Origin of the sequence: Rhizobium sp. NRK18 (assembly GCF_024385575.1) — a bacterium.
Classification (GTDB): domain Bacteria; phylum Pseudomonadota; class Alphaproteobacteria; order Rhizobiales; family Rhizobiaceae; genus JANFMV01.
The window spans coordinates 3,173,258-3,229,747 of sequence record NZ_JANFMV010000001.1 but is presented as its reverse complement, the minus strand read 5'-3'; the positions used below and the strand labels follow the sequence as shown (position 1 = coordinate 3,229,747).

Sequence of the window (56,490 nt, the reverse complement as noted above, 5' to 3'; positions counted from 1 at the left end):
GTCGCCTTGAAGCCGGCGGCGGCATAGACGCGCTTGGCGATGAACTTCGTCATGATTGCGCCGATCGCGCCGGCAAAGGTGATCATGCCGGACTGGAATGGATTGAGCCCGAAACCGAGCTGCAGCATCAGTGGCATCAGGAAGGGGACGGCGCCGGTGGAAATCCGGAAGATCGTGCCGCTTGATGCCGCCGCGCGAAAGACCTTGTTGTCGAACAGTTTGAGGTCGAGCATCGGGGCGGGGTGCCGCCTTGCGTGGAAGACATAGGCGACGCCGCTGGCAATCCCCGCGATCGTCGCGACCACGCCAACCGCGGTCGGCAGCGCCGGCAGGCTGATCACCGACAGGCCGAACACGATTCCGGATGTTGTGATCACGATCAGCAGGAAGCCGAGTATGTCGAGCTTTGGCGTTCCGCGCGTCGGAATGTCGGGAAGCAGGAGGCCGGAGACCCATATGCCGACGATGCCGAAGGGAATGTTGATCCAGAAGATCCAGTGCCACGAGAGATAGGTGGTGAGAAAGCCGCCGACCGGTGGCCCGGTGAGCGGGCCGATCAGCGCCGGTATGGTCAGAAGCGCCATGGCGGAGACGAGATCGCTGCGCTTGGTGGTGCGCAGGAGAACGAGGCGGCCGACCGGCGTCATCATCGCGCCGCCCATGCCCTGCAGGAAGCGCGAGACGACGAAGGCGAGGAGGCTGCCGGAAAAGGCGCAGGCAATCGAGCCGAGCATGAACACGGCGATGGCGGTGCGGAAGATCCGCTTGGCGCCGAACTTGTCGGCCATCCAGCCGCTGACCGGAATGAAGGTGGCGAGCGACACCATGTAGGAGGTCAGCGCCAGTTTCAGCGTGATCGGCTCGACCTGCAGGTCGCGGGCGATCGCCGGCAGCGCCGTCGCGATCACGGTCGAATCCATCTGCTCCATGAACAGGGCAACGGCGAGGATCAGCGGAATGGAGCGGTTCATGACGGAGCGGGATCGAAGGTGTTGAGAAGCTGAGGGGAAAGTAGCGGAAGTTGCAGAAAATGGAATGGCTGGCTTACGAATTTAATCCGCCGGTAAGGTCGGACCGGCGATCTGGGTCGTGCGTATGGCGACAGCCGCGTCGAGTTCGGCCTTGCGTTCGGCAGACAGGTCCGTCCACCGGCATCCGGAAAGTGCGGCATCCAGCGCATGCAGCATGTTGCGATTGACTTGCCGGCCGAAACGGAAACGGAGGCGGGCATAGGCCTCGACGGAGCCGAGCTCCGCCAGATTCTCGAGGGAGAAGATGTCGACCTCTTCCAGGAGCTTGCGAGATTTCGGTCCGATGTTGCGCATCATATGTCTGTCGTCCACTACCGGGCTCCTGGCTACGGAAAGGAGGGGAGGGCAGAAAAATGGAATGCCTTCTTCCCTTCCCGTCATGAACATGTTACCAGCCCTCGCCAACTTCCAAGAATCTCTTGCAAGGTTCCGTACTGAGCGACTCACATCATCAGGCCGGTGACGATCCTATTCTAAAAGGAATTTGGCATGGCACAGATTATTCTCACGGCAACCGGCGCTGAAGCGCTTACCTTCGACGACGTGCTCCTGCAGCCGGGGCATTCCATGGTCATGCCGGGGCAGACCGACATCGCGACCCGCATTGCCAAGGATATCGAACTCAATCTGCCGATCCTCTCCTCCGCCATGGACACGGTCACCGAAAGCCGGCTGGCGATCGCCATGGCCCAGGCAGGCGGCCTCGGCGTCATCCACCGCAACCTGACGCCCGAGCAGCAGGCCGAGGAAGTCCGCCAAGTCAAGAAGTTCGAAAGCGGCATGGTCGTCAATCCCGTGACGATCGGCCCGCAGGCGACGCTGGCCGAGGCGCTGGCGCTGATGAAGGCGCACGGCATTTCCGGCATTCCGGTCGTCGAGGCCAGCAATGGCAGCCGCGGCAAGCTGGTCGGCATTCTCACCAACCGCGACGTCCGCTTCGCGTCCGATCCGTCGCAGAAGATCTTCGACCTGATGACCAAGGAAGGCCTGATCACGGTTCGCGAGACGGTCGAGCAGCAGGAAGCCAAGCGCCTTCTCCATCATCACCGCATCGAGAAGCTGCTCGTCGTCGATGACGCCGGCCACTGCGTCGGGCTCATCACCGTCAAAGACATCGAGAAGTCGCAGCTCAACCCGAACGCCACCAAGGACGCCCAGGGCCGTCTGCGCGCCGCCGCCGCCATCTCGGTCGGCAAGGACGCACAGGAACGCGCCGAGCGGCTGATGGATGCCGGCGTCGACGTTCTCGTCGTCGATACCGCCCACGGCCATTCGCAGGGCGTGCTCGATGCCGTCAGCGCGGTCAAGAAGATGAGCAATTCGGTCCGCATCGTCGCCGGCAACGTCGCCACCGCCGATGGCACCAAGGCTCTCATCGATGCCGGCGCGGATGCCGTCAAGGTCGGCATCGGTCCGGGCTCGATCTGCACGACGCGCATCGTCGCCGGCGTCGGCGTTCCGCAGCTGGCTGCGATCATGGCCTCCGTCGAGGCTGCGCAGGCACAGGATATTCCGGTGATCGCCGATGGCGGCATCAAGTTCTCCGGCGACCTCGCCAAGGCGATCGCCGCCGGCGCGTCTGCCTGCATGGTCGGCTCGCTGCTCGCCGGCACGGACGAAAGCCCGGGCGAGGTCTATCTCTACCAGGGCCGCTCCTTCAAGGCCTATCGCGGCATGGGCTCCGTCGGCGCCATGGCCCGTGGCTCCGCCGACCGCTATTTCCAGGCCGAGGTTCGCGACACGCTGAAGCTCGTTCCGGAAGGCATCGAAGGCCAGGTTCCCTACAAGGGGCCGGTCTCCGCGGTTCTGCATCAGCTCGCCGGTGGTCTGAAGGCCGCCATGGGCTATGTCGGCGGCGGCGACATCAAGGAATTCCAGAAGCGCGCGACCTTCGTGCGCATCTCCGGAGCCGGCCTGCGCGAAAGCCACGCCCACGACGTGACAATCACCCGCGAGAGCCCGAACTATCCGGGCGGCATGTGATTGTTGCCGGACGGCGATAATGTGAACAATCGGCGAGCCCTGTGGCTGACGGGGCTCGCCAGCGCCGTTCTCTTTGCGATCAACGGTCTCTGGTTTCCGTGGCGCTTCGGTTCGGAATTGCCGCATGCGGTGATGCCGGACAAGGACGTCTTCGCCACGCCGGAAAGCCTGCTTTACCTGCGCGAACGCCTGGCCGGCAACGAGGCGGCTGCCTCCCTGCTGAAGACCATGCATCTGACGACCGACATGGTCTTTCCGCTCGTCTTTGCCGTCTTTCTCTTCCTTCTGCTGCGCCAACTTCTTCCGGCCGCCCGATGGCGCGGCGCGCATCTTCCGGGCTGGCTCGCATCGGCCTTGCTCGCCTTGCCGTTTCTCTACATGGCGAGCGACTATGCCGAAAACGTCTCCTGCCTGTTGCTCTTTCCGCCTGCGGAACCATCCGCCGCCTTCGCGTCGCTTCTCGCCTTTCTGCTGCCCTGGATGATCCGGCTGAAGCTGATGTTCGTAACCATCACAGGCGTCATCGTTCTGCGCCTCACCGTGCTTCGACCGAGCACGCCAACGGAAGGCTGAGACGCATGACCCCTCACTATGATCCCGCCATCTTCTGGCCGATGATCGGCCATTTCCTGTTGGTCTCGATCGTCTATGTCCTGCTCGGCATCCGTCGCGCGGATGCAGTCAAGGCTGGCTCGGCAAGGATCTCGCAGTTCCGTGAAAATCGGGACGAGCCGGCCGAAAGCCTGTTCGTGCGCAACAACCTGGAAAACCAGTTCGAATTGCCGGTGTTGTTCCACATCACGTGCCTGGCGCTCTATGTGACGGGAGCTGCGACGCTGCCGGCCGTGCTGCTCGCCTGGATCTTTGTCGCAAGCCGCTACGTTCACGCCTGGATCCACATCACCAGCAACCGCATCCGCTATCGCCAGCCGGCCTTCATGGTCGGCGTGCTGATGACCGTGCTGATGTGGGCGTTGCTCGCCTATCATCTTGCTGTCGCTTGATGGTCTACTGGACGAGAACCGGCGCGCCGCATTTCAACCCGGTCACACCGACATCCGCTTCGCCGACCCTGACGCCGAGCGTCAGCAGCGTATTGTAGACGACGGCATCGATGGGAGCTGCGGCCGAAGAGAGTGTCTTCGCCAGAGCCGCCTGCAGGGTCGTTGGCGTCGACAGCGTAAGGCCGAGCGTCTTCACATCCAGCGACAGCCTGCCGATCAGCGTGCTTGTCAGCGAGCCGGCGATGTCGTGTGTCGAAACCGTCTTCACAGTCCGGTTGGCGATGTCGTTGGCCGAAAAGTGGATGCGCGTTGCCGACTGGTTGCCGATGTCGACATCGGCAGAACCATCGATCTTCAAAAGTGGCGTTTGCACCAGCGTCGCCCTGCTGATCGAAATCGCGCTTGAAAAGCTGTCGAAGCGGTTCTCGTCGAACTCGCCGATGGCGGCCTGCGCAAGCCCCGGGGTCACGGCGAGCACAACGGCGCCGGTGCTTCCCATCGAGCCGTTGCAGGACAGGGACGCCAGATTTGCATGTGCATCCGCCGCCTCGATAAAGACCGGCAGTCTGATCCTGGTGCCGAGCAGGTCGGCAAGTCCGGCAATCTCCGTGACCAGCGACAGGCGGACCTGCGCGGTCCGTACGAAGGTTTCCGGACCGCCGGAGGCAAAGTTGGGGGAATGTTGCGCCGGCTGGCCGATGGCAAGGCGAAGTTTCGTGCTTGCCAGACCCGGTACCGTCAGCGCGAGGGAAATGTCAGCCTGCCGCTCGCCATTCGCAAGCGCCGCAGCGCTTGTGACAAGCTGCATGATGTTGCCGTAAGCAGCCAGTGACTGATGGTTGCCGAGCCTGTTGGCGCCAATCGCGCCGAAGTCGATGAGGTCGGCGAGCTTGACGCGAACCTTCACCGCACCGAGCGCAATTTCAAGCGCCCGCAGCGCGTTTTGCGCTTTGCTCGATACGCCCTTTGTCGCCGCGATCGCCGACAGGATCTGTGGCAGACTGACCTCTTGCTTCAGGATGTCGTCATAGGTGACGCCGGTCAGCCGCAACTCGGTTGCCAGGGCTTCGGAGAAGGCGAATAGATCGACGTCGGCATCCACCAGTGCCTGATAGTCCGCGACCTGAAGCGACACGTTCGCCCCGACAAGAGCGCCGAGCACGGCGTTGATGATCCCGCCATTCAGCGACGCCAGCCGGCTGCCGATCCAGAACGACGCCTGTTTCGAGGCGGCGGCTGTGCCGGAGACCTGAAAATCGAAGCGCTTGGCAAAGGTTGAGGCGAAATAGAGCTCGGCCCTCTGCTTCGCCGTGACGAGTACGGCGTCGGGGGCAAAGGAGGTGGGGCTGAAGCGGTCTTCGACCGCGAGAGAAGGATCCGGCTGATACATGCCGGGCTCCACCTTGAGCACCGTCAGGCCGAGGTCGGAGAGCTGCTCGGTGGTGATCTGCGTTCCGTCCGGCAGCACTGCGCCGTTTTCCGTTTCGATCGCGTAATTCAGCTGGTTGTTCGCGAGGAACTTGCGCACGGCTTCCTGCGCATGCGCCGCGTCCCAGGTCGCCTCGATGGAGGCCAGATCCGCCGTCGTCTGCGCATTGCGGTATTGAAGGGTCAGCGCCCCGTAGTCGACACCGAGTGCGACGGCGCCGATGACGACCGGCATGCTGATCGCCGCCATGATGGCGATGTTGCCGGCTTTGTCCTTGGCGAACCTGGCCAGCGGCCATGCCGAATTGCCCATCATATGCCTCCCACGCGAATGGTTGAATAGCGGTGGATCACCTGGCCGGGCATGACGAAGGAATAAAGAGACCAGATCGGCAGGCTGGATGCGTCATAGGATAGCGCCACGGTAAACTGCTTGGCGTCCAAAGGGTCGGTCTCGACCTTGACCGACAGCTTGTCGAGATCAAGGAAGGTGCCGTCGAGCGAAGAGGAGCGGATATAGGCCGTTGCGAGCGTTTGCCGCTCGTTTGCGTCAAGCCCGGCAATTGCCGCCCGCGAGGCGTCGGCGGCCAGTTGTTGAACTGCATGCGCTGCGCCGAGATATATGCCATAGGCCACGAAGGTGAGAAGAAGCAGAATGAATACTGGGGCCAGAATGGCGAACTCTATTGCTGCGGCGCCTTTATTGTCGGATTTGATCGTTTGTACGTCTATCATGGTCATGATACTCGCTGTTTCCATGATATGCTTTGCCGGACATATTAAGATTGCCTTATCGAATCGCTTCGATTGTCATCCTTTTGGCCTGAGTTTTCCGGGTACATTAAAAATCGCTAATGCAATCAGGGGCTTGCTCTATCATGGCGAAGCCAAAAAAATTTGGTGAATATTTCGGTGTAAATGCGGAATTTTGTTTGTATATTGTCGTTAGCGCACTAATATTTATAATCGAACGATCAATTATGAAGGGATGAATGAAATATAAAAGTTATTAAAATTTGATATAGAAAAAATATACAGAAAATAAGCTGAGATTTAAAAGGTAAATCAGATATATTATTGAGTCTTTTTCGGATTTTTATAAATTGAGCGCGCTCATATGAAGCGCAAACTGAGCTATTTCGCGGAGGCGCGTCGTCGAGAGCACAACCCTTGACTGTGACAACGTTTCGCTGTGTTTGGAGCTGATAAACCTCCATATAATATACTTTCAAGTATTGATTTTCGAGTGCGTGAGACCCCGATTGACGCAGGTCAATTTGTGCGTGTGATCTCTCGGCTAGTGTCCATTTCGGACTACCGTCCAGCCCTGTGGTTTAAACAGACACGTTTTTCCCCAACGCATGCGTCGTCCGCTCTCGCGGGTTTTGGCGGCGTCGACCTGTTGGCAAATTTGGGAGATTGAAATGGCAATGACCATGAAAGCAGCCGTGGTGCGCGAGTTCAAGAAGCCTCTTGTCATCGAGGAGGTGCCGGTGCCCGAGCCCGGACCCGGCCAGATCCTGGTGAAGTATGAGGCGACCGGAGTCTGCCACACGGACCTCCACGCCGCCCATGGCGACTGGCCGGTGAAGCCCAATCCACCCTTCATTCCGGGTCACGAGGGCGTCGGCTACGTCGCGAAACTGGGCGCCGGGGTCACGAGCGTCAAGGAGGGCGACCGCGTCGGCGTACCGTGGCTGCACACCGCCTGCGGCTGCTGCAATCCGTGCCGCACCGGCTGGGAAACGCTCTGCAGCAAGCAGCAGAATACCGGCTACTCCGTCAACGGTACCTTCGCCCAGTACGGCCTTGCCGATCCCGATTACGTCGGCATCCTGCCGGACAAGCTCGAATTTGGCCCGGCGGCGCCCGTGCTGTGCGCCGGCGTCACTGTCTACAAGGGGCTGAAGGAAACCGAAGTGCGCCCCGGCGAATGGGTGCTCATCTCCGGCATCGGCGGCCTCGGCCACATGGCGGTCCAGTACGCCAAGGCCATGGGCATGCATGTCGCCGCAGTCGATATCTTCAAGGACAAGCTTGATCTCGCCAGGTCGCTCGGCGCCGACCTGATTGTCGACGCCCGCGACGCGGGAGCAGTCGAGGAGGTCCAGAAGGCGGTCGGTGGCGTGCATGGTGCGCTGGTGACGGCGGTTTCGCCCAAGGCCATGGAGCAGGCGTTCCACATGCTGCGCTCGAAGGGCACCATGGCGCTGGTCGGTCTGCCGCCGTCGATGATCAGCCTGCCGGTCTTCGACACCGTGCTGAAGCGCATCACCGTGCGCGGCTCTATCGTCGGCACGCGACAGGACCTCGAGGAATCGCTGCAGTTCGCCGGCGAGGGCAAGGTCGCTTCGCACTTCACCTGGGACAAGATCGAGAACATCAACGCGATCTTCGCCCGCATGGAGGAAGGCAAGATCGACGGCCGCATCGTTCTTGATCTGGCTTCCTGACCGCGCTGACTTACAGCGACGATACAATTACATGAAAAGGCCGGCGGTGATGAGCCGCCGGCCTTTTGCGTTATCACGTTGAAGCCGGTCAGGCGGCGCTTCGCACCCTGCTCATCTGGCTACGGTTTCCGCCAGGCGACAGGTTGAAGCTTGCCAGCCCTTCCGCCAGCGTCTGCGCTTCCGTGGAAAGCTGCGCGGTGGCGGCGGAAGTCTGCTCCACCATGGCCGCGTTGCGCTGCGTCATCTGATCCATCGAGGTCACAGAGCCGTTGATCGCCGAGAGGCTCGCGAACTGCTCCTGCGAGGAGCCGGCGATCGACTGAATACGGTGCAGCATGTCGTTGACGAAGTGCTCGATCTCGCCAAGCGTTTCGCCGGTCTCGGTGACAAGAGACACGCCGGCCTTCACTTCCGCATTCGATGCGTTGATCAGTGCCTTGATTTCCTTGGCGGCATTGGCGGACCGGCCGGCCAGTTCACGGACTTCCTGTGCGACGACGGCAAAGCCCTTGCCGGCTTCGCCCGCCCGGGCCGCCTCGACGCCGGCATTCAGCGCCAGGAGGTTGGTCTGGAAGGCGATGTCGTCCATCACCGAGATGATCTGGCTGATCTTTGCCGCCGAACTCTCGATCCGGCCCATGGCCTCGACGGCATTGCCGACGACGGCGGCGGACCGTGATGTCGCCTGGACGGTCCGCGATGCAATTTCACCGGCTTCGCTCGCCCGTTCGGAGGAGGACTTGACGGTGGCGGTGATCTCCTCGAGCGCCGCGGCGGTCTCCTCGAGCGAGGCGGCCTGCTGTTCGGTGCGGTGCGAGAGGTCGCCGGATGCGCTTTCCATCTCGGCGGCGTTGAGCCGGATAGACCGGGCGGTGGCGTCGACGACGGAGAGAACGCTGCGCAGATGCGCCTGGGCGGCGTTGAAGTCGAGGCGCAGGCGATCGAGGTCGGCGGTGAAGGTCTCGCCGATGTCCTCGGAAATGTCGCCGGCGGCCAGCCGGCCGAGGCCGTTCGCTAGCGCCGAGACGGCAGACGACAGCTCTTCGGCGCGGGCATTCTTCTCGAAATCGTTGGCTTCCCGTTCGCGCGCTGTTGCGATCCGATTTGCCTCTTCCTGCTCCTCGAGGCGGATCTTCTCGCGCGCGCCTTCCTGAAGATGCGCGACCGCGTTGGCCATGACGCCGATCTCGTCCTTGCGGCTGGTGCCGGGAACGTCCGCGTCATAATTGCCGCCGGCAATCGCCTGCAGCGAACCGGTCAGTGCGGCAAGCGGTCGGGTGATCGAGCGGCCGAGCATGACGGCGAGCACGATGGTGATGCCGGCCACAAGCACGGTGGCAAGCGACCAGAGAATGGTGGAGAGCTTCGCCGACTCATAGAGATCGGTCGAAAGTTCGGTGATGCGCTGCTCGGAGGCGTGCTGCATCTCGACCAGCTTGTCGATGCGCTTGGTGGTCGTTTCGAACCAGCCATCGAAGGCCTTGCCGCGGATCTTGCCGTCCGGGCCGACCCGGCGCAGCTTGCCGTCGAACCGCTTGAGGCCGACGACGTCGTCGGACTTCAGGATGTCTTCAAAAGCCGCCTTGAGGTCGGTGTCCTGGGCGCGCATGAAGAGGCCGAGGTGCAGGTCCTGCGAAACCGTATAATCGAGGAACTTTTCGAACTGGACGGTGGTCAGCTTTTCGGCGGCGATCGCGCTGTCGATCATCGCCCGCTCCTGGGCTGCGTCTTCGATCACCAGGGCAATGTCGGCAATCGCGGCGGATTTCAGCGCGATGTTGACGTCGCTGCTGGCGCGGCTGCTGGCCTGCTCGAAGTCGAGGAGCGGTTCGATCAGCGCCGTATAGGCGAAGATGGCGCCGGTGAAGGAAAGCTCGCGCTGATCGACCTTCTTGCGGATGTCGCCAAGGCCGGCGATCGCCGTGTTCAGATTGGCAAGCACATCGTCCTTGATTACGCCGTCGGTCTTCTTCAGGACAGCCACCGCACCATCGAGATCCGTAAGCGCCGCATTGGTCTGCTGTCGCGAGGCAGACAGAGCGGATGGGTCGGTCGCCTTGTCGTCGGTCAGGAACCGCCCGGCGGCGCTGCGTTCCTCGCGCAGGCTGCCGTTCAGCACGTTGATCTTGTTCAGCGCCTGCTGCAATTCGCCGAGGCTGCGATACCCGCTCATCGATGTGTAGGTATTGGTCAATGCAATCGCTGCGAAGCAGAGGAGCCCGAGCAGCGGAAATATGATGGCAATGGAAAGACGGTGAGAAACGCCCAGATTGATCGACTTCACGGTGATGTCCCCGATATTTTTAAAGCACAAATCCGGCATGCGCTTCAGCGCTGGCCGTTCTGAAACTGATTATGGGGACGACTATAGAGGCGAGTTTTTTACCAAAGCGTGTACTTGTGGTGGAGAAAAGCCGCCACTTCCGCCGAAATCAGGCGCTTTTCCCGTCGCTGCACGTGCGGATCGCCTCGGCAAGCGCCTCGACATCGGCGCGCGAGGCGCCTCGGTGCCGCCAGGCAAGGCCGATCTGCCGCGCCGGTTGCGGGGCCGCAAAGGGAATGATGCGGATGTCGTTGCGGCCGGTCTCGGTTTCGATCGCCATTTCCGGAATGAGCGTCATGCCCATGTTGTGGGACACCATCTGCAGGAGTGTCGCCATCGAGGTTGCCCCGAAATTCACGAGGCTGCGCTTGCCCGCCATCGTGCAGACCGCCAGCGCCTGGTCGCGCAGGCAATGGCCTTCCTCCAGAAGGAGCAGCCTGTCGGCGTCGATCTCCGTTTCCGTCAGCGGCGACATGAGCACGTCCGTGTCGTTGCTGGCCACCGCCATGAAGAACCGGTCGGCAAAGAGCGCCATCGTGTCCAGCCGTTCGTCATCGACGGGCAGGGCGGCGACCATCACGTCCACCTTGCCCTCCAGCAGTTCGCCGATCAGCCGGTCCGTGACCGCTTCCTTCAGCTCGATCTCGATCGCCGGATGGTGCTCGCGCAGGTGCGGGATCAATCGCGGCACCAGATAGGGCGCCACCGTCGGAATGATGCCGATGCGGATGCGGCCTTCGAGCACGCCCCGCCGCCGCCGCGCCCGTCCGTGCAGCTCTTCGGTCATGGCCAGGATCTGGCGGATCTGCGGCAGGAGGTCTTCGCCCTCGCGCGTCAGGATGGTCGCGCCCCGCCGCCGTTCGACCAGCGGCATGCCCAGTTCCTTCTCCATTTCGGCGATCTGTGCCGAGAGGGCAGGCTGACTGACATGCACGAGTTCGGCCGCCCGGCCGAAATGTCCGGTACTGGCCAGGGCCTCGAAATAGCGCATTTGCCTGAGTGTCAGCATGATAGGTTTTTCTTATGATGAAAAACAGAAAATGCAATTGGAAATTATCGATATGCGGTGTGATAAGCTTCTTCCGCCGGATAAAATCATTTCCCGGCAAGGACAACGGTCCGCTGTCGCGACCTGAAAGATGAACACATCCGCGATGCCTTTTTCAAAGGCCGCTCCGCCGAGTTTTCGCGCAGGACAAACGGATTTCACATCTCGGGTGCAGGATGGGCGGAATCGCAACGAAGAATGATAGGAGATCGCTATGGATGCCAAAGTAGGCAAATGTCCCGTGATGCACGGCGGCAATACGGAAACCGGCAAGTCGGTCATGGACTGGTGGCCGAATGCCCTCAACCTCGACATTCTTCACCAGCACGATACCAAGACCAATCCGCTCGGCAAGGACTTCAACTACCGCGAAGCCGTCAAGACGCTGGACTATGATGCGCTGAAGCAGGATCTCCATGCGCTGATGACCGACAGCCAGGAATGGTGGCCGGCCGACTGGGGTCACTACGGCGGCTTCATGATCCGCATGGCCTGGCACTCCGCCGGCTCCTACCGTCTGGCCGATGGCCGTGGCGGCGGCGGCACGGGCAACCAGCGTTTCGCTCCGCTCAACTCCTGGCCGGACAATGCCAGCCTCGACAAGGCCCGCCGCCTGCTGTGGCCGATCAAGAAGAAGTACGGCAACAAGCTCTCCTGGGCCGACCTGATGATCCTGGCCGGCAATGTCGCCTACGAATCCATGGGCCTGAAGACCTTCGGCTTCGCCTACGGCCGCGAAGACATCTGGCATCCGGAAATCGACGTCTACTGGGGCGCGGAAAAGGAATGGCTGGCCCCGTCCGACGAGCGCTATGAAAGCGTCGAAAACCCGGCGACGATGGAAAACCCGCTAGCCGCCGTCCAGATGGGCCTCATCTACGTCAACCCGGAAGGCGTGAACGGCAAGTCCGATCCGCTGAAGACGGCTGCCCAGATGCGCGAGACTTTCGCCCGCATGGCGATGAACGACGAGGAAACCGTAGCGCTGACCGCCGGCGGCCACACCGTCGGCAAGACCCATGGCAATGGCGACGCGGCCGCCCTAGGTCGCGAGCCGGAAGCAGCCGACGTCGTCGATCAGGGCATGGGCTGGAGCAACCCGAACATGGGCGGCAAGGCAGCCAATGCCGTGACCTCCGGTCTCGAGGGTGCCTGGACCACCAACCCGACCAAGTTCGACATGGGCTTCTTCGACATGCTGTTCGGCCATGACTGGGAACTGCGCAAGAGCCCGGCCGGCGCCAACCAGTGGGAGCCGATCAACATCCGCGAGGAAGACAAGCCCCTCGACGCCTCCGACCCGACCAAGCGCCGCAATCCGATGATGACGGACGCCGACATGGCCCTCAAGGTCGATCCGGCCTACAACGCCATCTGCCAGAAGTTCATGGCCGATCCGGAATATTTCAAGGATACGTTTGCCCGCGCCTGGTTCAAGCTGACCCACCGCGACATGGGTCCGAAGGCCCGCTACATCGGCCCGGAAGTTCCCGCCGAAGACCTGATCTGGCAGGATCCGATCCCGGCCGGCTCCACCTCCTATGATGTCGAAGCCCTCAAGGCGAAGATTGCCGCCTCCGGTCTTTCGCTCGTCGACATGGTGACGACGGCCTGGGATTCCGCCCGCACCTATCGCGGGTCGGACATGCGCGGCGGCGCCAACGGTGCCCGCATCCGTCTCGCCCCGCAGAAGGATTGGGAAGGCAACGAGCCGGCCCGTCTCGCCCGGGTGCTCTCCGTTCTGGAGCCGATCGCCAGCGAAGCGGGCGCATCGGTCGCCGACGTCATCGTACTCGCCGGCAATGTCGGTGTCGAGCAGGCCGCCAAGGCCGCCGGCTACGAGGTCAAGCTGCCGTTCTCTCCGGGTCGCGGCGACGCCACCGACGAAATGACGGATGCCGACTCCTTCGCGCCGCTGGAGCCGCTGGCCGATGGCTTCCGCAATTACCTGAAGAAGAACTACGCCGTCAGCCCCGAAGAGCTGATGCTCGACCGCAGCCAGCTGATGGGTCTCACCGCTCATGAGATGACGGTTCTGGTCGGCGGCATGCGTGTCATGGGCGCCAACTATGCCGGCTCGACGCATGGCGTCTTCACTGACAATGTCGGCGCGCTGACGACCGACTTCTTCGTCAACCTCACCGACATGGCTTACACCTGGAACCCGGTCGAAGGCGGATACTACGAGATCCGCGATCGCAAGACCGGCGAAGTCAAGTGGACGGCGACGCGCATGGACCTCGTCTTCGGGTCCAACTCCATCCTGCGTGCCTATGCCGAAGTCTATGCCCAGGACGACAACAAGGAGAAGTTCGTCCGCGACTTCGCCGCCGCCTGGACGAAGGTCATGAACGCCGATCGCTTCGATCTGGTCGACTGAGCCGCAACGGAATTCATGCGCATGGCGCGAGGCCCCAAGCTGCCCGCGCGTGAATGAGGAAAGGCCGGGACATGTCCCGGCCTTTCGCTTGTCTGGTCGTCATCTTGCGGCGGAGGGGCTCACCAGCCGGGAAGGATATGCCCCGGACGCAACCGGGGCAGGCGCCCCATCACCCTGATATCGCCTTCCAGCCCGTCGTCGCTCGCCTGGGCCGGCGTCATGTTGTCGAGACAGGCGACGATATGGTTCGACAGCGCATTGATCAGCGACACCGGTGCCCCGGGGCGCTTGATGATGCCGATCTGGACCGGCGGCAGGGGCGGGAAGCCGTCCGCCTGCGTCAGCACCCGCATTCCGGACCGCAACGCCGATTCCGGCAGCACGGAGACCGCCATGCCGGCGAGAACGGCGGCGGCCACCACGGTCGAGGACCAGCTGGTAAACAGGATCTGGTAGTCGCGATTGCCGGCGTCCAGCGCCGAACAGGCAAGCTGCCGCCAGCGACAGTCCATGCGACCGACGGCCAGCGGCACCGGCGCGCTTTCCCTCAGCGGATGGTTGGCCGAGGCGACCCAGCAGAGCGGTTCCGTTCGCACCACCGTCGAGATTGCCGTGGCCGGATCGTGGGTGATCAGCGCGATGTCCAGCTCGCCGCGCGACATCTTCTGGATCAGCGTCACGGAAGGCTCGCAGGCGATGTAGAGTTCCACGTTCGGATGGGTCTTGGCGAAGCGGCCGATGATTTCCGGCATGTATCGGTCCGCATAATCGTCCGGCGTGCCGATCCTGACCGTACCCTCAAGCCGGTTGTCGTCGAACGCGGCCATCGCCTCGTTGTTGAGCCGGATCATCCGCCGTGCGTAATTCAGGAGCTTCTCGCCCTCGATCGTCAGGCGGACGCCGCGTCCGTCCTTGGCGAACAGCTGTTTTCCGATCCGCTCCTCCAGTCGCCGCATCTGCATGGAGACGGCCGATTGCGTCTTGTAGACCCGGTCGGCGGCCTTGGTGAAGCTGCCGGTGTCGACGATGGAAACGAAGGTTTGTAGCTGATCGATATCGAGTGGCGCGCTCATGTCCGTACTCATAAGAAGCTTTGATGTTAATCATTAGAAACATTCGTTGGACTGATCAATGTCTTTTTGACAATCTGACATTGTAGACGCCACGGAGCGATAGCTCCTCCCTCTAAACGACATCGACCGCACCCTCCAGGGCCGCCCTCTGGAGGGAAGGTTTATCTCGTGCCTTGTGAAAGGATGATCCGATGAGCACGATTGAACGGACACTGGACCTCGACCTCGCCGCCCTGCGCCCCGCACGCCAGCCGATTGCCGCCCGGGCCTGGAATGCTGTGGCATCCGTTTATCGTACGCTGCGCAATCGTATCATCGTGACGAAAATGACCGAACTGGACGATCATATGCTGCAAGACATCGGCATCGACAGGCGCGACATTCATCGCGCTCTGGCAACGACCGATCTGTTCAACGATCCGTCCGGCTACCTGACCCGTCAGGCGAGGGCCCGCGCCCGCCGGTCGATCGTCTATCTGCCGCGAGATTGATTTCCCCGCAGGGTGAGAGCCAATAGCCCTGCCTTTGCCCGGTATTCGTTTTCGGATACCGGGCTTTTTTGCGTCCTGGACTGTGGTGAGACGGAAGGGCGGTCAGCCCTTGTCCGCGTTCGCGCCGTTGTTCATGTAGCCGTCGAGAATGGATTCGATGCTTTTCTGGTAGGCCTTGCCCACTTCCAGCCCGCTGTCGAACATCGCGCTCATCATGTCCGAATACTGCTTCATGTCGGCGCTTGCAGCGCTTTCCTTCGGCGGCTCCGGTTTCGGCTCGGGCTTGGGATCCGGCTTCTTGTCCTCTGCCGGCTTCATCATGTCTGAAAACATCTTCATGAACGGGTTGGCGGCAAACATGTCGGCTGGGTTGACAGGCTTGGCCTGCTGCTGCCCGCCGAACATCGACTGCATCGCCTGTGTGAAGGGATTGTCGAACGGATTAGGCTGAGGCTGCGGTTTCGGCGCAAAGCCGGTACTTTCCAGCCACTGCTGCATCATGCTTCCCATCGGTGAACTGGCGAAGGCGGCGTTCGCCTGCTGCACCTGACCCATGGATTGCTTGAAGATGCCGCCCATCAGCGTGCTGGCGGTCGCCGGCATCATCTGCTTGACGATTTCCTGGCCGATGCCGGTCATCTGCGCCACCTGCGCGGCGATCGCCCGCGACACGTCCTTCGAACCGAAGATGGTTTCGAGTGCCGCATTGCCGTCGGCGATGCCCTTCGGCGTGAAGGCCTTGCCGATATCCTCGAAATATTCCGCGTAATTGCCCGAGTGCATGGCGGCAAGGAAGGCGGTGAAATCGTAGGGGTTGGCTGCCTTGCGCTGCAGGCCGGATGAGAAGGCCGGCATCATGGCGGCCATCGCCTTGGCCGCCTGCTCCTGGGCGATGTTGTACTGCTTCGCCATGGCTTCGACTGCGGCGCCGTTTTGCGCCTGCATCATCATATCGAACAGTGGCAGCATGCAGGACCCTCTCGCTTGGACATTCGTGTCATATCGACGAAGCATAAGTGCTTCATCTTACGGCACAACTGCAAAATGCCAAAGCGCCCGCTTATTTTGCGGGAGCCGCCCCTTCCTCCGCCTTCAATATTGATACTCGGAGAAGACAGGCTCGACCGAACCGTTCCAGCGGCCGTGGTAGAGCATCAGGAGGTCGTCGGCGAGCGTTGCCTTTTTGGCGATGATCTCGTCGAGCGTCGCCAGGAAGACGCTCTCGTCCTCGCCGTCGCTGTTGAGATTGGCACGGGATTTCAGACCAGTTCGGGCGATGGAAATCACCTCGCGGGCCGTATCCAGCACCGACCGTCCCTTGATCGTCGCCTTCAGCCCCTGCGAGGGAACCGCGTCACGCATTGCCCGGACGTCCTCGAACGACCAGTCGGCGGTCAGTGCCTCGGCGGCGTCGAGCGCACTGGCGTCATAGAGCAGGCCGGTCCAGAAGGCGGGCAGGGCGCAGATGCGCCGCCACGGGCCGCCGTCGGCGCCGCGCATTTCCAGGAACCGCTTCAGCCGCACTTCCGGGAAGAGCGTCGACAGATGATTGGTCCAGTCGCCCATCGTCGGCGCCCAGGCGTCGATTTCACCCTTCAGCGCACCGGCCATGAACTGGCGGAAGGTGATGTTGGTGCAGTCGCGGTAACGTCCGTCACGGACGATGAAATACATCGGCACGTCGAGCGCCCATTCGACGTAACGCCGGAAACCGAAGTCCTCGTCGAAGATGAAGGGCAGCAGGCCGGCGCGCTGGTTGTCGGTGTCGCGCCAGATATCGCCGCGCCAGGAGACGAGCCCGTTCGGCTTGCCGTCGGTAAAGGGCGAGGAGGCGAAGAGGGCGGTTGCGACCGACTGCAGCTTCGTCGACACGCGCATCTTGCGCGCCATGTCCTCTTCCGAGGAGAAGTCGAGGTTCACCTGGATCGTGCAGGTCCGGTACATCATGTCGAGGCCCTGGCTGCCGACCTTCGGCATGTAGCGGCTCATGATGCCGTAGCGCGATTTCGGCATGCGCGGGGTTTCTTCGAGCGTCCATTTCGGGCTGCCGCCAAGGCCGAGGAAGCGGATGCCGAGCGGCTCGGCGATCTGGCGCAGCATTGCCAGATGCTGGTTGGATTCCTTGCAGGTCTCGTGCAGATATTTCAGCGGTGCGCCCGACAGCTCGAACTGCCCGCCCGGCTCCAGAGAAATCGCCCCCATGCCATGCTGCTCGGCGAGCCCGATGATCTTGCCTTCGTCGATGATCGGATCCCAGGCGAGCTTCTCCTGCATGCCGTTCAGCAGTGCGGAAATGCTGGCTTTTCCCTCATAGGGAACGGGTTCGTTCGTGCCGACGAAGAAGGGGAATTTCTCGTGCTCGGTGCCGATGCGGAAATCGGCTTCCGGCTTGCAGCCGCCGGCGAGGTAGTCGGTCAGCTCATCGATCGAGGTGATCGGTGTATCGTCGGTCGTATCGCGGGCCATCAGGTCCATCCTGCTTTGGTCAACTGGAACCGGCGAAGCCGCCGGGATAGGGCGCTCCGGCTTCGGACACCATTGCGCTGATTGGACCGGAAACCACATCGGCGCAAGTGAATTTCTTTCAACCCGCGTTCAAAATTTGGAAAGCGGGTTGCCGTGGCTGGCGGCTTCTATCGCCAGTCGCCGACGGCTGCCTGTATGACGGCGAGTGCTGCAACGGCCGCGGTATCCGCCCGCAATATGCGCGGGCCGAGCGGGATGGCCGTCACGAAGTCGAGCGAACGCAACGTTGCGCGCTCGGCCTCCGAGAAGCCGCCTTCCGGGCCGACCAGCAGGGCAAGCTTCGTTTCCCTGATTGCAGAGAGCACGGGCAGCGGGTTCTGGCCGTCGTGCCCCTCGTCGCAATAGATGATGCGCCGGCTCCTGTCCCAGCCCTCCAGCAGGTCCGGAAGCTTCACCGGCTCCTCGACCGCCGGAATGGAGAGGATGCCGCATTGTTCGGCGGCCTCGATAACATTGGCCTTGAGCTTGTCGGTCGAATGGATCTTGCCCTGTACATGCTGGGTCATGACCGGGACCAGCGTGCCGGCACCCATCTCGACCGCCTTCTGCACGAGATAGTCCATCCGCCCGACCTTGAGCGGCGCGAAGAGATAATGGAGGTCTGGAGCGTCCGGCTGCGGTCGGGTCTGTTCACGGGGCGTAAGCAGGATGCGCTTGCGGGTCGGAAAGCTCAGGTCGACCCTCCATTCGCCATCGCGGCCGTTGAAGAGCAGGATCTCCGCCCCGTCACCCATCCGCAGCACATTGGCGAGATAGTTGAACTGGGCGGAATCGGCTTCGACCGGCGCTCCGGCGGAAAGCGGAGCGTCGACAAACAGCCTCTGCATGCGAAAATTGGCGCGCATGGGATGCTCCGGCGATCGGTGAAGGGTGTCTGGTTCAGACGGCGATGGAGCCGAGTATCCAGTAAATGACCGCCGCAAGCAAGGCCGATGCCGGCACCGTGATGATCCAGGCGGCGACGATGGTCATGAAATGCGAGCGGCGCACGAGATAGCGGCGGCGGATTTCCTCTTCCGATGGCTGCTTGACCGTTTCGGGCTTGCCGGCCTTCATCTGGATGTAGGCGGCGCGGCGCTTGGAATTCTTCGTGTACCACTCGCGGAAGAAGCCGACGCCGAACACGGCGCCGACGGCGATGTGGGTGGAAGAAACCGGCAGGCCGAGCCAGGACGCGACGATCACCGTCAATGCCGCCGACAGCGCCACGCAATAGGCGCGCATCGGGTTGAGCTTGGTGATCTGTTCGCCGACGAGGCGGATCAGGCGCGGGCCGAACAGCAGCAGGCCGAGCGAGATGCCAATGGCGCCGATGATCATGACCCACAGCGGAATGTTGACGTTCGCGGAAATTTCGTTCGCTTCGGCGGCATGGACGACGGCGGAAAGCGGTCCGATCGCGTTCGCCACGTCGTTTGCACCGTGGGCGAAGGACAGCAGGGCGGCCGAAAAGATCAGCGGAATCTGGAAGAGCTTGCGCAGCGACTGGTTGCGGTTCTCGAGACCTCGAGCCTGGCGGGCGACAAGCGGCACCGAAACCGCCCAGCCGATGCCGCCGGCGACGAGGCCGATCAACGCCGCGCCGGCGAGCGAGATCGAAATCAGATGATTGAGACCCTTCAGCGACAGGTAGGCGGTGAATGCGCCGGTCATGATCGCGATCAATACCGGAACCCACTTCTTGGCGGCCGCGATCTTGTCTTCGCGGTAGATGATGAATTCCTTGATGAAGGCGAGGAACAGCGCGGCGATGATGCCGCCGAGGAAGGGCGAAATGACCCAGCTCGCCGCGATCGCCGACATGGACTGCCAGTTGATCGTTCCGAATCCGGATGCCGCGATGCCGGCCCCCATGACGCCGCCGACGACTGCGTGGGTCGTCGAGACCGGCGCGCCGATCCAGGTCGCCAGGTTCACCCACAGCGCCGACGACAACAGCGCCGCCATCATCGCCCAGATGAACATGTCTGCGGACGGGATCAGCGACGGATCGATGATGCCCTTGGAAATGGTCGACACGACATCGCCGCCGGCAATCAGCGCGCCGGCGGTCTCGAAGATGGCCGCGACGACGAGCGCCAGCGTCATCGTCATGGCGCGGGAGCCGACGGCCGGGCCGACATTGTTGGTCACGTCATTGGCGCCGATATTCATCGCCATGTAGGCGCCAAGTGCGGCGGCCGCGATCATGATCAGCGAACTTTCGCCCTTGCCGACGAACACGGCGGCAAACAGCATGGCCAGGATCAGGAAGATGAGACCGATGCCGGGTGCGACCAGTGACTTGGAAACGAAATGCGTCGCCGCCTCGACATGGGTGATCTTGTCGAGATCCTTGTCGAGGGTCAGTTTTTCCAGTCGCGGCTTAGAATTGGCCATCCGGCATCTCCAAAAGTGAGGCTTCCGCCTACCGTCAGTGACGCCAAAGCGCAATATGACAGTTTTGTGACAGTGCTGATTTTCGCGTATCAGGCTTGCATTGCACGCTTTTTCGGTGCCGTACGCTCTGTGATGTCATGCTCGAAGTCGAGCAGCAGCTTTTTCAGCTCGGGTTCCTGAACCCGGGTCGCCGCTTCGCTGCAGCTGACCCATTCCAGGGTCCTGCTGCCTTTTTCAGGATAGCTCTTCAGCATGTCGTCCACCTGGACGGCATGCACCTGCACCTTGCAGCTGACCTTCAGTCCGCTGTTGAGGCCCTTCATGTAGGTGTAAAAGCCGAGAGGCTCGCGGCGCGCCTTGCCGGACACGCCGGCCTCCTCGAAGGCTTCCCGTTCGGCAACCGTATGCGCCTTCTTGCCGGCCATCGGCCAGCCTTTGGGAATGACCCAGCGTCCGGTATCCCGGCTGGTGATCAGCAGGATTTCAAGCTCGGGCTTCTTCTTCTTCCATCGATAGCATAGCGCAGCGAATTGCAGACGCGCCGGACGGCGCACCATCAGATGGATATCGGACGCTATGCGTTCCCAGAGGTTCACTCTTGATTGCCTTCCAGTGCTGACGTGACGAATCATCGTCACAAGCATCTCTATTGTGCAGAGATTGTGTGACACTGGCGTATATAATCAATGCTTCAGATACAAACAGTCCGCAATTTGACAAAAAAGGACTGTATTGACCAAAAAGACGCGGCAATTCGACCCGGCTAGTCCACGATGACGATGTGCAGGGCGCGGGGGCCATGGGCGCCGAGCAGGATGGTCTGCTCGATGTCGCCGGACCGCGACGGACCCGTCACCATGTTCACCGTTCGCGGCATCGTGCCCTTGCCATAAGTCTGGCGGATACCCTCGAAGGCCTCTTCCATCGTCGCCCCGATATCGCTCGCCTTGACGGCGACGATATGGTGCTCTGGCAGGAAGGTGATCGTCACCGGATTGTCCGGCCCAGAGGCGAGCACGAGCGTTCCGGTTTCGGCAATGCCGGCGCGCGCATGGCTGACGCCGGCGAGATCGGAGCCATCCGACGGCCCGGTCCTGATCTCAAGCGTCCTTTCGCTCTCCCAGCCCGCGCCGGTCAACATGGGATCGGCGCCCATGCGCACGGAGGCCGGCAGATTGCGCGATTTCAGATAGGTGCTGACTTCCTTCGGCAGATCGTCGATCGAGGCGATCCGCGCGACGGTGGCATTATATTTTTCCGCATATTTGACGAAGACGGCGATGCGCTCCTCGTTCGGCAATTGCGCGCGGGCTGGCAGGATGCCCGTCGGCGCATCCTTGATGCGTGCGGCAACGGTTGCCGCGCGTGCGGCATCGTCCGCCGGTGCGCTGAGCGATTTCTTCACCTTGGCGAGAATGTTGGCCCTGGCGTTCATCGGCCGGCTCCCTGTTTCCTGTTTTCGCGCTGCGCCCATTCCTGCAGGAAGGTCCGGCCTTCCGGCGCGGGGAAGTCGCGGTATTTCGTCCAGCCGCCGGCAAGCGGCAACGAGCGAATTCGCCGGCCGGTGCCGCCGAGAAGCGACAACGCGGGCATCGCGAAGGAGACGGCGAAGCGGTAAAGCTTCGGACGCCGTGCGAAGAAGGCCCAGAGGCCGAGGCCGTAGCGGGCGGCCGACGGCGTCAGATGCCGCTCGAACTCGCGTTCGCGCCAGTTGCGCATCATCTTCGGCAGGGGAATGCGCATCGGGCACACGCTTTCGCAGCGTCCGCAGAATGTGGATGCATTCGGCAGGTGGCCGGCCTTGTCGATGCCGTTCAGCGACGGTGTCAGGACCGCGCCCATGGGGCCGGGATAGACCGAGCCGTAGGCGTGGCCACCGACGGCGTGATAGACGGGACAATGGTTCATGCAGGCGCCGCAGCGGATGCAGCGCAGCATCTCCTGGAACTCGGTGCCGAGCATGGCCGAGCGACCGTTGTCGAGGAGGACGACGTGGTATTCTTCCGGCCCGTCCTCGTCTTCCGGACGTCTCGGGCCGGTGGAGAAGGTCGTGTAGACCGACATGTCCTGACCCGTCGCGGAGCGGGCCAGAAGCCGCAGGATCTGCGCGCAGTCGTTGAGCGTCGGGACGATCTTTTCGAGCGAGGCGACGGCGATATGGCATTTGCCGAGCGACTGGGTGAGGTCGCCGTTGCCTTCATTCGTCACGATCACCGAAGAGCCGGTCTCGGCGATCAGAAAGTTCGCGCCGGTGATCCCGACATCGGCCTCGAAATAGCGTTTGCGCAGAACCTCCCGCGCCTCGGAGAGAAGCGAGGTAGGCTCGGTCAGGTCGCGCGCCTGCGGCAGGTGCGTGTGGACGCGGCGGAAGTCGCCTTCGACCTGCTCCTTGTTCAGGTGGACGGCCGGGGCGATGATGTGGCTCGGATGCTCGCCGCGCAGCTGGATGATGTATTCGCCAAGGTCGGTCTCGACCGGGACGATGCCGTTTTCTTCCAGATATTCGTTGAGGTTGATCTCCTCGGTGATCATGGACTTGCCCTTGGTCACCGTCTTCGCATTGCGCTTGCGGCAGATGCCGAGAACGATCTCGCGCGCCTCTTCGGCCGTTTCGGCCCAATGCACATGGCCGCCGGCCTCGGTCACCTTCTTCTCGTAGGCTTCGAGATAGAGGTCGAGATGGCCGAGCACGTGGTTCTTGATCTCGCGAGCATTGTCGCGCAGCGCGTCGAACTCCGGCAGGTCTGCGGCAGCCGCAGCACGCTTGCCGATGAAGCCCTTCTGGACGTTGAGCAGCGCCTTCTGCAGCTGCTGGTCGGCGAGCGCCCTGGCGCTGTTTTCCTTGAATTGCGGCGAAGTCAGCTTCATTTGGCCTGTCCTGCAATCGGTTTCGTGTCGGTCATTCCGGCGAGCACCTCGGCGACGTGGCGGACCTCGATCTTCGAGCCCTCCCGCTTCAGCTTGCCGGCCATGTTCATCAGACAGCCCATGTCGCCGGCAAGCAGCACGTCCGCGCCGGAGGCGTCGATATTGGTGGTCTTCTTCGAGACGATGGCGTTGGAAATATCGGAATATTTCACGCAGAACGTGCCGCCGAAACCGCAACAGACGTCGCTGTCCTTCATTTCCTTGATCGCCAGTCCGTCGACCGACTTCAGGAGATCGCGCGGCTGCTTGGAAATGCCAAGCTCGCGCAGGCCCGAACAGCTGTCGTGATAGGTGACGGAACCATCGAAGGCCGCGTCGACAGCCTTCACCTTCATGACGTCGGCGAGGAAGGAGACAAGCTCGAAAACCTTTGCCGAAAAGGCGGTGGCGCGCGCCTCCCACCTGGCGTCGCCCTTGAAGAGGCCCGGATAGTGCTTCTTCAGCATGGAGGAACAGGAGCCGGACGGCGCAACGATGTAGTCGAAGCCTTCGAAGGTTTCGATCACCTGCTCGGCGATCGCCCGCGTATCGGCCCGGTCGCCGGAATTGTAGGCCGGCTGGCCGCAGCAGGTCTGCGCCATCGGCACATGCACGTCACAGCCGGCATCCTCGATCAGCTTGACCGCGGAAAAGCCGACCGTCGGGCGGAACAGGTCGACGAGACAGGTGGCGAAAAGTCCCACCTGCGGTTTGCGTGCATCCGCTTGCATGTCATGCGTGTCAGCCATCGCTGGTCATCCGTCCTTTTCCGTCTTGCGTGTCGTGTCCCGTGCCGCGCGAGAGCATGCGCAGGCGCGAAACTCGGTCCCATTCGCCGGCCCGCTCGCTTTCGCGGACCGCGCCGATCACAAAGTCAATGTGGTCCTGAGCCGCCGCCTTCGCGTCATCCGGCCGTCCGGCGAGAATGGCGTCGCAGATCGCCACGTGCTGGCCGAGAAGCTTTTCCCGATAGTCGGCGAAGGCGAAGACGGCCTGCCGGTTGAAGAAGATCCCGCGGTTCAAGAGCTTGTAGCAGGCGCGCAGCGTGTGCAGCAGGATGAGGTTGTGCGCCGCTTCGCCGATCGCCGAATGGAATTCCACGTCGGCGTGCAGCTCGTCGTCGAAATTGCCGCGCTCGTGCGCTTCCCGCATGTCGGCGACGATGCGCTCCAGCAGCGCACGGTCGGTCGCCGTCGCCCGCTTGGCCGCAAGTTCCGCCGTCAGCCCTTCAAGTTCGCGGCGATATTCGAGATAGTCCAGCGCCGCCCGGCTGTGCCGGCCGATCAGGTCCATCAATGGCTGCGAGAACACTTCGCCGATGATGTCGGCGACATAGGTGCCGCCGCCGTGATGGCTGACCAGCAATCTGCGGGCCTCGAGTTCCTTCAGCGCCTGCCTGAGGATCGGCCGCGACACGTCGAGCATCTGCGCCAGTTCGCGCTCGCCCGGAAGCTTGTCGCCATCGCGCAGCACGCCGTCGAGCAGCAGAAGCTCGATCTGCTGCACCACCTCGTCGGCGGTCTTCATCGGCGAAATGCGGGCAAAGGGTCCGGTATCCGGCATGGCATCCTTCCTGATGCCGACAGAAGTAACAGCAGATTGCAGAAGTGGTCAATCTTTTTGTCCACTTTGGCGAATGATGGCTCCGGAATGCGGTCCCGCAACAAAGAAAATGGGCTAATCGATTGAAAACAAAACAGAGAATTGCGCCGCCACACAATTGTGCTAGGGGAGGATCAAAGAGCCAATGAGGGGACATTCATGGCCGACCGCAAGTTCGCCTTTCCGGCCGCGCCGGAGCGTGCCCGGGCGCTGGGCGAGATCCACGCCCGGCCCTATGCGCTTGTCAGCTCGCCACGGGTCATCTTCCAGCTCGCCTTCATGATGGACGGTGGATCGGCAGTCCACCACACGGCGCTGAGCGAGCTTGCCAAAAGCCGCGGCGCCACGCCTCCGGTGCGCGACGCCAGCCACTACGCCATGCCGTGGGGGCAGGGCACGCTGCGCTGGGAAAAGCACACGGAGTTTTCCACCTGGTTCTGGGACTGTCCGGTGCCTGACTCGTTTGGAGCGGACGTTCCGGTCCATCCGTTCGGCGACGGCTTCACGGCGCCCGGCTCGCTGATTTCCGGTATCCGGCTGGAACTGCGCCCCGAAGGCGAAGCGCTGAAACAGGCGCTGGCGATCTTCGATCCTGCCAGCCTTTGTTACAGCGAGGTCAAGGACGGCCAGGCGACGATCCTGACCGACTTCCGTCAGAACGGCGACGGGCTCACGCAAATCCTGGTGATCGACAAGGGGCTGACGGAAGCCGGCCGCGGCGCGCTGGTCCAGCGCCTGCTCGATATCGAGACCTACCGCACGCTGGCAATGCTCGGCCTGCCGCTCGCCCAGTCCCTGTCGGGCGAGATCCGCCGTATCGAGGATGAATTGACGGCGATAACCCAGCGCATGAAGACCGACGCGCGCGAGGAAGCCGACCAGATGCTCGGGGAGATAACCGGGCTCGCCTCCGAGGTCGAGGCGAACGCGGCCCTCAGCCTATACCGCTTCGGCGCCAGCAAGGCCTATTACGGCATCGTGCAGGAGCGGACGAAGGTGCTTGGCGAGAGCCCGGTGTCCGGTTTCGAGACGCTCGGCTCCTTCCTCGAACGGCGGCTCGCCCCGGCCATGCGAACCTGCCGCTCGGTCGAGGACCGGCAGGAAAGCATTTCCAACAAGCTCTACCGCGCCACCGGATTGCTCCGAAGCTGGATCGACGTCGAGCTGGAGCGCCAGAACAGCGACCTGCTCGCCTCGATGAACCGTCGCGCCAATCTCCAGCTGCGCCTGCAGCAGACGGTCGAAGGGCTGTCGGTCGCCGCGGTCTCCTATTACGTCATCGGCCTCGTCGGTTACCTCGCCAAGGGTGCGGAGGAGCTGGGCGCGCCGTTCCACTACACGACGGTGACCGCCATTGCCGTCCCCTTCGTCGTCGCGCTGATCTGGTGGACGGTGCGGCGCATCCGCAAGAGCCATGCGGAAGACGGGCATTGAGGTCGGGCGAGCCTCAGAATGCCGGATTGTAGTTGAAGTAGATCGGATTGGAGAGCGCTACCATGGAGCCGCTCAGCGCCATGGAATAGGGCACGTCCGGATAGGGGGTCTGCGGCCCTTCGATCTCCACGCGATAGTAGCTTCGTTCACCGATGGCGGGCGAATCGGTGAAGCGCACCGTCTGGGTTTGCGGGTCCGTCGTCAGAACGGCGAAATCCTGGCGGTTCTTGACGACCTTCACGCCGTAGCGCACGCCTTCGATGCCGCCGCCGATCAGCCGGACCTCGAAGGTGACCGGTCCGCCGGACGGCTTCACATTGTCGCCCATGCCGAGTTCCATGTGCCCGTCACCGTCAAGATCGGCATGGAGTTCGACGCGCGGATTGAACGGGTTGGCGCTGACGGAGGCATGGCCCGCCACCAGCGCTTCAAACAGCGCTTCCTTCGTGCGTTCGCGGGCAAGGATCCAGGTGGTCGGCGTGCCGACATAGTTCGCGGTCGCCTCGGCGCTCCAGGCGGTCGTCAGTTCGGGACGGTCCGGGATGCCGTGATGGGCATCGCTGCCGCCGCGCGCGCCGAGCATGCGGCCTGACAGCAGCATATCGTCCCAAATCCGCACCCCCGGAATGTTCTTGGCCCAAGTGCTGCCGTTCCAGATCTCGACCGAGTCGGCGATATCGAAGGAGTAGCCATAGTGGTTCTTGGTGCTGGGGTGATTCGCGGAGAAGTGAATGCCCAATTTCTTCTTCAGCGCCAGAAGATCCCAGTCACGGGCGTTGCGGGCATCGAACACCGCCTGGTGGTCGTAGGGCTCGGTCGCAAGAATGTTGATATGGCCGCGAGGTGCCGTCAGTTCGGCGCCATAGGGCAGGAGCAGCCTGTCCGACCGATACTCCGGATCGGCCCAGGTATGCTGCGCGACAGCGCCGTCCACGTGGACGTCGTGGTCCGTCACCACCAGATAATCGAAGCCGATGCGCTCGGCGAAAGCGATGATCTTGCCGATCGGGTTGTTGGTCGAATCCGTGCTGTGGCGCGAATGCAGGTGCCAGTCGCCCTTGAGCCAGATGCCTTCGCGAGGGGCGCTGATGGTCGGGAGCTGATCGGGAATGGCAGGCATGGGCATGGAACCGTGATTGCGGGACGGCCGGTGGCAGGCCGCCGTCATGGAAATGGTCGCGGCAGGGCGCGGCGAAAGGCCGGACCTGTTTAGTCGCTTCAAGCCTGCGGGACAACCGCCAGGACAGCCACCGCGTCTGCCGCTCGCCTATCGGTCCCAATAGGGCGAGGGGCCGTAAAGCCCAGCCAGATAGTCGATGAAGGCGCGCACCTTCTGCGGCAGGAATTCGCGGCTCGGATAGACCGCCGACAGCGCCACATTGCGCGAGCTTTCGTAAGCCGGGAGCACCTGCACGATCCGGCGGGCCTTCAGTTCCGGACCGATATCCCAGGTGGATCGGAGTGCGATGCCGAGCCCGCCGATTACCGCCTCCCGGATCACCTCGCTGGAATTGGTGATGAGCTTGCCCTCCGGCCGCAGCACCACCGGCCCTTCCGGCCCTTCGAGCCGCCAGCTGTCATTGTTGTGCGCCGGCAGGCAGATATGCGTCTTCAGCTCCTCGATCGATCGCGGTGCGCCATGAGCGGCAATGTATTCCGATGACGCGCAGAGGATGCGGCGCACCGGCGCCAGCCGGCGGGCGACAAGGCTCGAATCCGTCAGTTCGGCGATGCGGATGGCGAGATCGAAACCGCCGCCGACGATATCTGTGAATTCGTCGGTCAGCATCAGCTGGATCGAGATGCCGGGATGGCGCTCCATGAAGGTCTTCAGGTGCGGTGCGATGTGCATGCGCCCGAAGGAGGTCGGTGCGGAAATCTTCAACGTGCCGTGCATCTCGCTTGAACGGCCCGAGGCGAAGGCTTCGGCGTCCTCGAGGTCGGCAAGGATCGCCGTCACCCGGTCATGATAGCCCTTGCCGGCCTCGGTCAGGGCGATCTGCCGGGTGGTACGCTGGAAGAGCCTCGTGCCGAGCCGCTCTTCCAGCCGCTTGATGCGCTTGGAGATCACCGCCGGCGAAAGCCCGAGAATGCGGCCCGCCGCCGACATGCTGCCCGTTGCGGCGACGCGGACGAACACGTCGAGGTCTTCCAGGTTTGTCATCAATCGTCGCCATCTTTTCCAGAGTGGAAAAAATGATTAGCATTTGTGGGGGATTGAGTGAAGTGGTAAACAAAGATTACCAATCGTGCCACTGAACTGTTATCGCTTTATTGAGCGGTTGTCACCACGGCAGCTTCGGGGCAATCTGCGGCAGGCAGGCAAGGGAGGAAGATCATGACAGGCGCAATCGGATTTCTGGAGCCGAAGGCGTCGGTGCTGTCGCGGCGCGACATCATCGTCGGCGACCTTGCCGATCTCCTGCCGCCGGAATGCCTGGTGCATGAGGCGCGCGAGCTCGTGCCTTTCGAGACTGACGCCTTCATCGCCTATCGCCGCGTGCCGCTCGCCGTCACGCTGCCGCAGACCACCGAGCACGTCTCCGCGGTGCTGAAATACTGCCACCGTTACGGCATCCCCGTCGTTCCGCGCGGCGCAGGCACGTCGCTCTCCGGCGGGGCGATCCCGCAGAAGGACGCGGTCGTTCTCGGTCTCTCCAAGATGAACCGCATTCTCGACGTCGATCTTGCCAACCGCACGGCGACGGTGCAGGCGGGCGTCACCAACATCAACATTTCCGAGGCCGTCTCTGCGGAAGGCTTCTTCTACGCGCCGGATCCGAGCTCGCAGCTTGCCTGCACCATCGGCGGCAATATCGGCATGAATTCCGGCGGTGCGCACTGTTTGAAATATGGTGTCACCACCAACAATCTCCTCGGGGTCAAGATGGTGCTGGTCGACGGCACCGTCATCGAACTCGGCGGCAAGCATCTGGACTCCGGCGGTTACGACCTGCTGGGCCTCGTCTGCGGCTCGGAGGGCCAATTGGGCATCGTCACCGAGGCGACGGTTCGCCTGATTGCCAAGCCGGAAGGCGCCCGTCCGGTTCTCTTCGGCTTCGAGACATCTGAAGAGGCCGGGTCCTGCGTCGCCGACATCATCGGCACCGGCATCATTCCGGTCGCGATCGAATTCATGGACAAGCAGGCGGTGGAAATCTGCGAGGCCTTCGCCCATGCCGGCTATCCGCTCGATGTCGGCGCACTGCTGATCATCGAGGTCGAGGGGTCCGAGAAGGAAATGGACGCCATGCTCGCCGAGATCGTGGTGATTGCCGGCCGGCACAACGTCAAGGTCGTCAAGGAATGCCAGTCGGCGACCGAGGCGGCGCTGATCTGGAAGGGAAGGAAATCCGCCTTCGGCGCCACCGGCCGCATCGCCGACTACATCTGCATGGACGGCACCGTGCCGCTGAGCCAGCTGTCCTACGTGCTGAAGAAGACCTCGGAAATCACCGATGGCCTGGGTCTGCGCGTCGCCAACGTCTTTCACGCCGGCGACGGCAACATGCATCCGCTGATCCTCTACAACATCAACGATCCCGAGGATGCCGCCCGCGCCGAACAGGCCGGCAATCAGATCCTGAAACTCTGTGTCGATGCCGGCGGTTGCCTGACCGGCGAGCACGGAGTCGGCATCGAAAAGCGCGACCTCATGCGCCATCAGTATACGGATATCGATCTCGACCAGCAGATGGCCGTGCGCGCCGCCTTCGACCCGGATTGGCTGCTCAATCCGTCCAAGGTCTTCCCGCTGGATGGAAGGAGCGCGGCATGAGCCTGCCTTTGACACCGACAACGGAAAGCGAAGTCGCCGATATCGTTCGTGACCGTGCCGCCCGTGGCGAGCCCCTTTCGATTTGCGGCGGCAACACCCGCTCCGGTTTCGGCAATCCGGTCCGCGCCGACACGTCGCTGACGACGTCAGACCTTTCCGGCATCGTTTCCTACAATCCATCCGAAATGGTGCTGACCGCGAAATCCGGCACACCTGTGGCCGAAATCGAGGCGGCGCTCGCCGAGGCAGGCCAGATGATGGCTTTTGAACCGGTCGACCATCGCGCGCTGATGGGGACCGATGGCGAGCCGACGATCGGTGGGTTGTTTGCCGCCAATGTTTCTGGTCCCCGCCGCTTCGTGGCAGGTGCCGCGCGTGATGCGCTGCTCGGCGTTCGTTTCGTCAACGGCCGCGGCGAAATCGTCAAGGCCGGCGGGCGGGTGATGAAGAACGTCACGGGCCTTGATCTCGTCAAGCTGATGGCCGGATCCTACGGCACGCTCGGCATCATGACCGAAGTCACGTTCAAGGTTCTACCGCGTCCGCAGGCCGTGGAAACCATTATCGTGGACGATCTGGACGACGAGCAGGCGACGTCCGCGATGGCGAGCGCCATGGCGCTGCCGGTCGAAGTCTCCGGCGCCGCCCATCTGCCGCCGACCGTTTCCTGGCGCTACGGAGAGTTCGGCCTGTCTTCGGGCGGCGCGACCGTCCTGCGTCTGGAGGGTCTCCAAAGCTCCGTCGAGGCGCGGGCGGAAAAGCTTGTCTCCGCCATGGCCGGTCTGGGTGCCTTACGGCGGCTGAACCGGGACCAGAGCATGGCGCTTTGGCAGGCGATCGCCGATGTCGCGCCCTATGCGGATGGTTCGCAAAAGCCCGTCTGGCGGGTCTCCGTTGCGCCGACCAGGGGTCATCAACTGGTCGCAGCCCTTCGCCTCGAAGCCGGTATCGACGCCTTTTACGACTGGCAGGGCGGTCTCGTCTGGATGCGGATGGAAGCGGGCATCGAGGCCGATCTCGTGCGCGCCGGCGTCCGCAGCGTCGGCGGCGGTCACGCGACACTTGTGCGCGCCGCCGAAGGGATGCGCGCCGGCATCGCCGCGTTCGAGCCGCGTGACAGCGCGGTCGCGGCGCTGGAGGAGGCGATTCGACTGAAATTCGACCCCGCCGGCATCTTCAATCCCGGCAAGATGGCACTGAAATCCGGCCTCGTGGCGGCGTGATGGACAGCGGAAGGGGAGACTTGCGATGAGTGAAAACGGACAGTCCTTCCCGGACTCCAAAGGTCTTCTCGAACCGGGCAAGACCAATGTGCAGTTGATCTATGTTCTCTACCTCTTCGGCTTCATCGTCGGCATTACGCCGCTGATCGGCGTGGTGATCGCCTATCTCAACCGAGGCAAGGCCGGCGGCTGGGTAGAGAGCCACTACGACTGGCTGATCCGCACCTTCTGGATCGGTCTCCTGTTCAGCCTCGTCTCGCTGGTCCTGACCTTCGTCTTCATCGGCATCCTGCTCTTTGTGGCGACCGCCGTCTGGATGATCGCCCGCTGCATCGTCGGGCTGCAGAAGTCCGGCAACGAAGAGCCGATCGCCAATCCGAAATCCTGGATCCTTTAAAAGGGGCAGTCCTCCAACACCGGAGTTATCGTGCAGACCAATTTCACGCCCGACCAGTTGCTGGATCCGCATGTCGCCGAATCCGAAGCCATCCTGCGCAAATGCGTGCATTGCGGCTTCTGCACGGCGACCTGTCCGACCTATGTCACGCTGGGCAATGAACTCGACAGTCCGCGTGGCCGCATCTACCTGATCAAGGACATGCTGGAGAATGGCCGGCCGGCGGACAAGGATCTGGTCACCCATATCGACCGCTGCCTCTCCTGCCTTGCCTGCACCACGACCTGTCCCTCCGGCGTCGACTACATGCATCTGGTCGATCATGCGCGCATCCATATTGAAAACACCTACCGGCGGCCGCTCTCCGAACGGCTCATCCGCTCGCTGCTCGCCTTCGTGCTGCCCTATCCGGCCCGGTTTCGCGCAGCATTGAGCCTTGCCCGGCTGGCGCGTCCGTTTGCCGGCTTGTTCGATCGCATCGGCCCGCTGAAGCCGATGGCGGCAATGCTGCGGCTGGCGCCGGAGACAACCGGCGCGAAATCCGCTCCTTTGCGCGGCAATCATGCTGCTGCCGGCGTGACGCGCGGACGCGTGGCGATCCTCGGCGGCTGCGCCCAGCCGGTTCTCGATCCCGGCATCAACGCCGCCGCGATCCGCCTTCTGACGCGTTTCGGCATCGAGGTCGTCGAACCCAAAGGCGAGGGCTGCTGCGGCGCCCTCGTCCATCACATGGGTCGCGAGGAAGCCGCCCTTGCCGATGCCCGCCGCAATGTCGATGTCTGGACGCGGGAAATCGACGCGGGCGGGCTCGATGCCATCATCGTCACCACGTCTGGCTGCGGCACGGTGATCAAGGATTACGGCCATATGCTCCGCCTTGATCCGGCTTACGCCGAGAAGGCGGCGAAGGTCTCCGCGCTTGCCAAGGACATCACGGAATATCTGGCGACGCTCGATCTGCCCGAGCGGCCGCAATCCGGCGTCACGGTCGCCTACCATTCGGCCTGTTCACTGCAACACGGCCAGAAGGTGACCGTTGCGCCCAAGGCATTGCTGAAGCGTGCGGGCTTTGCCGTGCGCGATCCGGCGGAAGCGCATCTCTGCTGCGGATCGGCCGGTACCTACAATATCCTGCAGTCCGATATCTCGGAAAAGTTGAAGGCGCGCAAGGTACGTAATCTTCAGGCTCTGAAGGCAGATGTCATCGCCGCCGGCAATATCGGGTGCATCACGCAGATTGCATCTGCGGCGGATATCCCGATCCTCCACACGGTAGAGTTGCTGGACTGGGCCTATGGTGGTAAAAGTCCGGAAAGATTAAGAAAATCGTGATATAGCCAGTGTATCAGTCTGACGCTCTAACTTGCTGGGAGGGAGAAGCGTGACACGATTCTGGCTCACATTTCTGCTCGCATGTCTGGTTCTGGGACCGGGACCGGCCTTTGCGGACGACCGTTTCAACTGCGCCAACGATGACAAGAACCTGCGTCTGACGCTCGATGTCGGATTTTCAGAAGAGCCGGGGCAGGGGTTGATCCATCTGCGCGGCGCTGCGAGCTTCAGCGTCAATGCGCCCGATGAAATCCGGACCATCCGTCTCGAAAGCAACCTGCTGAAACAATACTGGTTCGACGGCTCTGACCTGCGGCTGCGCTTCGTGCAGGAAAGCTACAGCGATTCCCCGTTCTATATCGTCGATTTCACCGTGGCGGTCTCGAAGGGGCTCGGCCAGCGCATGGCCGGAACCTATGATGTCACCATCCGCAAGACGAACGAAAAGCGCCTGAAGCGCTATTCGACGGTGTTCGAGGCGGACGGCAAGCTGCTCTGTTCCAAGCGATAAAAAAAGCCCGTCACGCTTTTTGCGGACGGGCTTCTTCTTGAAACTTCGGGCGATCTTACCAGTGGTAGGTGACGCCGACGTTGACCGCATTGGTCCAGATGTTGGTCTTCAGCGAGGCATTGTTGTCGATGTCGACGTCGACCATCGAATAGTTGCCCTTGTATTCGGCAAACATCGACCACTTGTCGGTCAGCTTGTAATCCACGCCCGCCTGCACCTGGAAGGCGGCGCCGCCGAACTGGTAATCGAACGTGCTGCCCGATCCACGGGTGACCTCGACATGCGGCACGTTGATACCGGCACCGACGCCGACATAAGGCGTCCAGCTGGGCGAGAAGTTGGTGAAGCGGTAGATCGCATTGACCGTCAGCAGGTTGAGGCCGTCGGTGAACTCGAAGTGTGTCCAGTCACCAGCCGCAGCCATGGTGCTGTCGGTGGCGTAGACCTTGGCGTGGGTATAGTCGAGAGATACACCCCAGTTGGAGTAGCCGAAATCGTCGAGCCAGTAGAGGCCGCGGACACCCCAGTAGGGCGGAAACTTGGTGACGGACTTGCCTTCCCACTTGGCGTCGAAGTCAGACTGGCCGGTAACCTCGACGTTGCTGTCGAAAGCGCCCTGAATGCCGCCGTAAGCCGAAAACTGCATCTCGGCGAAGGCGGCATGACTTGCCGGGAGCAGGATCATCGTCGAACAGAGAAGCGGGAGAGCCTTGCGCAGAAGGGAAGATGTCGTCATGGCCGCGATGTCTCGTCTTTATGGTGAATCGAATCTCAAGATATTTTTAGGTTTCACCTTCCGCAGGAGCAACAAAGACTTCGCCACCTTTAGGACATAATTGCGCCATGGTTGCAAAAATGCCGCGGTCTGAGCTTCAGGCCGCGGCATTAAATTGACAATCGTCAGAAAATGACGGGTTTAGCCGCCGAACAGCGTGCGCAGGATGTCCACGCCCCTGTCGTCGTACTGGACATTGCCCTGGCGGTTGCCGGGGCCGACGACGATGACCTTGGTGCCGAGCGCGACGCGTTCGTAGAGATCCGTGACGTCCTTGTTCATCATGCGGATGCAGCCCGACGACATGTTCTGGCCGATCGACCACGGCTGGTTGGTGCCGTGAATACGGAAGCCGGAATCGCCGCCGCCATTGTAAAGGTAGAGCGCGCGGGCTCCGAGCGGATTGTCCTCGCCGCCGGGCATGTAGGCCGGCAGGATATGGCCCTTCTTGCGCTCGCGGGCGATCATCTGCGGCGGCGGCGTCCAGCCGGGCCATTCGGCCTTGCGGCGCACCTTCACCACGCCAGACCAGCCGAAGCCTTCGCGGCCGACACCGATGCCATAGCGGATCGCGCGGTTGTTGCCGAGCGTATAATAGAGGAACTTGTTGTTGGTATCGACGATGATCGTTCCTGGCTTTTCGGTGGTCGAGAACCGCACGATCTGCTTCTTGAACTTCGGGTTCACTTCCTTGCGGTTGGTCGCGACCATGACCACATCGGCCGGCGGCTTCGGGCTTGCGGTGCGCGTTGTCGACGTCAGGGCGTTGGCGGACGATATGCCCGACAGGCTGGTTACGGTGAACGCGGCCGCTGCCAGCAGCGTCGATAGCTTCAGCATGATGAAATCCCTCTCCAGTTGATCATGAAAAAACAGCAGATGTAGGCAGGCAATTCAAGTCTTGACGGCCGCGATAAAGCAGATGTGAACGCAATAAGCGGCGCAAAGACCACAATATCCGGTCGAAAGCGGCCGGATATTGAAGGGCGGATGCCGGAAATAGTGGCGGTTGGCCGCGTCAGATGACCACGACCTTGGTGCCGACCGGGACGCGCTCGTAGAGGTCGGTGACGTCCTCGTTGCGCATGCGGATACAGCCAGACGAGACGGCATTGCCGATTGTCCAGGGCGCGTTGGTACCGTGGATGCGGTAGAGCGTCGAGCCGAGATACATGGCGCGCGCGCCGAGCGGATTGGCAAGGCCGCCTTCCATGTGGGCGGGCAGGTAGTGTCCCTTTTTCGCCTCGCGGTCGATCATTTCCTTCGGCGGGTTCCACTGCGGCCATTCGGCCTTGCGGGTGATGTGCTCGGTGCCGTTCCAGCCAAAGCCTTCCTTGCCGACGCCGACGCCGTAGCGGCGGGCCATGCCGTTGTCGAGCACCAGATAGAGGAAGCGCTGGCTCGTATCGATGACGATCGTGCCGGGCTTTTCATGTGTCTGGTAGGACACTGTCTGGGGCAGGAACTGCGGGGCGATCTGCGCGCGGGCCGGATTTTGCGGCTGCATGGCGACCTGCTGCACCGGCGCGACGGCGGCAGGCTGGCGGTTCATCGGCCGGCCGTAGAGCGAGTTGCTGTAGACGATCGCCCGCTGCGGCTGGCGCGCATAGACCCGCGGGCGCTGCACGCCCTGGCCGCCGAGCTGCACCAGCCACGGGGCGGCGAGGTCGGGGCTGACGATCACCGGAGGCCGGCTCTGGTAACGGTCGTCAGCGTTCGCCGGGGCGGACATGGCGCAAGCGACGCTTGCCATCAAACACAGAATGGTCTTCTTCATCGGATACTCGCTACTTGTTGTTCGATGATCTCAATGCGACAGGGGAACCAAGGTTCCTTCAAAGCCCGATACTGCCGGTTTTTGGTCAATACATTCGTTAAGGGCCGTTCATAAAATGCCACCGAAGGCTGAAACCTTTGGGCAAGGTTACCGTGGGGTTTGCAAACTGTGTTAACCAGTGGTAAATCCGGCAACACATCGAACAAAGAGGGAACAATTATGTCGGACGACGGCTTGATCATGGGCGACGATGGCAATCACCGCTGCTTCTGGTATGGCGGTCTCCCCGACTATATGCGCTATCACGACGAGGAATGGGGATATCCGGTGACCGACGATATCCGCCTGTTCGAGAAGATCTGCCTGGAAGGCTTCCAGTCGGGGCTTTCCTGGCTCACCATCCTCCGCAAGCGCGACAATTTCCGAGCTGCCTTCGCCGGCTTCGACTTCCACAAGGTCGCACTCTTCGACGATGCCGACATCGAGCGCTGCCTTGCCGACAAGGGCATTGTCCGTCACCGCGGCAAGATCGTCTCGACGATCAACAATGCCCGCCGCGCCGTCGACCTGAAGGCCGAGTTCGGCACGCTCGCTCGCTATTTCTGGAGTTTCGAACCCAAGCCCGAGGAACGCCCCGCGACCATGGACTGGGCGACGCTGAAGGCCAATCCGACGACACCCGCCTCTGTGCGCCTGTCGAAGGACCTGAAGAAGCGGGGCTGGTCCTTCGTCGGACCGACGACGGTCTATGCCTTCATGCAGGCCATGGGCCTCGTCAACGATCATATCGAGGGCTGCTGCTGCCGGGAAAAGGCACTCGGCGCACGCCAGGCCCTCGCCACGCCGTGATGCTCCGTTTCAGTCGATGCTGACCGCCAGCACGCGGCTGATTTCGGTGAGCGACCGGCCGGACTGTTCCTTCCAGATGTTGAAGGCCTTCTGCACGACCGCCATCTGCCTGGCGGAGGACGGGGCCTTGTCGACGACGCCCTCGGCGATCAGCCGGTTGACGACGCTTTGCGACAGGATGAAGCTGTCCACGCCGGCAAAGCGCAGGAAATACTGTCCGGTATTGCCGCCGAGCCGCGTGCCGCGCTTCTTGAGGATGTCGAGGAGTCCGACATAATCCTCCGCCGGCCAGTCGGCGAAGAAGCGTCCGGCAGAGCCGTGCTCTTCGGCAAGGTCTGCCACGAAGCGGGCATTGTCCTGCACCGCCTTGATCTTCGGCCCGTGGCGGACGATCCGCTCGTCGCTCACCAGACGTTCGAAATCCTCGTCATGCAGCATGGCGCAATAGGCGATGTCAAAACCCTCGAAGGCCGCTTCGAAGCCGGGCCACATGGCCTCGACGACCTTCCAGTTGAAGCCGGCCTGAAAGATGCATTTCGTCATTAGCGCCAGATAGCGGTCGTCCGGCATGGCGGCGATTTCGTCTGATTCCTTGGGTCGGATGACATGCGCCTCGATCTCGTCGGCGCTTCCCTTGCGTTGAACGGCGAGGTCGTAGATGGCCGAGAATGAACGCATGCGAGTTTGTCTCCGGTCAGTCGAGTGAGGCGATCAGCGGCAGCAATTCGCCGAGATGGGAAATTTCGCGAAAGCGCGGCGCTTCGCGCGGCGGCTCGACATGTTCGAGCACCCAGGTCAACTCGTGCGGCACGAAAACGCCGTAGCTGCCGGCGGCAATGGCCGGCACGACGTCCGACTTCAGAGAGTTGCCGACCATCATCGCCCGCTCCGGCCCGTCGCCGGTCTCGGCGAAGATGCGGCGATAGGTTACCGCGGTCTTGTCGGAAACGATCTCGACGGCATCGAACAGCTCGCCGAGCCCGGATTGCGCCAGCTTGCGCTCCTGGTCGAACAGGTCGCCCTTGGTGATCAGCACCAGCATGTACTTGCCGGCGAGGGCTGCAAGCGTCTCTTCCACATGCGGCAGGGTTTCCACCGGATGGGATAGCAGCGAACGGCCGATATCGAGGATGTCGCCGATGGTGCTGGCCGGCACCTTGCCTTCGGTGATCTCGATCGCGGTCTCGATCATCGACAGGGTGAAGCCTTTGATGCCGAAACCGTAATGCTGCAGATTGCGCTTCTCGGCCTCCAGCAGCCGGCTGGCGATGTGCTCGCCTTCCGCATAGTCGCCGAACATCTTGACGAACTCGCCCTCCGTCAGCCGGTAGAACTGCTCGTTCTGCCACAGCGTGTCATCGGCATCGAAACCGATCGTCGTCAGGTGATGGGCGGACATGCTCGCTCCCGTCGGTCCGGCATTCGTCGTTGAAGGTAACGCGTTTCGGAGGAGAGGCAAGGGAGGTGTTCTCCTTCTCCCCGTGGGGAGAAGGTGGCCCGCAGGGCCGGATGAGGGGTTCCCATGCCGCGTCTGTGAGAACCCCTCATCGCCTCACTGCGTTCGGCACTTCTCCCCAAGGGGAGAAGAGGATTGCACAGGCGCCTCACACAGCAATCACCCGATGCACGAACGCATGCTCGCGGCTTTCCTCGCCGATCGGCGAGACCGGCCACAGCCAGCTTTCCGTGGGTGGCGGCAGCGCCACGCCGTGCAGCAGGTCGACTTCGGAGAGCGTCTTTCCCGTCCTGTCGGTGACCGCATAGGAGACATCGGTGACGAGGCAGATTGAGGCGGGCAGGGCGGTCAACCCCTGCCAGTGGGCGGCGAGGATGCGCGCGACCGTATCCTCGGGCATAGGATCACGCTCTTTCTTCAACCGGTGTTCGGCGCCGGTGCCGAGCTGCGAGAGAAGGTTCGGCGAGACGACGAAATCGAGATCGGGAATGTCTTCGAGAAAAGCGAGCGGCCTCAATTCGCGTCCATGCTTCAGCGCGTCGTAGCCGGAAACATCCCGCTCGACGCAGCTGACATTGCGGTATTTGCCGAGCTTCAGCATCAGCCGGACGCTGGCCAGATGGGCGATGTCGTAGAGGATCACCCTGTCGAAGGCATCCGCCAGCTGCCGGATCGGCACGTCGCGCAACAGGCCGGAACCGAGCACCACCGCCGTCCGCCGCTTCTCGAGCGTCGCCATCTTCTTCAGGATGAAATCCTTGGTCCGCGTCTCATGCTCAAGCCATGCCGCGCGGCAGCGATGCGCCCTCGACCAGAGCTTGACCGAATAATGGACCGCTCCGGCATTCCTCGTCGTACTGACGGCCAGCGTGGCGGCAAAGAGAGCGGCTTCGGCAAGCATTATCGGTATATGTCGCTTCGGTGTCCGATTTCGATCATGAGACTGTCCGTCATGCCGGCCCTGAGCCGGCATCCAGTGCGGTCAAGTCCTTGACCGCGAAAAGACTCCTTTCGCCGCGTGGACACGCGGCGGCTGGACCCCGGATCAAGTCCGGGGTGACGGCGGAGAGGGCGTTACTCAAATCGCAAGCCTGCAATCTTCCAGGCCACGCCAGAATTCCTCTTCGCTGACGACGTTGGTCTCTCCACTTTCGATCTGTCGCTGGGCTTCGCGGGCCCGCGCCAGCAAATACTGGTCCTCAAGCCGTTCCTCGAGGATATGCAGCATGTAGGCATCGGGTTTCGTGCCCGCTTCGGCCGCATATTTTTCAATGAGGCGAAGCATTTCTTCCGGCATATCGAGCGTGACGCGCTTGTTCATCGGCAAATTCCCTGACAATGCGGCGGAATATAGCAGTCGTGCCCGTCTCTCGCCAGCCTTGCGGGCTTGATGGCGAAAGCCCAATCCGTTACAGCATCGCCACAATCAACCCGTTGTTGAACTACGACCTTTCAGTTGGATTTCCGACCATGAGCGACAAGACCAAGAAGCCCCAGAAGCTCAAAGCCCGCCTGCCGCGCGGCTTCGTCGACCGTGGCGCCGCCGACATCCGCGCCGTCAACGAGATGACCGCGAAGATCCGCGAAGTCTACGAACGCTACGGCTTCGATCCGGTGGAAACGCCGCTGTTCGAATATACCGATGCGCTCGGCAAGTTCCTGCCCGATGCGGACCGCCCGAACGAAGGCGTCTTCTCGCTGCAGGACGATGACGACCAGTGGATGAGCCTGCGCTATGACCTGACCGCGCCGCTCGCCCGTCATGTCGCGGAAAACTTCAACGAGATCCAGCTTCCCTATCGCACCTACCGCGCCGGTTACGTCTTCCGTAACGAAAAGCCAGGCCCGGGCCGCTTCCGCCAGTTCATGCAGTTCGACGCCGACACCGTCGGCGCGCCGGGCGTCCAGGCGGATGCCGAAATGTGCATGATGATGGCCGACACGCTGGAAGCCCTCGGCATCAAGCGCGGCGACTATGTGATCCGGGTCAACAACCGCAAGGTTCTTGATGGTGTGCTCGAGGCGATTGGCTTGGGCGGCGAGGAGAATGCTGGGCGGCGGCTCACGGTGCTGCGGGCAATCGACAAGTTCGACAAGTTCGGACAAGAGGGTGTGCGACTCCTGCTGGGCCAAGGTCGTTGGGACGGCGGTCAGGAGGGGCAAGGTGATTTTACCAAGGGTGCTGGCTTGGAAGAGGCTCAGATAGCACTCCTTGTCGACGTGTTCTTGAACAAGCCTGCAGATGATAGAACCTTCTCGACTAATGAGACCGGCGGGGCTGCTGTGAAATGGCAGGTGGGGGATGGTCGCTCAGATATTGAACACTCGAATTCCAGCATTGTCAGCTACGTGAGGGCACGGATTGCTGCGCGTAGCCCGGCCGAGGCTATGAACCAAACGTTGACTGCTGGACTTGAAGAACTGAGTTTTATGGCTGAGTTGTTCGATGCTTCTGGATATGCACCAAACAGGGTTTTGATAGATCCGACCGTCGTACGCGGCCTCGAGTATTACACCGGCCCTGTCTATGAAGCTGAACTCACCGCAAAGATTCCCAACGAGAAGGGAGAGATTGTGCAGTTCGGTTCGGTCGGCGGCGGCGGTCGCTATGACGGGCTCGTCTCGCGCTTCATGGGCCAGCCGGTTCCGGCGACGGGCTTCTCCATCGGCGTGTCGCGCCTGATGACGGCGCTCAAAAACCTCGGCAAGCTCGGCGCGTCCGAGGTCATCGAGCCGGTACTGATCACCGTCATGGATGGTGACGCCGAAAGCATGGGCCGCTACCAGCGCTTCACCCAGGCACTGCGTAACGAAGGCATCCGCGCCGAAATGTACCAGGGCAACTGGAAGAAGTTCGGCAACCAGCTGAAATATGCCGACCGCCGCGGCTGCCCGCTCGCCATCATCCAGGGCGGCGACGAGCGCGCCGAAGGCGTCGTGCAGATCAAGGACCTTATCGAGGGCAAGCGCCTCTCCGGCGAGATCACCGATAACGCCGAATGGCGCGAGGCCCGCGTCGCCCAGGTCACCGTGCCGGAGGCCGAACTGGTCGAGAAGGTCAAGGCCATGCTCGCCGACCAGGCCGAAGACCGGGCGAGGGCGACCGCAAACGGATCGGGGAATTGAGCGATGATGTTTGAGAGGGTTTTTCCCCTCCCCAACCCCTCCCCACGAGGGGGAGGGGCTTCTACCTCCTGCTTCGCACTTTTCGGTTTGCTCAGCTGTGAGGCTGGCGTCTCGCGCCAACCCGCTCCCTCCCCCCTGTGGGGAGGGTTGGGGAGGGGCTTTGTCACGGGAAACCGCCAATGGCCCTGATCAACCTTCCCGCCTTCTCCAATGATCTTCTCTCCCTCTTCGAAAAGCTGAAGACCGAGCGGGTCGACACGCCGGTGATCCAGCCGGCCGAGCCGTTTCTGGATATCGCCGGCGAAGACCTGCGCCGCCGCATCTTCATGACGGAGAGCGAGACCGGCGCCAGCCTGTGTCTGCGGCCGGAGTTCACCATTCCCGTCTGCCTGCGCCATCTGGAAACCGCGACCGGCACGCCGAAGCGCTATGCCTATCTCGGCGAAGTCTTCCGCCAGCGCCGCGAAGGCTCCAACGAATTCTACCAGGCCGGCATCGAGGATCTGGGTGAGGGGGACATTGCGAGCGCCGACGCCCGGGCCATCGCCGATGCCGATCGCATCCTGAAGGCGCTGCTGCCGGGTTCGTCGCTTGCCGTCGTCATCGGCGATCAGGCCGTCTTCGAGGCCGTGGTGCAGGCCTTGGGCTTGCCCGGCGGCTGGCAGAAGCGCCTCGTCCAGGCCTTCGGCGACATGCAGCAGCTCGACGGGTTGTTGAAGAAGCTGGCGCAGCCGGAAACGGTCGGTGGACTTGGCGCCGATGTCGCTGCCATGCTCGCCGCCGGCAATGACGAGGAACTCGTCGCCCATATCGACCGGACGATGCAGGAAACCGGCTATTCGACCAATGCGTCGCGCGCGCCGGCGGATATAGCAAGGCGCCTGAAGGAAAAGCTGTCGCTCGCCGAAACGCACCTTTCCGACCAGCAGATCGGTATCCTCAAGACCTTCCTGCGCCTCGACGTCTCGCTCGCCGAAGCCTCCACGGCGTTGTCCCAGTTCGCCGCGGCGACGGGCTTGAAGATCGATGCCGCGCTCAATCATTTCGACCGGCGCATCGCCGCACTTGCCAATGCCGGCATGGACCTTGGCGCCATCCGCTACAAGGCGGCCTTCGGCCGTCCGCTGGATTACTATACCGGGCTGGTCTTCGAGATCAGCGTTGCCGGCAGCGATGCGGTGCTGGCCGGTGGCGGCCGTTTCGACCGGCTGTTGACGCTGCTCGGTGCGAAGGACCGCATCCCGGCCGTCGGCTTCTCGCTGTGGCTGGACCGCATCGAAGCCGCAAAACCTTCGGGAGCGGGCCAATGACCATCACCATCGCTCTCCCGTCCAAGGGACGCATGAAGGACGACGCCTCGGCGATCTTCGAGCGCGCCGGAATGAAGATCGTCGCCGTCGGCAACGACCGCTCCTATCGCGGCCGCGTCGATGGCTGGGACGATATCGAGATCGCCTTCCTCTCGGCCTCCGAAATCTCGCGTGAAGTCGGCAACGGCACCGTCGATTTCGGCGTCACCGGCGAGGATCTGATGCGCGAAGGCATTCCGGCCGTCGACGACAAGGTCGAGTTCTGCGCCCGTCTGGGCTTCGGTCATGCCGATGTCGTCGTCGCGGTGCCGGAAATCTGGCTCGATGTCGACACCATGGCCGACCTCGGCGATGTCGCCGCCGATTTCCGCGCCCGCCATCGCCGCCGCCTGACGGTGGCAACGAAATACTGGCGCCTGACGCAGCAGTTCTTCTCGCGCCAGCACGGCATCCAGCTCTACCGGATCGTCGAAAGCCTTGGTGCCACCGAAGGCGCGCCCGCCGCCGGCCAGGCCGATATCATCGTCGATATCACCTCGACCGGCTCGACGCTCAAGGCCAACCACCTGAAGGTTCTCTCCGACGGGGTGATCCTGAAATCGGAAGCCTGCCTGGTGCGCGCCCGCAAGGCCGAGCACGACGCCGACCCGACGGTCGCCAAGATCATCGAATCCGTCCGTTCGGTGCTGTAATGGACGAGGCCGATCGCATCATCGGCCTTTACGAGCGCCATGCCCTTGCCTTTGACCGTCAGCGCGGCCGCCGCTTCTTTGAAAAGCCCTGGCTCGATCGGTTCACCGGGCCCCTGTCGCCGGGTGCATCCATTCTCGACATTGGCTGCGGTTCGGGAGAGCCGATGGCTGCCGCGCTCGTGGCCTCCGGCTTTGCTGTCACCGGCGTCGACAGTTCAAAGACGCTGATTGGTCTTTGCAAGGTGCGCATGCCGTCTGCGGAATGGATCGAAGCCGATATGCGTCGGCTCGCGCTCGGCCGCCGCTTCCAAGGCCTCATGGCGTGGCACAGTTTCTTTCATCTGGCAGCCGACGACCAGCGCGCGATGTTCCCGGTCTTTGCCGCGCATGCGGCGCCGGGCGCGCGGCTGGTGTTCACCTCGGGCCCCAAGGCCGGGATCGCCATGGGCGAGTTCGAAGGCGAACCGCTCTATCACGACAGCCTGGCGCCGGAGGAGTACCGCCGCCTTCTGGCCGAAAGCGGCTTTGCGGTCGTCAGCTTCGCGCCCGAAGATCCGGCCTGCGGCGGTGCCACCATATGGCTGGCGCAGGCCGCATAAGAGCGGCACCGTCTTCCCATCCCCAGAACACGAAAAAGCCCGCCGGCAGGGAACGGCGGGCTTTTCAGTCTTGGACCTTAAGAAGAGATCCGTAAGGCGATCAGGCGGTCGCGAACGAGGCGCCGCGACGGGCGTCGAGGGAGTAGGCGCCCGGGCCGAAGGTGGCGAGGAAGATGTAGGCGCCGGCAAGCGTCAGGTTCTTCATCAGCATGATCTGGTTCAGCGTGTTGATCCAGCCGAGAGCACCTTCCGGCCAGCCGTCAATGGCAACCGTACCGGAATGGAAGACGAGACCGGTGAACACGCAGAAGAGAGCCAGCGCCCAGCCGACGATACGGGTCTGGAAGCCGACAAGGACGGCAAGACCGGTGACCAGCTCGAAGAGGCCGGCGAGATAGGCAAGCAGGGTCGCGGCCGGAAGGCCGGCGCCCGAGATCATGCCGGCGGTCGCGGCCGGGTCGGTCAGCTTGCCGAAGCCCGACAGAATGAACATGAAGGACAGAAGAATGCGGGCAATCAGCAGGATTGCATTGTTGGTAGAGGACATCGTGAATTCTCCAGAAAGCGGCGTCTGATTGAAGGGCGACGCCTTGAAAACGTCGCTGCATAGATGGCCGCTTTTGATCGTTATGAATAGCTGCACGATGTTTTACATATTGTTCGAAAAATGGAGACGGACTTCAAGCCAATGTGACCGCCACCCCTCTTTTCCGTTATCGCGACGACCTATATTGCACTCCGATCATTATCGGAGCCCCCATGGACAGAGTTTCACCGTTTCCCATTTCCACCCGCTGGCCGGCGCAAAATCCCCGGATCATTCAGCTTTATTCCGTGCCGACGCCCAATGGCGTGAAGGTTTCCATCGCTCTCGAAGAGCTCGGTCTGCCCTATGAGCCGCATTTCGTATCGTTCTCGGAAAACGAGCAGAAGTCGGCGGAATTCCTGTCGCTCAATCCGAACGGCAAGATCCCGGCAATGATCGACCCGGATGGACCGGACGGCGACCCGGTGGGCCTGTTCGAATCCGGCGCCATTCTGATCTACCTTGCGGAGAAGACCGGACGGCTGATGCCGAACGAACCGATCGGCCGCTACGAGACGATCCAGTGGGTGTTTTTCCAGGTTGGCGGCGTCGGCCCGATGTTCGGGCAGTTCGGACACTTCTTCAAGTTTGCCGCCGACAAGATTGCCGGAAACCCCTATCCGGTGGAGCGCTACCGCGATGAAACCCGCAGGCTCCTCGGCGTGCTGGAAGAGCGCCTGCAGGGGCGGTCGTGGCTGATGGGAGACGAATACACCATTGCCGACATCGCCACCTTCCCCTGGGTGCGCGGTCTCGATGTCTTCTACAAGGCTGGTGATATCCTGGGCCTCGAGGAATTCACCGCTGTCCGCGATTGGGTGGCGCGGGCATCGAGCCGGCCGGCAAGCATCGCCGGTCTGGATGTTCCGAAGCGGAAATGACGGAGGTGTCCGTGGCCGGCTGATGCCGTTTCAGTTGGCCACGGCGTCGTCGGTCACGCGAAACAGCGGAAAGAAGAACATGCCCGCCATGGCGCCGGACTGCTTGTCGTTAAAGCCGTTGGATTCGCCGATGCAGAAGACGGGCTGCGAGACACCGCGTGAAGCCGGAATGGTCGTAGCATAGCAGAACGAAGAGGTGCCGGTTGCGGCCCTCTCGAACAGTTCGAGAATGCGCGCCCGGTCGTAGGGCGCATAGCAGCGCATCAAGGTGAGCAGTCCGCATTCGCCCTGCGATATGCCGTGGTGCGACGCTGCATGCGTGCCAAGATAGATCGCACCGTGATTGAGGTCGGCGGTCCATGCCTCTGAAATGCAGAACTGTCCGAGCAGGCGCATGTCTTCGCCAAGCGATGAAAGTTCCGGATGCGCGAATGACGCCGACAGATTGTTATGAGCAATCTTAAACAAGCCGTCCCTCTGTGTCGTGCCGGTCCATCGCCTTTGTTATGCCAGAAGTGTAGCGGGACCTGATCGGGTTAAAGGTCAATCCGTGATAAGGAGTATCGCTTTAAGCTATCGTGATGTCATGCATGTAGATGGTGTGTTGGAATTGTATATGTATTTACCAATGCCGATGCAATACGGCATCGACTCAAGTCTATAATTTCAGTCCTTTATATTATCTTTGGAGGCATGTAGATAAATTATATATTTTCATAATATAATATAAATATATGTATTTTTTCAGTTTAATTTTTTTATTTTATTGTAGAGCGTGAAAATAAAAAAATCATACGGATGTCATTCTTCCGTCTTTTGCATATGAATATTGAGTGATTGGTTTATGTGTTTGTTTTGCAAGAGATTTTATTGAAATAAAGAAATGCCGGGAAGGTGAATGCGTAATATATGTGAGATAATTTGGTGGAAAATTCAGTTATTTATGAAATTTAATTAATTAATTCATATATTTAGTGAAATGCACAATTGCGCGAATGCTGTTCAATTAAAAGGAATTGTGCTTTCTGCTTCGTTCGTACGGAAATGACTAAAGCCGTATGAAATTTTTTTGCGGCGTGTCTTGCAGATTTTCGCGTGATTGAGCGGCCATTTACCAGAAATGGCTGGAATGCAGGAGGCCCGGTGGGCGCGTATGGAGCGAACAGGCTATGTCGCCAACGCCCAAAAAGCGAAAGGCGACCCTTGGGGCCGCCTTCCTTCAGCGATTTTTGCCTTTGAGTGTCCGGCGTGGCAACCCACCTCGAAATGGTTGGTCGCCGCGCCTGTCTTCAGCAAGGCTCAAGCCGCATGGATGGTAACAGGGTTTCCCCTATTACATCATGCCGCCCATACCGCCCATGCCGCCCATGTCAGGCATGCCGCCGGCAGCTTCCTTCTTCGGAAGCTCGGCAATCATGGCTTCCGTGGTGATCAGCAGCGAAGCAACCGAAGCTGCGTTCTGCAGAGCCGTACGGACAACCTTGACCGGGTCGACGATACCCATGGCGATCATGTCGCCATATTCGGACGTCTGGGCGTTGTAGCCGAAGTTCTCTTCGTTCTTGTCGAGGATCTTGCCGACAACGATCGAAGCTTCGTCACCAGCGTTGGTGGCGATCTGGCGAACCAGCGACTGCAGGGCGCGGCGAACGATGTTGATGCCGGCTTCCTGGTCGTCGTTTACACCCTTGACCGTGATCTTCGTCGAGGAACGCAGCAGAGCGGTACCGCCACCGGGGACGATGCCTTCCTGAACGGCTGCGCGCGTTGCGTTCAGCGCGTCGTCGATGCGGTCCTTGCGCTCCTTGACTTCGATTTCCGTGGAGCCGCCGACGCGGATCACGGCAACGCCGCCAGCGAGCTTGGCAAGACGTTCCTGCAGCTTTTCGCGGTCGTAGTCAGAAGTGGTTTCTTCGATCTGGGCCTTGATCTGGGCAACCCGGCCTTCGATGTCCGACTTCTGGCCGGCACCGTCGACGATCGTGGTGTTTTCCTTGGTGATCGAGACCTTCTTGGCGCGGCCGAGCATGTCGAGGGTGACAGACTCCAGCTTGATGCCGAGATCTTCGGAGATGACAGTGCCGCCGGTCAGGATGGCGATGTCTTCGAGCATGGCCTTGCGGCGATCGCCGAAGCCCGGAGCCTTGACGGCAGCGATCTTCAGGCCGCCACGCAGCTTGTTGACGACGAGCGTTGCGAGAGCTTCGCCTTCGACGTCTTCAGCGATGATGACGAGCGGCTTGCCGGTCTGTACGACGGCTTCGAGCACCGGCAGCATGGCCTGGAGGTTCGAAAGCTTCTTCTCGTGCAGGAGGACGTAGGCGTCTTCCAGGTCAGCGACCATCTTTTCCGGGTTGGTCACGAAGTAGGGCGACAGGTAGCCGCGGTCGAACTGCATGCCTTCGACGACTTCGAGTTCGGTTTCGGCGGTCTTGGCTTCTTCGACGGTGATGACGCCTTCGTTGCCGACCTTCTGCATGGCTTCGGCAATGTCCTTGCCGACCTGCGTGTCGCCGTTGGCGGAGATCGTGCCGACCTGGGCAACTTCCTCGGAAGTCGAGATCTTCTTGGCCTTGGCGGCGAGGTCCTTGACGACTTCTGCAACGGCGAGGTCGATGCCGCGCTTCAGGTCCATCGGGTTCATGCCGGCGGCAACGGCCTTGTTGCCTTCGCGAACGATGGCCTGGGCCAGAACGGTCGCGGTCGTGGTGCCGTCACCGGCGATGTCGTTGGTCTTCGAAGCGACTTCGCGGACCATCTGGGCGCCCATGTTCTCGAACTTGTCTTCCAGTTCGATTTCCTTGGCGACCGATACGCCGTCCTTGGTGATGCGCGGAGCGCCGAAGGACTTGTCGATGATGACGTTACGACCCTTCGGGCCGAGGGTTACCTTCACTGCATCTGCGAGGACGTCGACGCCGTGCAGCATCTTTTCGCGCGCGGTGCGGCCAAACTTGATTTCTTTAGCAGCCATGTTCAAAACTCCCGGGCTTTATGCCCTTTGGTGAATTTCAGTTGAGATGGAATGGGTTGGCTTCGATTAGCCGATAACGCCCATGATGTCGGCTTCCTTCATGATCAGAAGGTCGACGCCATCGAGCTTGACTTCGGTGCCCGACCACTTGCCGAACAGAACGCGGTCGCCGACCTTGACGTCGAGTGCAACCTGCTTGCCGTTTTCGTCACGGGCGCCCGGACCAACGGCGATGACTTCGCCTTCAGCCGGCTTTTCCTTGGCGGTGTCCGGAATGATGATGCCGCCCTTGGTCTTTTCTTCAGACTCGACGCGCTTGACTACAACGCGGTCGTGCAGCGGACGGAAATTGGTGCTTGCCATTGTCTAATCCCTCGATCAAATGACATTCACGAGCCGGGAGGCCCGTATGGATTGCTGTTAGCACTCATCAATGGAGAGTGCTAGCGGCGGAGAGATAGGAGTTGGTCGACTTGGAGTCAAGAACGGCCGCTTTCAAATTTTCAAAAAATCGATCGCGGTTAACGCCAGCCTTCCGGGCAGGTCCGATTGGTGTTGGACCCCAAATCCCGGACCACAGGTGGGCACTCCACCCGGCCTCTTTCATGTGGCATTCCGTCACCCCGTGATGCCTGGTCGGTCAGCGCATTTTTTCTGCCCCGGCATCAAAGTCCCTTGCCAATCGGCGCATGCTTTGCAATGTCAGCCGTGGCTCAGACTGACAAAGGACCTTGCATGGCAGACCGCATTTCGACCCTGACGGACGTTTCCGTGGGCTATGACGTGATCCTCTGCGATGTATGGGGCGTTCTTCATGACGGCATCAGTGCGTTTCCGCTGGCCGCCGAAGCGCTGGCAAAGGCGCGGACCAAGGGCGCGACCGTCGTCCTCATCACCAATTCGCCGCGGCCTTATCCCGGCGTCGTCAGCCAGTTGCGGATGATCGGCGTCCCGGACGATGCCTATGACCGGATCGTCACCTCGGGCGATGTCACCCGTCACCTCATTGCCGAGGGTCCGAAGAAGGTCTTCCTGCTCGGCCCGGAGCGCGACCTGCCGCTTCTGGATGGTCTGGGCGTCGAGGTGGTCGGCGAGGCCGACGCCACATGCGTGGTCTGCACCGGCTTCTACGACGATGAAACCGAGACGCCGGAAGACTATCGCGACATGCTGATGCGCCTGCGTGATCGGAATGTCCCGATGATCTGCGCAAACCCCGACCTGGTCGTCGAGCGCGGCCACAAGATCATTCCCTGTGCCGGCGCCATGGCGGCGCTCTATGTCGAGCTCGGCGGCGAGAGTCGCATCGCCGGCAAGCCGCATCGGCCGATCTACGAGGCGGCGATTGCGGAGGCCCGCGAGGCGCGCGGTGATTTCGACCTGTCGCGCGTCATGGCCATCGGCGACGGCATGCCGACGGACGTGCGCGGTGCGATCAACTACGGCCTCGACCTCCTTTATATCAGCGGCGGCATCCACGTCCGCGAATATTCCGTCGACGGCCGGATCGATGATGCGGCGCTGGACGCCTATCTCAGGCGGGAAGGCGCTGCCCCCAAATGGTGGATGCCGAGGCTGGCGTAAACGCGATGACCGTCTTTCACCGCAACGAGAAGAAGGAACCGCTGCCCGACAGCCTGAAGGGCGGCGTCGTGGCGATCGGCAATTTCGACGGTGTTCATCGCGGCCATCAATCCGTCCTGAACCGTGCCCTGGAAATCGCCGAAAGCCGCGGTCTGCCGGCGCTGGTCTTGAGCTTCGAGCCGCATCCGCGCACGGTCTTCCGGCCCGATCAGCCGGTCTTTCGCCTGTCGCCGGCGCCGATGAAGGCGCGCCTTCTCGAAGCGCTCGGCTTCAAGGCGGTCATCGAATACCCCTTCGATCTCGATTTTTCCGGCCGCTCGGCCGACGAATTCATCCAGTCGGTCCTGAAGGACTGGCTGCACGTCTCGCACGTCGTCACCGGCTTCGATTTTCATTTCGGCAAGGGCCGCGAGGGCGGACCGGCCTTCCTGATGGCAGCCGGTGAGGCCAATGGTTTCGGCGTGTCTTTGGTCGATGCGTTCCGCGACGAAAACGCGGCGGTCATTTCATCGAGCCGCATTCGCCAGCTTCTGGCCGATGGCGACGTTGCGGAAGTCGCAGGCCTGCTCGGCTATCGCTATACGGTCGAAGGCGAGGTCATAAAGGGTGCGCAACTGGGCCGCACGCTCGGCTACCCGACCGCGAACATGGCGCTGCCGCCGGAATCGGCCCTGAAGCCCGGCATCTATGCGGTCAGGCTGCGCCGCCCGGACGGCATGCTGCATGACGGCGTGGCAAGCTTCGGTTTCCGCCCGACGGTCACCGAAAACGGCGAAGCGCTGCTGGAAACCTTCGTCTTCGACTTCACCGGCGATCTCTATGGCGAGGTCTGTTCGGTCTCCTTCTTCGGCTTCCTCAGAGAGGAGATGAAGTTCTCCGGCCTCGAGCCGCTGGTCGAACAGATGAAAACGGACGAGGCGGAGGCGAGGGCGCTTCTGGCCGGCGTCAAGCCACTCGGTGAACTGGACGCTAAGATCGCCTTTTGAGGGCGTTTATCAGTCGCGTCGGAAGCCGCAAGGTGATATTTCGCCGGCAGGCATGGAAATATTGCGCTGATACTATATGTTTCCGTTCGCCACGCTCGCCATGAGCCCCATTGCCCCGAACGGATTGAAACTTGACCGACTTTACCCCGCTTGCCTCCTTTGCCGGTGGCCTTCTGATCGGCCTTGCCGCCGTCCTGCTCATGCTGTCCTGGGGCCGCATCGCCGGCATGACGGCGATCGTCGGCGGGCTGCTGCCGCCGTTTGACAAGGACTGGGCGTGGAAAGCCGCATTTCTTGCCGGCGCCATCGGCCTTCCGCTGGTCATAAGGCTCGCCGGCGGCATCATCGAATACACCGTGCCGGTTTCGACCGGTACACTGGTGATCGGCGGCCTCATCACCGGCATCGGCGTCACCTTCGGCTCCGGCTGCACGTCCGGCCATGGCATTTGCGGCATAGCCCGCTTCTCGCGCCGCTCGATTGCGGCGACGGCCACCTTCATGGCGTTTGCGTTCCTGACAGTCTTCATCCTGCGCCACGTGATTGGGGGAGGCTTCTGATGCGCTATCCCGTCGCTTTCCTCGCTGGCGCGCTCTTCGGCCTCGGCATCATCTTCTCCGGCATGGCCAACCCGTCGAAGGTCCTCAACTTCTTCGATCTTGCCGGGACCTTCGATCCCAGCCTCCTCTTCGTCATGGCGGGCGCCCTGTCGGTCGCCATTCCGGGCTATGCGCTGATTTTCCGAAAGGTGAGCAAGCCGCTTTTCGACCAGACATTCCAGCTTCCCAGGGCAAAGACGATCGACGCCCGGCTGATTGGCGGCTCGGCCGTCTTCGGCATCGGCTGGGGCATTGCCGGCTTCTGCCCCGGCGCCTCCATTCCGGCGATCGGCCTCGGTCACCCCTCGGCCCTTCTCTTCGTCGCAGCCCTTCTTGCCGGCATGTGGATCGCCCGCATGATCGGCAAGGCCGACTTCTTCTCCAGCCGCTCGGGAGGCGAGGCGGGAGGCAAGGCATAATTCGGCCGTTGCCTCTTTCCATTTGCGGGAAAAACGCCTAAACAACCGCCGCTATGACTGTAATCCGGTTGATGATCATTTCCCGAATTATTGGCCCGGCCTTCTGAGGCGCTCGCCGGAGCGGCCCGAAGGTCCGGGATTTCGGCGCTGGAAGAGACCGCGCCACCGTGCATTTCCTTGAGAATTACCCATGATCCGGGCAGCTGGCATGCAGCGCCCCCAGCCAATGGCGAAACCATGAGCGATACCGCAGAAAAAGTCGATTATTCCTCCACCCTCTATCTGCCCAAGACCGATTTCCCGATGCGCGGCGGCCTGCCGCAGAAGGAACCGGAAATCGTCGAGCGCTGGCAGAAGATGGGCCTCTACAAGAAGCTTCGCGCCTCGGCCGCCGGCCGCGAGAAATTCGTCCTGCACGACGGCCCGCCCTATGCCAACGGCAACATCCATATCGGCCACGCGCTGAACAAGATCTTGAAGGACGTCATCACCCGCTCGTTCCAGATGCGCGGCTACGACTCCAACTACGTCCCCGGCTGGGACTGCCATGGCCTGCCGATCGAATGGAAGATCGAGGAAGCCTACCGCGCCAAGGGCAAGAACAAGGACGAAGTCGAGATCAACGAGTTCCGCAAGGAATGCCGCGAATTCGCGCAGAACTGGATCGACGTCCAGACCGCCGAGTTCAAGCGCCTCGGCATCGAGGGCGACTTCGAGACCCCGTACACCACGATGGCCTATCATTCCGAAGCCCGCATCGCCGGCGAGCTGCTGAAGATCGCCAAGTCGGGTCAGCTCTATCGCGGCTCCAAGCCGATCATGTGGTCGGTCGTCGAGCGCACGGCGCTTGCCGAAGCCGAAGTGGAATACCACGAAGTCGAGAGCGACACGATCTGGGTTAAGTTTCCTGTTGCGGCCATCGCTGCTCCGGCTGATGCTGACGCTCAGGCAGGCGAACGCGGCCTCGGAGACTTTTATCCGGACCTGAAGGACGCCTTCGTCGTCATCTGGACGACGACTCCCTGGACCATCCCCGGCAACCGCGCGATCTCGTTTTCGTCGCGCTTCGCCTATGGTCTCTATGAAGTCACGGAAGCGACAAACGACTTCGGTCCGCAACCGGGCGAAAAGCTGATCTTCGCCAAGCGGCTTGCCGACGACTGCGCCGCCAAGGCCAAGGTCACGTTGAAGCTCGTCCGGGATGTCGAGGGTTCGGAACTCTCCGCCATCACCTGCGCCCATCCGCTCGCCGATCTCGGCTACACCTTCCCGGTGCCGTTGCTCGACGGCGATCATGTCACCGACGATGCCGGTACGGGTTTTGTGCACACTGCGCCCGGCCACGGCCGCGAGGACTTTGACGCCTGGATGAATGCTGCCCGCGAAATGGAAGCCCGCGGCATTTCCTCGAAGATCCCGTTCACGGTCGCCGATGACGGCTTCTACACCGACGACGCTCCCGGCTTTGGCCCCTCGGCCGAAGGCGGTGCGGCGCGCGTCATGGACGACAACGGCAAGAAAGGCGACGCCAACAAGCGCGTCATCGAGGCGCTGATCGCCGCCAACAATCTCTTCGCCCGCGGCCGGATCAAGCACGACTATCCGCATTCCTGGCGCTCCAAGAAGCCGGTCATCTTCCGCAACACGCCGCAGTGGTTCGTCTACATGGACAAGGAGCTCGGCGACGGTACGACGCTGCGTTCGCGGGCGCTGTCGGCGATCGATGCCACCCGCTTCGTGCCGGCGTCCGGTCAGAACCGCCTGCGCGGCATGATCGAACAGCGCCCGGACTGGGTTCTCTCGCGCCAGCGCGCCTGGGGCGTGCCGATTGCCGTCTTCGCCGACGAGCAGGGCAACGTCCTCGTCGACGACGAAGTCAACGCCCGCATCCTCGACGCCTTCGAGAAGGAAGGCGCCGACGCCTGGTTTGCACCGGGCGCCAAGGAACGTTTCCTCGGCAATGGCCATGACGCGGACAAGTGGACGCAGGTCATGGACATCCTCGACGTCTGGTTCGATTCAGGCTCGACCCACAGCTTCGTCCTCGAAGACCGTCCGGACCTGAAATGGCCGGCCGACGTCTACCTCGAAGGCTCCGACCAGCATCGCGGCTGGTTCCATTCGTCGCTGCTCGAAGGCTGCGCGACGCGTGGCCGCGCGCCCTACAACGCCGTCGTCACCCATGGCTTCACCATGGCGGAAGACGGCCGCAAGATGTCGAAGTCGCTCGGCAACCAGGTCTTCCCGCAGGACGTGATGGCCCAGTCCGGCGCCGATATCCTGCGCCTGTGGGTTATGAACACCGATTACTGGGAAGACCAGCGCCTCGGCAAGACGATCATCCAGACCAACATCGACAGCTACCGCAAGATCCGCAACACGATCCGCTGGATGCTCGGCACGCTGGCGCATGACACCGGCGAGGAGATTGCGCTTGCCGATATGCCCGAGCTCGAGCGCCTGATGCTGCATCGCCTGGCCGAGCTCGACAAGGTCGTGCGCATCGGCTACGACGAGTTCGATTTCAAGCGGGTCGTGCGCTCGCTGACCGACTTCGCCAACATCGAATTGTCGGCCTTCTACTTCGACGTCCGCAAGGATGCGCTCTACTGCGACGCGCCCTCGTCGATGAAGCGTCGCTCTGCACTGTTCGTCATCCGCAAGCTGTTCGACTGCCTCGTCACATGGCTTGCGCCGATGCTCGCCTTCACCATGGAAGAGGCGTGGCTGGCGCGCGATCCGAATGCCGAATCGGTTCATCTCGAACAGTTCCCGGATGTCCCGGCCGACTGGAAGAATGACGCGCTGGCGGCCAAGTGGAAGAAGATCCGCGATGTCCGCTACGTCGTCACCGGCGCGCTCGAAGTCGAACGCCGCGAGAAGCGGATCGGTTCTTCGCTGGAAGCCGCACCGGTCGTCCATATTGCCGATCCGGAGCTTCTGAAGGCGCTGGAAGGTCAGGATTTCGCCGAAATCTGCATCACTTCCGACATCAAGGTTGTGGACGGCGAAGGCCCGGCCGATGCATTCCGGCTGCCGGAAGTCGCCAAGGTCTCGGTGGTGCCGGCGCTTGCGGAAGGCCGCAAATGCGCGCGTTCGTGGAAGATCACCAAGGATGTCGGCTCCGATCCGGCCTATCCCGACGTCTCCGCGCGCGACGCCGCGGCCCTTCGCGAACTGGCGGAAGGCTGAGTAACAACAACCGGATGAATTGCACTAATGCTTTTCATCCGGTAAAACCCTGCCTGAAATTGGTCGGATTTAGCACCTAAGAGGCGCAGACTGGCTGTTTGAGAGGGTCCGAACAGCGGGCTGGAAGGATTTGCATGGTAATGTCGCATCGGTTTCGCGTAGGCGCTGGTATTGCAGCGGCGCTGGTTGCCAGTGTCATGGCCACGGGGTGTGTCAGCAGCCCGACTTATGGAACCGGCAAGACCTCCGCCGAGCAGCTGGTTGACGACCTCGGCAGCGCCGTTTCGCTGAGCAACAAGGAAGCGAAGGAAAAGCAGAAGACCGCGTTGGCCAATGCCCAGCCGCGTCCGACGCTCGTCGTTCCCTCCAATCCGGAACAGGCAACGCTTGTACCGCCGGAACAGAGCCTCGCATCGAAGAGCAATCCGGCCTGGGTCGAAGCGCCTGAAGAAACGCGCGCTCGACTGCTCGCGGAAGCGTCGGCCAACGAGGACAACGCGACCTATCGCTCGCCGCTCGCAGCCTCTGCCGGAACAGCCAAGCAGCTGTCCGAAAAGGAACAGCAGGCGGCTTATCGCGAGGCGCGCAAGCTGCAGAAGGGTGCCTATATCGACCAGCGCCGCTACCTCAGCGATCCGCCGGACAAGTATCGCACCGTTCAGGATCCGGCCTTGCTGGACGATGTCGGCGAGCCCGAGAAGGTCAAGGAAAAGCGCCGCAAGAAGGAAGCCCTCGCAGAGCGCCAGCGTCCCTGGTACTGCTCGATGCCGTGGAGCTCCGGCAAGGAAGCCTGCCAGTAATGCTTGCATCATTCGGCCGGAGGCGCTTGCCATGGCTTTGACCATTCGCCGTGCCGTCCCTGCGGATGTGCCTCTCATCCTGCGTTTCATCGTCGAACTCGCCACCTACGAGATGGCCGAGCACGAGGTCGAGGCGACCGAGGAGAGCCTGATGCGCTCGATCTTCGGCGAGGGCTCCGTCACGAAGGCGGCGATCTGCGAGGATGACGGCGAGCCCGTCGGTTTCTGCATCTGGTTCTACAACTATTCCACCTGGCAGGCGAAGAAGGGGCTCTATCTCGAAGACCTCTACGTGTCGCCATCGCATCGCGGCCGCGGCGCCGGCAAGCGGCTTTTGAAGTATCTCGCCCGTACGGCGGTGGAAGAAGACTGCGGCCGTTTCGAGTGGAGCGTGCTTACCTGGAACGAGCCGGCCATTCGCGTCTACGAATCCATGGGCGCCGAACCCCAGAGCGAATGGATGCGCTACAGGCTCGCCGGCGACGCGCTGAAGACCTTCGCCGACGGCTGACGGTCGACGTCGTCAACGCCCCCATGTGAAGCCTGGCTTTCTGGCTTTTGCATTTCGTAAACCCATTGCCG

Annotated in this window: 54 protein-coding genes (1 of these 54 running past the window's edge); 25 read left to right on the top strand and 29 right to left on the bottom strand. The window is 62.0% G+C overall.

The window, feature by feature from the left end:
• Both NN662_RS15280 and NN662_RS15275 read right to left on the bottom strand, forming a co-directional pair.
• Window positions 1–971, bottom strand: the 5' portion of a protein-coding gene (locus NN662_RS15280) for an MFS transporter (RefSeq protein ID WP_261931088.1). The gene continues 421 nt to the left of window position 1, outside the view; the window shows 971 of its 1,392 coding nt (coding positions 1–971); it begins with the start codon at window positions 969–971; the stop codon falls past the left edge of the window.
• Window positions 972–1,052: 81 nt separating this feature from the next.
• On the bottom strand, window positions 1,053–1,343 hold the full coding sequence (locus tag NN662_RS15275) for a TfoX/Sxy family protein (RefSeq protein ID WP_261931087.1): 291 nt from the start codon (window positions 1,341–1,343) through the stop codon (window positions 1,053–1,055).
• 177 nt (window positions 1,344–1,520) lie between these two features.
• Between NN662_RS15275 and guaB the strand changes: the two genes are divergently transcribed.
• The 3 genes from guaB to NN662_RS15260 are packed head-to-tail and all read left to right on the top strand — an operon-like array spanning window position 1,521 to window position 4,018.
• Entirely contained in the window at window positions 1,521–3,014 is a 1,494-nt protein-coding gene (gene guaB, locus NN662_RS15270) for an IMP dehydrogenase (RefSeq protein WP_261931086.1), read from the top strand.
• 21 nt (window positions 3,015–3,035) lie between these two features.
• Window positions 3,036–3,587: a hypothetical protein gene (locus NN662_RS15265; protein ID WP_261931085.1), complete on the top strand. Its 552-nt coding sequence runs from the start codon at window positions 3,036–3,038 to the stop codon at window positions 3,585–3,587.
• Between the two features lie 5 nt (window positions 3,588–3,592).
• Entirely contained in the window at window positions 3,593–4,018 is a 426-nt protein-coding gene (locus tag NN662_RS15260) for an MAPEG family protein (protein ID WP_261931084.1), read from the top strand.
• Between the two features lie 4 nt (window positions 4,019–4,022).
• Here NN662_RS15260 and NN662_RS15255 read toward each other — a convergent pair whose 3' ends face one another.
• The gene (locus NN662_RS15255) at window positions 4,023–5,762 is read right to left on the bottom strand and encodes a pilus assembly protein TadG-related protein (protein ID WP_261931083.1); all 1,740 of its coding nucleotides are present in this window, start codon (window positions 5,760–5,762) and stop codon (window positions 4,023–4,025) included.
• The gene (locus tag NN662_RS15250) at window positions 5,759–6,181 is read right to left on the bottom strand and encodes a TadE family protein (RefSeq protein WP_261931991.1); all 423 of its coding nucleotides are present in this window, start codon (window positions 6,179–6,181) and stop codon (window positions 5,759–5,761) included. Before NN662_RS15250 ends, NN662_RS15255 begins: the two co-directional genes overlap by 4 nt.
• A gap of 689 nt (window positions 6,182–6,870) precedes the next feature.
• Here NN662_RS15250 and adhP point away from each other — a divergent pair.
• The gene (gene adhP / locus NN662_RS15245) at window positions 6,871–7,899 is read left to right on the top strand and encodes an alcohol dehydrogenase AdhP (RefSeq protein WP_261931082.1); all 1,029 of its coding nucleotides are present in this window, start codon (window positions 6,871–6,873) and stop codon (window positions 7,897–7,899) included.
• Between the two features lie 88 nt (window positions 7,900–7,987).
• Here adhP and NN662_RS15240 read toward each other — a convergent pair whose 3' ends face one another.
• Window positions 7,988–10,183: a methyl-accepting chemotaxis protein gene (locus tag NN662_RS15240; RefSeq protein WP_261931081.1), complete on the bottom strand. Its 2,196-nt coding sequence runs from the start codon at window positions 10,181–10,183 to the stop codon at window positions 7,988–7,990.
• 148 nt (window positions 10,184–10,331) lie between these two features.
• The gene (locus NN662_RS15235; protein WP_261931080.1) at window positions 10,332–11,231 is read right to left on the bottom strand and encodes a hydrogen peroxide-inducible genes activator; all 900 of its coding nucleotides are present in this window, start codon (window positions 11,229–11,231) and stop codon (window positions 10,332–10,334) included.
• Between the two features lie 253 nt (window positions 11,232–11,484).
• Between NN662_RS15235 and katG the strand changes: the two genes are divergently transcribed.
• Window positions 11,485–13,650: a catalase/peroxidase HPI gene (gene katG / locus NN662_RS15230; RefSeq protein ID WP_261931079.1), complete on the top strand. Its 2,166-nt coding sequence runs from the start codon at window positions 11,485–11,487 to the stop codon at window positions 13,648–13,650.
• Between the two features lie 119 nt (window positions 13,651–13,769).
• Here the strand turns inward: katG and NN662_RS15225 are convergent, their stop codons facing one another.
• Window positions 13,770–14,723 (bottom strand): LysR substrate-binding domain-containing protein, encoded by a 954-nt coding sequence (locus NN662_RS15225; RefSeq protein WP_261931078.1) that lies wholly within the window; start codon window positions 14,721–14,723, stop codon window positions 13,770–13,772.
• 191 nt (window positions 14,724–14,914) lie between these two features.
• Here NN662_RS15225 and NN662_RS15220 point away from each other — a divergent pair, with 191 nt between their 5' ends.
• Window positions 14,915–15,214 carry a hypothetical protein gene (locus tag NN662_RS15220; protein ID WP_261931077.1) on the top strand — a complete coding sequence of 100 codons (300 nt, stop codon included), beginning with the start codon at window positions 14,915–14,917 and terminating at the stop codon, window positions 15,212–15,214.
• 102 nt (window positions 15,215–15,316) lie between these two features.
• Here the strand turns inward: NN662_RS15220 and NN662_RS15215 are convergent, their stop codons facing one another.
• The 9 genes from NN662_RS15215 to NN662_RS15175 all read right to left on the bottom strand — a co-directional run bounded on the left by NN662_RS15215 (window position 15,317) and on the right by NN662_RS15175 (window position 24,589).
• A complete protein-coding gene (locus NN662_RS15215) occupies window positions 15,317–16,183 on the bottom strand; it encodes a DUF937 domain-containing protein (RefSeq protein WP_261931076.1) in 867 nt (288 codons plus the stop codon).
• Window positions 16,184–16,306: 123 nt separating this feature from the next.
• Entirely contained in the window at window positions 16,307–17,680 is a 1,374-nt protein-coding gene (locus NN662_RS15210) for a glutamate--cysteine ligase (protein ID WP_261931075.1), read from the bottom strand.
• A gap of 167 nt (window positions 17,681–17,847) precedes the next feature.
• Complete coding sequence (locus NN662_RS15205) at window positions 17,848–18,585, bottom strand: 16S rRNA (uracil(1498)-N(3))-methyltransferase (protein WP_261931074.1); 738 nt, start codon at window positions 18,583–18,585, stop codon at window positions 17,848–17,850.
• A 34-nt stretch (window positions 18,586–18,619) separates the two neighbouring features.
• On the bottom strand, window positions 18,620–20,119 hold the full coding sequence (locus NN662_RS15200; RefSeq protein ID WP_261931073.1) for an inorganic phosphate transporter: 1,500 nt from the start codon (window positions 20,117–20,119) through the stop codon (window positions 18,620–18,622).
• 89 nt (window positions 20,120–20,208) lie between these two features.
• Window positions 20,209–20,715, bottom strand: a complete 507-nt coding sequence (locus NN662_RS15195; RefSeq protein WP_261931072.1) for an NUDIX hydrolase — start codon at window positions 20,713–20,715, stop codon at window positions 20,209–20,211.
• Between the two features lie 167 nt (window positions 20,716–20,882).
• Entirely contained in the window at window positions 20,883–21,554 is a 672-nt protein-coding gene (locus tag NN662_RS15190) for a lactate utilization protein C (RefSeq protein WP_261931071.1), read from the bottom strand.
• Window positions 21,551–22,987 (bottom strand): LutB/LldF family L-lactate oxidation iron-sulfur protein, encoded by a 1,437-nt coding sequence (locus tag NN662_RS15185; protein ID WP_261931070.1) that lies wholly within the window; start codon window positions 22,985–22,987, stop codon window positions 21,551–21,553. The genes NN662_RS15190 and NN662_RS15185 overlap by 4 nt, the downstream gene beginning before the upstream one ends.
• Entirely contained in the window at window positions 22,984–23,775 is a 792-nt protein-coding gene (locus NN662_RS15180) for a (Fe-S)-binding protein (protein ID WP_410010940.1), read from the bottom strand. The genes NN662_RS15185 and NN662_RS15180 overlap by 4 nt, the downstream gene beginning before the upstream one ends.
• The gene (locus NN662_RS15175) at window positions 23,768–24,589 is read right to left on the bottom strand and encodes a FadR/GntR family transcriptional regulator (RefSeq protein WP_261931069.1); all 822 of its coding nucleotides are present in this window, start codon (window positions 24,587–24,589) and stop codon (window positions 23,768–23,770) included. The genes NN662_RS15180 and NN662_RS15175 overlap by 8 nt, the downstream gene beginning before the upstream one ends.
• Before the next feature lie 198 nt (window positions 24,590–24,787).
• Between NN662_RS15175 and NN662_RS15170 the strand changes: the two genes are divergently transcribed.
• Entirely contained in the window at window positions 24,788–26,062 is a 1,275-nt protein-coding gene (locus NN662_RS15170; RefSeq protein WP_261931068.1) for a DUF3422 family protein, read from the top strand.
• Between the two features lie 13 nt (window positions 26,063–26,075).
• Here the strand turns inward: NN662_RS15170 and NN662_RS15165 are convergent, their stop codons facing one another.
• Together NN662_RS15165 and NN662_RS15160 are read right to left on the bottom strand one after the other, a co-directional pair.
• Window positions 26,076–27,182 carry a CehA/McbA family metallohydrolase gene (locus NN662_RS15165; RefSeq protein ID WP_261931067.1) on the bottom strand — a complete coding sequence of 369 codons (1,107 nt, stop codon included), beginning with the start codon at window positions 27,180–27,182 and terminating at the stop codon, window positions 26,076–26,078.
• A 147-nt stretch (window positions 27,183–27,329) separates the two neighbouring features.
• On the bottom strand, window positions 27,330–28,226 hold the full coding sequence (locus NN662_RS15160) for a LysR family transcriptional regulator (RefSeq protein WP_261931066.1): 897 nt from the start codon (window positions 28,224–28,226) through the stop codon (window positions 27,330–27,332).
• 174 nt (window positions 28,227–28,400) lie between these two features.
• Here NN662_RS15160 and NN662_RS15155 point away from each other — a divergent pair, with 174 nt between their 5' ends.
• From NN662_RS15155 to NN662_RS15135, 5 genes are read left to right on the top strand one after another with little or no spacing between them, the layout of a single operon-like run.
• A complete protein-coding gene (locus tag NN662_RS15155) occupies window positions 28,401–29,840 on the top strand; it encodes an FAD-linked oxidase C-terminal domain-containing protein (RefSeq protein WP_261931065.1) in 1,440 nt (479 codons plus the stop codon).
• Window positions 29,837–31,063, top strand: coding sequence for a glycolate oxidase subunit GlcE (gene glcE, locus NN662_RS15150; protein WP_261931064.1), 1,227 nt, complete (start codon window positions 29,837–29,839; stop codon window positions 31,061–31,063). Before NN662_RS15155 ends, glcE begins: the two co-directional genes overlap by 4 nt.
• A gap of 25 nt (window positions 31,064–31,088) precedes the next feature.
• On the top strand, window positions 31,089–31,460 hold the full coding sequence (locus NN662_RS15145; RefSeq protein WP_261931063.1) for a DUF4870 family protein: 372 nt from the start codon (window positions 31,089–31,091) through the stop codon (window positions 31,458–31,460).
• A 30-nt stretch (window positions 31,461–31,490) separates the two neighbouring features.
• A complete protein-coding gene (glcF, locus tag NN662_RS15140) occupies window positions 31,491–32,792 on the top strand; it encodes a glycolate oxidase subunit GlcF (RefSeq protein WP_261931062.1) in 1,302 nt (433 codons plus the stop codon).
• A 49-nt stretch (window positions 32,793–32,841) separates the two neighbouring features.
• Window positions 32,842–33,303, top strand: coding sequence for a hypothetical protein (locus tag NN662_RS15135; protein WP_261931061.1), 462 nt, complete (start codon window positions 32,842–32,844; stop codon window positions 33,301–33,303).
• 55 nt (window positions 33,304–33,358) lie between these two features.
• Here the strand turns inward: NN662_RS15135 and NN662_RS15130 are convergent, their stop codons facing one another.
• From NN662_RS15130 to NN662_RS15120, 3 genes are all read right to left on the bottom strand, one after another.
• Entirely contained in the window at window positions 33,359–33,988 is a 630-nt protein-coding gene (locus tag NN662_RS15130; protein ID WP_261931989.1) for an outer membrane protein, read from the bottom strand.
• 231 nt (window positions 33,989–34,219) lie between these two features.
• Complete coding sequence (locus tag NN662_RS15125; protein WP_261931060.1) at window positions 34,220–34,918, bottom strand: L,D-transpeptidase; 699 nt, start codon at window positions 34,916–34,918, stop codon at window positions 34,220–34,222.
• A 178-nt stretch (window positions 34,919–35,096) separates the two neighbouring features.
• Window positions 35,097–35,855: a L,D-transpeptidase gene (locus NN662_RS15120; protein ID WP_261931059.1), complete on the bottom strand. Its 759-nt coding sequence runs from the start codon at window positions 35,853–35,855 to the stop codon at window positions 35,097–35,099.
• 219 nt (window positions 35,856–36,074) lie between these two features.
• Here NN662_RS15120 and NN662_RS15115 point away from each other — a divergent pair, with 219 nt between their 5' ends.
• Window positions 36,075–36,704: a DNA-3-methyladenine glycosylase I gene (locus NN662_RS15115; protein WP_261931058.1), complete on the top strand. Its 630-nt coding sequence runs from the start codon at window positions 36,075–36,077 to the stop codon at window positions 36,702–36,704.
• Between the two features lie 9 nt (window positions 36,705–36,713).
• On the opposite strand, the gene NN662_RS15110 is transcribed toward NN662_RS15115, so the two are convergent.
• The 4 genes from NN662_RS15110 to NN662_RS15095 all read right to left on the bottom strand — a co-directional run bounded on the left by NN662_RS15110 (window position 36,714) and on the right by NN662_RS15095 (window position 39,481).
• Complete coding sequence (locus tag NN662_RS15110) at window positions 36,714–37,382, bottom strand: DNA-3-methyladenine glycosylase I (protein ID WP_261931057.1); 669 nt, start codon at window positions 37,380–37,382, stop codon at window positions 36,714–36,716.
• A gap of 16 nt (window positions 37,383–37,398) precedes the next feature.
• Window positions 37,399–38,103 carry an HAD family hydrolase gene (locus NN662_RS15105; protein WP_261931056.1) on the bottom strand — a complete coding sequence of 235 codons (705 nt, stop codon included), beginning with the start codon at window positions 38,101–38,103 and terminating at the stop codon, window positions 37,399–37,401.
• A 205-nt stretch (window positions 38,104–38,308) separates the two neighbouring features.
• A complete protein-coding gene (locus NN662_RS15100) occupies window positions 38,309–39,061 on the bottom strand; it encodes a hypothetical protein (protein ID WP_261931055.1) in 753 nt (250 codons plus the stop codon).
• A 177-nt stretch (window positions 39,062–39,238) separates the two neighbouring features.
• A complete protein-coding gene (locus NN662_RS15095; RefSeq protein WP_261931054.1) occupies window positions 39,239–39,481 on the bottom strand; it encodes a DUF6290 family protein in 243 nt (80 codons plus the stop codon).
• 149 nt (window positions 39,482–39,630) lie between these two features.
• On the opposite strand from NN662_RS15095, the gene hisS reads away from it, so the two are divergent.
• The 4 genes from hisS to NN662_RS15075 all read left to right on the top strand — a co-directional run bounded on the left by hisS (window position 39,631) and on the right by NN662_RS15075 (window position 43,887).
• The gene (gene hisS / locus NN662_RS15090) at window positions 39,631–41,286 is read left to right on the top strand and encodes a histidine--tRNA ligase (protein ID WP_261931053.1); all 1,656 of its coding nucleotides are present in this window, start codon (window positions 39,631–39,633) and stop codon (window positions 41,284–41,286) included.
• 179 nt (window positions 41,287–41,465) lie between these two features.
• Complete coding sequence (locus NN662_RS15085; RefSeq protein WP_261931052.1) at window positions 41,466–42,596, top strand: ATP phosphoribosyltransferase regulatory subunit; 1,131 nt, start codon at window positions 41,466–41,468, stop codon at window positions 42,594–42,596.
• Window positions 42,593–43,288 (top strand): ATP phosphoribosyltransferase, encoded by a 696-nt coding sequence (gene hisG / locus NN662_RS15080; RefSeq protein ID WP_261931051.1) that lies wholly within the window; start codon window positions 42,593–42,595, stop codon window positions 43,286–43,288. Before NN662_RS15085 ends, hisG begins: the two co-directional genes overlap by 4 nt.
• Window positions 43,288–43,887 carry a class I SAM-dependent methyltransferase gene (locus tag NN662_RS15075; protein WP_261931050.1) on the top strand — a complete coding sequence of 200 codons (600 nt, stop codon included), beginning with the start codon at window positions 43,288–43,290 and terminating at the stop codon, window positions 43,885–43,887. Before hisG ends, NN662_RS15075 begins: the two co-directional genes overlap by 1 nt.
• A 100-nt stretch (window positions 43,888–43,987) precedes the next feature.
• On the opposite strand, the gene NN662_RS15070 is transcribed toward NN662_RS15075, so the two are convergent.
• The gene (locus NN662_RS15070) at window positions 43,988–44,434 is read right to left on the bottom strand and encodes a DoxX family protein (RefSeq protein WP_261931049.1); all 447 of its coding nucleotides are present in this window, start codon (window positions 44,432–44,434) and stop codon (window positions 43,988–43,990) included.
• A gap of 212 nt (window positions 44,435–44,646) precedes the next feature.
• Here NN662_RS15070 and NN662_RS15065 point away from each other — a divergent pair, with 212 nt between their 5' ends.
• Window positions 44,647–45,354, top strand: coding sequence for a glutathione S-transferase C-terminal domain-containing protein (locus tag NN662_RS15065; protein WP_261931048.1), 708 nt, complete (start codon window positions 44,647–44,649; stop codon window positions 45,352–45,354).
• 30 nt (window positions 45,355–45,384) lie between these two features.
• On the opposite strand, the gene NN662_RS15060 is transcribed toward NN662_RS15065, so the two are convergent.
• The 3 genes from NN662_RS15060 to groES all read right to left on the bottom strand — a co-directional run bounded on the left by NN662_RS15060 (window position 45,385) and on the right by groES (window position 48,691).
• Window positions 45,385–45,822 carry a hypothetical protein gene (locus tag NN662_RS15060; protein ID WP_261931047.1) on the bottom strand — a complete coding sequence of 146 codons (438 nt, stop codon included), beginning with the start codon at window positions 45,820–45,822 and terminating at the stop codon, window positions 45,385–45,387.
• A gap of 865 nt (window positions 45,823–46,687) precedes the next feature.
• Window positions 46,688–48,328, bottom strand: a complete 1,641-nt coding sequence (gene groL / locus NN662_RS15055) for a chaperonin GroEL (protein ID WP_261931046.1) — start codon at window positions 48,326–48,328, stop codon at window positions 46,688–46,690.
• 66 nt (window positions 48,329–48,394) lie between these two features.
• Complete coding sequence (groES, locus tag NN662_RS15050; RefSeq protein WP_261931045.1) at window positions 48,395–48,691, bottom strand: co-chaperone GroES; 297 nt, start codon at window positions 48,689–48,691, stop codon at window positions 48,395–48,397.
• 372 nt (window positions 48,692–49,063) lie between these two features.
• On the opposite strand from groES, the gene NN662_RS15045 reads away from it, so the two are divergent.
• From NN662_RS15045 to NN662_RS15015, 7 genes are all read left to right on the top strand, one after another.
• Entirely contained in the window at window positions 49,064–49,912 is an 849-nt protein-coding gene (locus tag NN662_RS15045) for a TIGR01459 family HAD-type hydrolase (protein ID WP_261931044.1), read from the top strand.
• A 5-nt stretch (window positions 49,913–49,917) separates the two neighbouring features.
• Window positions 49,918–50,898, top strand: a complete 981-nt coding sequence (locus NN662_RS15040; protein ID WP_261931043.1) for a bifunctional riboflavin kinase/FAD synthetase — start codon at window positions 49,918–49,920, stop codon at window positions 50,896–50,898.
• 131 nt (window positions 50,899–51,029) lie between these two features.
• Entirely contained in the window at window positions 51,030–51,458 is a 429-nt protein-coding gene (locus NN662_RS15035; RefSeq protein ID WP_261931042.1) for a YeeE/YedE family protein, read from the top strand.
• Window positions 51,458–51,916 carry a DUF6691 family protein gene (locus NN662_RS15030; protein ID WP_261931041.1) on the top strand — a complete coding sequence of 153 codons (459 nt, stop codon included), beginning with the start codon at window positions 51,458–51,460 and terminating at the stop codon, window positions 51,914–51,916. Before NN662_RS15035 ends, NN662_RS15030 begins: the two co-directional genes overlap by 1 nt.
• Before the next feature lie 237 nt (window positions 51,917–52,153).
• Window positions 52,154–55,108, top strand: a complete 2,955-nt coding sequence (gene ileS / locus NN662_RS15025; protein WP_261931040.1) for an isoleucine--tRNA ligase — start codon at window positions 52,154–52,156, stop codon at window positions 55,106–55,108.
• 134 nt (window positions 55,109–55,242) lie between these two features.
• A complete protein-coding gene (locus tag NN662_RS15020; protein ID WP_261931039.1) occupies window positions 55,243–55,908 on the top strand; it encodes a hypothetical protein in 666 nt (221 codons plus the stop codon).
• A gap of 31 nt (window positions 55,909–55,939) precedes the next feature.
• Entirely contained in the window at window positions 55,940–56,419 is a 480-nt protein-coding gene (locus tag NN662_RS15015; protein ID WP_261931038.1) for a GNAT family N-acetyltransferase, read from the top strand.
• Window positions 56,420–56,490: the final 71 nt, after the last annotated feature.

Bases quoted from the DNA above. Each gene is read 5' to 3' on its own strand.
- NN662_RS15220 (WP_261931077.1), top strand. From the start codon at position 14,915: ATGAGCACGATTGAACGGACACTGGACCTCGACCTCGCCGCCCTGCGC.
- NN662_RS15155 (WP_261931065.1), top strand. From the start codon at position 28,401: ATGACAGGCGCAATCGGATTTCTGGAGCCGAAGGCGTCGGTGCTGTCG.
- NN662_RS15085 (WP_261931052.1), top strand. From the start codon at position 41,466: ATGGCCCTGATCAACCTTCCCGCCTTCTCCAATGATCTTCTCTCCCTC.
- NN662_RS15180 (WP_410010940.1), bottom strand. From the start codon at position 23,775: ATGGCTGACACGCATGACATGCAAGCGGATGCACGCAAACCGCAGGTG.
- katG (WP_261931079.1), top strand. From the start codon at position 11,485: ATGGATGCCAAAGTAGGCAAATGTCCCGTGATGCACGGCGGCAATACG.
- NN662_RS15175 (WP_261931069.1), bottom strand. From the start codon at position 24,589: ATGCCGGATACCGGACCCTTTGCCCGCATTTCGCCGATGAAGACCGCC.
- NN662_RS15015 (WP_261931038.1), top strand. From the start codon at position 55,940: ATGGCTTTGACCATTCGCCGTGCCGTCCCTGCGGATGTGCCTCTCATC.
- NN662_RS15030 (WP_261931041.1), top strand. From the start codon at position 51,458: ATGCGCTATCCCGTCGCTTTCCTCGCTGGCGCGCTCTTCGGCCTCGGC.
- NN662_RS15235 (WP_261931080.1), bottom strand. From the start codon at position 11,231: ATGCTGACACTCAGGCAAATGCGCTATTTCGAGGCCCTGGCCAGTACC.
- glcE (WP_261931064.1), top strand. From the start codon at position 29,837: ATGAGCCTGCCTTTGACACCGACAACGGAAAGCGAAGTCGCCGATATC.
- NN662_RS15255 (WP_261931083.1), bottom strand. From the start codon at position 5,762: ATGATGGGCAATTCGGCATGGCCGCTGGCCAGGTTCGCCAAGGACAAA.
- NN662_RS15190 (WP_261931071.1), bottom strand. From the start codon at position 21,554: ATGAACGCCAGGGCCAACATTCTCGCCAAGGTGAAGAAATCGCTCAGC.
- NN662_RS15020 (WP_261931039.1), top strand. From the start codon at position 55,243: ATGGTAATGTCGCATCGGTTTCGCGTAGGCGCTGGTATTGCAGCGGCG.
- NN662_RS15125 (WP_261931060.1), bottom strand. From the start codon at position 34,918: ATGCTGAAGCTATCGACGCTGCTGGCAGCGGCCGCGTTCACCGTAACC.
- NN662_RS15200 (WP_261931073.1), bottom strand. From the start codon at position 20,119: ATGGCCAATTCTAAGCCGCGACTGGAAAAACTGACCCTCGACAAGGAT.
- NN662_RS15260 (WP_261931084.1), top strand. From the start codon at position 3,593: ATGACCCCTCACTATGATCCCGCCATCTTCTGGCCGATGATCGGCCAT.
- adhP (WP_261931082.1), top strand. From the start codon at position 6,871: ATGGCAATGACCATGAAAGCAGCCGTGGTGCGCGAGTTCAAGAAGCCT.
- NN662_RS15185 (WP_261931070.1), bottom strand. From the start codon at position 22,987: ATGAAGCTGACTTCGCCGCAATTCAAGGAAAACAGCGCCAGGGCGCTC.
- NN662_RS15225 (WP_261931078.1), bottom strand. From the start codon at position 14,723: ATGAGCGCGCCACTCGATATCGATCAGCTACAAACCTTCGTTTCCATC.
- NN662_RS15110 (WP_261931057.1), bottom strand. From the start codon at position 37,382: ATGCGTTCATTCTCGGCCATCTACGACCTCGCCGTTCAACGCAAGGGA.
- NN662_RS15130 (WP_261931989.1), bottom strand. From the start codon at position 33,988: ATGATCCTGCTCCCGGCAAGTCATGCCGCCTTCGCCGAGATGCAGTTT.
- NN662_RS15070 (WP_261931049.1), bottom strand. From the start codon at position 44,434: ATGTCCTCTACCAACAATGCAATCCTGCTGATTGCCCGCATTCTTCTG.
- NN662_RS15040 (WP_261931043.1), top strand. From the start codon at position 49,918: ATGACCGTCTTTCACCGCAACGAGAAGAAGGAACCGCTGCCCGACAGC.
- NN662_RS15250 (WP_261931991.1), bottom strand. From the start codon at position 6,181: ATGATAGACGTACAAACGATCAAATCCGACAATAAAGGCGCCGCAGCA.
- hisS (WP_261931053.1), top strand. From the start codon at position 39,631: ATGAGCGACAAGACCAAGAAGCCCCAGAAGCTCAAAGCCCGCCTGCCG.
- NN662_RS15095 (WP_261931054.1), bottom strand. From the start codon at position 39,481: ATGAACAAGCGCGTCACGCTCGATATGCCGGAAGAAATGCTTCGCCTC.
- ileS (WP_261931040.1), top strand. From the start codon at position 52,154: ATGAGCGATACCGCAGAAAAAGTCGATTATTCCTCCACCCTCTATCTG.
- NN662_RS15105 (WP_261931056.1), bottom strand. From the start codon at position 38,103: ATGTCCGCCCATCACCTGACGACGATCGGTTTCGATGCCGATGACACG.
- NN662_RS15075 (WP_261931050.1), top strand. From the start codon at position 43,288: ATGGACGAGGCCGATCGCATCATCGGCCTTTACGAGCGCCATGCCCTT.
- NN662_RS15115 (WP_261931058.1), top strand. From the start codon at position 36,075: ATGTCGGACGACGGCTTGATCATGGGCGACGATGGCAATCACCGCTGC.
- NN662_RS15100 (WP_261931055.1), bottom strand. From the start codon at position 39,061: ATGCTTGCCGAAGCCGCTCTCTTTGCCGCCACGCTGGCCGTCAGTACG.
- guaB (WP_261931086.1), top strand. From the start codon at position 1,521: ATGGCACAGATTATTCTCACGGCAACCGGCGCTGAAGCGCTTACCTTC.
- groL (WP_261931046.1), bottom strand. From the start codon at position 48,328: ATGGCTGCTAAAGAAATCAAGTTTGGCCGCACCGCGCGCGAAAAGATG.
- NN662_RS15210 (WP_261931075.1), bottom strand. From the start codon at position 17,680: ATGGCCCGCGATACGACCGACGATACACCGATCACCTCGATCGATGAG.
- NN662_RS15160 (WP_261931066.1), bottom strand. From the start codon at position 28,226: ATGACAAACCTGGAAGACCTCGACGTGTTCGTCCGCGTCGCCGCAACG.
- NN662_RS15170 (WP_261931068.1), top strand. From the start codon at position 24,788: ATGGCCGACCGCAAGTTCGCCTTTCCGGCCGCGCCGGAGCGTGCCCGG.
- hisG (WP_261931051.1), top strand. From the start codon at position 42,593: ATGACCATCACCATCGCTCTCCCGTCCAAGGGACGCATGAAGGACGAC.
- NN662_RS15215 (WP_261931076.1), bottom strand. From the start codon at position 16,183: ATGCTGCCACTGTTCGATATGATGATGCAGGCGCAAAACGGCGCCGCA.
- NN662_RS15205 (WP_261931074.1), bottom strand. From the start codon at position 18,585: ATGCGCGCCAATTTTCGCATGCAGAGGCTGTTTGTCGACGCTCCGCTT.
- NN662_RS15145 (WP_261931063.1), top strand. From the start codon at position 31,089: ATGAGTGAAAACGGACAGTCCTTCCCGGACTCCAAAGGTCTTCTCGAA.
- NN662_RS15165 (WP_261931067.1), bottom strand. From the start codon at position 27,182: ATGCCTGCCATTCCCGATCAGCTCCCGACCATCAGCGCCCCTCGCGAA.
- NN662_RS15045 (WP_261931044.1), top strand. From the start codon at position 49,064: ATGGCAGACCGCATTTCGACCCTGACGGACGTTTCCGTGGGCTATGAC.
- groES (WP_261931045.1), bottom strand. From the start codon at position 48,691: ATGGCAAGCACCAATTTCCGTCCGCTGCACGACCGCGTTGTAGTCAAG.
- NN662_RS15120 (WP_261931059.1), bottom strand. From the start codon at position 35,855: ATGAAGAAGACCATTCTGTGTTTGATGGCAAGCGTCGCTTGCGCCATG.
- NN662_RS15065 (WP_261931048.1), top strand. From the start codon at position 44,647: ATGGACAGAGTTTCACCGTTTCCCATTTCCACCCGCTGGCCGGCGCAA.